Raw genomic sequence first — 57,671 nt, forward strand, 5'->3', positions numbered from 1 at the left:
GCCGAGGTTGGCGGACTGGTGGGAGCGGGCGATGCCGCCGGCCTCGCGCTCCAGGAACCACTGCATCGGGCAGACCAGCATCGACTCCAGCACGCTGGCCGAGATCGGCACCGGGCGCTCGGGGTCACGGATCGGCGCGGTCCCGCGGGTGGTGGCGCGGGTGCCCCACCACGACGACGGGTCGGCCTGGGGCACCAGGAGCCGGTCGCCGACCGTCTCGCGGGCCAGCCGCGCCAGCCGGCTCGCCGCGGCGGCGCGCAGCGGCTCGGAGGTCTCGGGGTCGGCGAGGGTGCGGCGCAGCTCGGCGACCAGGCCGTCCATCGACAGCGGCCGCGCGGGACGCCCGGTGACCTTCTCGACGGTGACCCCGAGCTCGTCGAGGAACCGCGACGGCTGCTCCCCCTCGTCGTCGGGCGAGGCGACGGCGGTCACCACGAGCCGCTGGCGGGCGCGGGTGCAGGCGACGTAGAAGAGCCGTCGCTCCTCCATCAGCAGCTCGCGCACCGACACCGGCGGCACGATCCCGTCGGTGCCGATCCGGTCGGCCTGCAGCAGCGTGGCGCGGCGGCGCAGGTCGGGCCAGGCCTCCTCCTGCACGTGGGCGAGGACGACCAGGCGCCACTCGAGTCCCTTGGAGCGGTGCGCGGTGAGCAGCCGCACCGCGGCGCCGCGGGCGCCGCGGTCGGCGAGGGTCTCCGCGGGGATCTGCTGGGCCACGAGCATCGCCAGGAAGTTGCGGACGCCGAGGTGGTCGCGCTGCTCCTCCGCGCGCGCCGCGAGCTCGAAGAGCGCGCAGATCGTGTCGAGGTCGCGGTGCGCGCGCCGGGCGCCGGGACCGCCGGCCTCGGCCGCTCGGCGCAGCCGCGCCGGCCAGCCGGTGCCGGACCACAGCGTCCACAGCACCTCCTCGGCCGAGGCACCGGCGCCGAGGTCGGCGCGGGCACCGGCGAGAAGCCCGGCCAGTGCGCGGGCGCGCGCGGCCTCGGGGCCCTCGACGCCGTCGAGGAAGGCAGCGTCGACCACGGCGAGGCGTACCAGCTCGCGCGAGGGCCGCGGCGACTCGCCGGCCTCCGCGGCGCGGGCCTTCTCGCGCACCCGCAGCTGGCGTGCCAGTCGGCGCAGCTCGCCGGCGTCCATGCCGCCGAGCGGGCTGAGCAGCAGCGACTCGGCGCGGCCGGCATCGACCGGCTCGCGCTGGTCGGCGGGGTCGGGGCGGGCGCCGCGGCCCGCCGCCTCGCCGGGCTCCGCCGGCTCGCCCGGGTCCAGCTGGTCGGGCTCCTCGGGCTGCTCCTCGCCCAGCCCGATCACCACCCGCATCGCGTCGATCAGCGGCAGCACGGCGGGGTCGCGCACCAGCGGGACCTCGTCGCTGGCGACCTCGACGGGTACGCCGGCGGCGCCGAGCGCGCGGCGCAGCGGCGGGATCGAGGTGCGCCCGGAGCGCACCAGCACCGCCATCTCGTCCCACCCGATGCCGTCCTCGAGGTGGGCGCGGCGCAGCAGGTCGGCGAGGTGCTCGGCCTCGGCCCGCTCGGTGTCGAAGGTGCGCACCACCACCTTGCCGGGGCCGTACGCCGCCCCCTCGCTGCGCGGGTTCAAGAAGGCCTCGCGGGCCGCGGCGTCGATGCTGCCGGGCAGCGCCAGGCGCCGCGCGACGCGCTGGGAGGCCAGCAGCAGGCGCGGACCGAAGCGGCGGGTGGTGCGCAGCGCGATCACGTCGGCGGGGCGGCCGTCGCGACGCGGGAACGCGGCCGGGAAGTCGAGGATGCCGCGCACCTCGGCGCCGCGGAAGGCGTAGATCGACTGGTGCGGGTCGCCCACCACGGTGAGGTTGCGGCCGTCGCCGGCGATCGCGCGCAGCAGCGCGACCTGGCCGGGGTCGGTGTCTTGGTACTCGTCGACGAAGACGTGGGAGAAGCGGGCGCGCAGCTCGTCGCGGTGCACCTCGGCCTCGATGGTGGCGCGCCGGATCAGGTCGGCGTAGTCGGTCGCGCCCTGGGCGTCGAGGTTGGTGAGGTACTGGTCGAGGAACAGCCCGGCGGCGAGCAGCTCGGGCAGGTCGTGCGCGCGGCCGAGGGCGCTCAGCTCGGTGCCGTCGAGGCCCTTCTCCCGGGCGCGCGCCAGCACCATGTGCACCTCACGGGCGAAGCCGCGGGTGCCGAGCGCGCGCGACAGCGACTCGGGCCAGGTCACCGACTCGGGGCTGTCGGTGAGCAGCTCGCGCAGCACGACGTCCTGCTCGGGCGCGCTGAGGAGGCGCAGCGGTGCCTCGTAGAGCTCGGCGGGAGCGTAGGCGCGGATCAGGCCGTAGGCGAAGGAGTGGAACGTCGAGCTGAGCGTGGTGGCGGTCGTGCGGCCCAGCCGGGCGGTCACCCGGTCGCGCAGCTGCTCGGCGGCCTTGCGCGAGAAGGTCAGCGCGAGCACGCCCTCGGGACGCGCCCCGCGCTCCTCGATGCGGTCCACGATCGCCTCGACCAGCGTGGTGGTCTTGCCGGTGCCGGGACCGGCCAGGACCAGCAACGGCCCGCCGGGGTGGTCCACGACGCGCTGCTGGTGCTCGTCGAGGGTCGGGACCGGGCCGGCGACAGGCGGACGCACCAGGCGGTAGGTCGTCGTCGCTCGCATGCCCCCATTCGACCATCCGGGACCGACAGTCCTGTCGAGAGTTGCCGTTCCGGGCCTGTCGCAGACGGTGGCAGGGTGCGGGCATGACCGACGGACCCCTCAGCGACCTGCTCGTCCTCGACCTCACCCGCGCGCTCGCGGGCCCGCACGCCGCGATGATGCTCGGGGACATGGGCGCCCGCGTGATCAAGGTGGAGTCGCCCACCGGTGACGACACCCGGTCGTGGGGCCCGCCCTTCGTCGGGGAGCCGGGTGAGCAGGAGTCGACGTACTTCATGTCGGCGAACCGCAACAAGGAGTCGATCGTCCTCGACCTCAAGGCCGAGGCGGACCGCGACGTGCTGGCCCGGCTCGTCGAGCGTGCCGACGTGCTGATGGAGAACTTCCGCGTCGGGGTCCTGGACCGTCTCGGCTTCTCCGTCGAGCGGCTGCACGAGCTCAACCCGCGCCTCATCGTCCTCTCGATCACCGGGTTCGGCCACGACGGACCCGAGGCGAAGCGGGCCGGCTACGACCAGATCGCCCAGGGCGAGGGCGGGCTGATGTCGCTCACCGGCACCGCCGCCCCCACCAAGGTCGGGGTCCCGATCGCCGACCTGCTGGCCGGCATGAACGGCGCGTACGGCGTGCTCGCCGCGCTGCACGAGCGCGAGCGCACCGGGCTCGGCCGGGTGGTGCGGACCTCGCTGCTGGCCGGCATGGTCGGCGTGCACGCCTTCCAGGGCACCCGGTGGACGGTCGCGAAGGAGGTGCCCGGGCTCGCCGGCGACCACCACCCCTCGATCGCGCCGTACGGCATGTTCGCGACCGCGAGCGCGCCGATCCAGATCGCCTGCGGCTCCGAGGGGCTGTGGCGTGCCCTGTGCACCGCGCTCGGCCTGGACGCCGCCGAGGAGCGGTTCGCCACCAACCCGCAGCGCGTGGCGCACCGCGACGAGCTAATCGCCGTGCTCGAGGGGCTCTTCGCCGCCCAGCCGGCCGAGCACTGGCTGGCGCTGCTCGCCGATGCCGGCATCCCGTCGGGCAAGGTGCGCTCCCTCGACGACGTCTACGCCTGGGAGCAGACCCGCTCGCAGGGCCTGCTGCTCTCGGTCGAGCACGCCACCCAGGGCACCGTGGAGCTGCCGGGCTCGCCGATCCGCTTCGACGACAACCCGTTCTCCGGCGGCCGCTCGGCGCACACCGCTCCCCCGACCCTCGACCAGCACGGTCCGGCGATCCGGGAGTGGCTCGACTCCTGAGCAGCCCCCTCCCCGCCGCGGCGCCGGACTGCCACGATGGCGAGGTGACCCAGACGCGCACCGTGGCGATCCTCGCCTTCGACGACATGGAGGTCCTCGACTACGCGGGACCCTACGAGGTGTTCAACGTGGCCGGCGAGCTGACCGACCCGGCCGCCTTCGAGGTCGTGCCGGTCTCGGTCGACGGGGCGCCGGTGAGCGGTCGCGGCGGCTTCACGGTCGTCCCGCGGCACGGCCTCGAGGACTGCCCGCCGACCGACCTGCTCGTGGTCCCCGGCGGGTCCGGCTCCCGGGCGCTGGTCGGCGACGAGAAGGTGCTGGCCTGGCTGCGCGACCGCGCCGCCGAGGTGGAGCTGCTGATGTCGGTGTGCACCGGTTCGATGGTGCTTGCCGCCGCGGGGCTGCTGCGCGGGCGGCACGCGACGACCCACCACACGACGTACGACGAGCTGGCGGCGATCGACCCCACGGTGCGGGTCGATCGCGGCCCCCGGTTCGTGCGCAGCGACGAGCGGCTGTGGACCTCCGCCGGCGTCTCGGCCGGCATCGACCTGTCGCTGCGGGTGGTGCGCGAGCTCGCCGGCGTGGCGGCGTACGACGCGACGGTCGCGGAGATGGAGTGGATGTGGCGCTCCTAGGCCCGGTCCCCCGCCGTACGCCGGGCGCTCAGGCGGGGCCGCGCTCCTCGACGGGCGTGTCGCGGTAGTCGGCCCAGGCCCGCGCGAGCTCCGCGCGTGAGCCGCCCGGGTGCGCGGCGTACCAACGGCGGGTGAACCGGTTGAGCTCGAACTGCTCACCGATCTCCTCGGGCGGACGGTCGCGGGTCGCGTGCCACACACGCAGGGCGTCGCCCAGGGTCGTGGTGCCGTCGGCCGCGGCGATCATCTCGCGCATCGGCCTGTCGAAGCCGAACCCGTCACCGACCTGGGCGGTGAACCAGGCGCGGAGCACCTGGCTGCACCGCTGCCCGGGCGGGATCAGCGTGGCCTCCGAGAGCGGTCCGCGCAGCTGGGTCCCGGTGGTCCGGCGAGCCGGCGCCGCCTCGGGGACCGCGACGCCGTCCAGGACCGCGCAGACGCGCTCGACGATCTCGGCCTTCGCGCCGGCCGCGCTCACCCCGAGCGCGCGGGCGAACGCCGCGAGCTCGTCCTTGCGCCAGTACCAGCGACGAAGCTCGTGCGCGGACATCGACGCCTCGAGCGCCGGACGGCGCCGGGGGTTCTCCACGCGCACGATCCTTCCAGACAGCGGTCGCGCCACCATTGGCGCCGACTCGGCGCACCATTGGCGCCGACTCGGCGCAACAGTCAGGGCCCGGACCGCGCGGAGGCGGCCGGGCCCTGAGAGGTGCTGCAGGTGGTGCAGGTGGTGCGGGGCGCTCAGCCCAGGTCGACGATGGCGGCGACCGGGCCGCCGCCCTCGGGGCCCTGGTGGGCTGCGGAGACCGACACGAAGACGGCCGGGTCGCCGGTCACGGCCGCGGTCACGCCGCCGACGCAGGACTTGATCTGGCGGTGCCAGTGCACGTCGGAGTCGTCGAGCATCGCGTTGCGGCGACCCCGGACGGTGCCGTCCTGGGAGGCCTCGCACTTGAGGAACACGTTGACCAGCTTGTCGCCGAGGTCGCTGTGGTGCGGGCGCTCGGGGAGGTCGAGGCCGGCGTCCTTGATCGCGTTCCAGATGCCGTCGGCGTCGAGGGCGTCGTTCATCACCGAGTGCCCGATGCGGTAGCGACCGCCGACACCCGTCGCGTTGCCGACCACGACCACCTGGGCCTGGTCGAGCTCGACGCCGGAGGAGCACGAGGCGACCGCGGAGTACAGCTCGCGGCTGTGCATGACGTCCTCGTCGGTCGGCATCTCGATCTCGCCGAGGGCGACCGCGATGCCGAGCGCCGTGACGCCGTTGGAGAGGTCCATCGACTCGTGGGTGTGCTCGGTCCACACGGTCTTGCCGCGCGACTTGGCGTCGCGGATCGTGTGGATGGTCAGCAGCGGGGTCTTGGTCTGCACGTAGTGCACGTCGGCGGGGTCGGTGATCCCGGCGCGCTCCATGGCGACCTTCACCGCGTCGGCGACCTTGCTGATCATCGGCGTACGGCCGATCTCCTCGGGCAGCAGCTGCTCGCTCATCGCGAAGCCGACGGTGAGGCGCTGCTCCTCGCGCGAGGGGTGGTCCGCGGGCACGTCGGTGGTCGCGAAGATCGTCGCGTGCGGGCTGATCACGCCGTCGGTGCCGCCGGACCACACGATCGGGACCTGCTTGACCTGCTCCGCCGGGGCGCCCTTCTCGATGAGCACCTCGCGGAACGCCCGGTCGGCGATGATCCGGGTGTAGTCGTTGACTCCACCGTTGCCCTCGGTCTTGCCGATGATCGCGATGACGCGGTCGGCCTTCATCACGCCCTCGTCGATGAGCTTCGCGAGCTCGGAGGCGTCGGCGACGGAGTGGATCGGGACCTTGCGTACTTCGATGGCGTCGGGCAATGGACTTCCTTCCGGTAGGGGCGGTGCGGTGGTGGGATGTGGGACGGCCGGGATCACCCGGGCACGACGACGGTGCCGACGCCGGACCCGGTGACTGCCTCGGTGATCAGGTCGAGACGGGTGATGACGGCGCGCTCTCCGCCGCGCTCGACGAACCGGCAGGCCGCGTCGACCTTCGGTCCCATCGAGCCGGAGCCGAAGTGGCCCTCGGCGGCGAGCTCGCGCATGCGGGTCACGGTGACCTCGCCGAGCGGCTCCTCCTGGGGCGTGCCGTAGTGCAGGACAGCGGCCGGTACGTCGGTCGCCACGACCATCACCTCGGCGCCCACGTGGCGGGCCAGGAGCGCCGCCGCGAGGTCCTTGTCGATGACCGCCTCGACTCCGCGCAGGCTCCCGTCGGGCTCGGCGACGACGGGGATGCCGCCGCCGCCCGCCGCGACCACGACGAACCCGGCGTCGACCAGCGCGGTGATGGCGGGCGCGTCGATGATCTCGAGCGGCTCCGGCGAGGCGACCACCCGGCGCCAGCCCTTCGAGCCCCGGTCCTCCCAGGTCTCGCCGTGCTCGACGAGCACCCGGGCCTCCTCGGCCGGCAGGTAGCGACCGATCGGCTTCGCGGGGTTGATGAAGCCGGGGTCGCTGGCGGAGACGCGGGTGCGGGTCACGAGAGCGGCGGCACGACGCGTCTCCCCGGCCCGGGTGAGCGCGGCGTCGAGGGCGTCGATCAGCACGAAGCCGAGCGTCGCCTGGGTCTGCGCGCCGCACCAGTCGAGCGGGACGGGCGGGACGACGGGGGCGGCGAGCTCGTTCTTGACCAGCAGGTTGCCCACCTGGGGTCCGTTGCCGTGGGTGACCACCACGTCGACCCCCGCGGCCACGAGCGTGGCGATCGAGCCGGCGGCAAGCGTCGCGGCACCGATCTGGTCGTCGGCGCGGACACGCCCGTCGGCATTGGCCATGGCGTTTCCGCCCAGTGCAAGCAGGACCCTCATGCGTCGAACCTAGTGACGCCAGCCACCCCGGAGCAGGGCAACTTGACCCAAGGGATCGCCTGCTCGGTGGCAGGTGTTGCCAACAGGCGCCGCCCTACCCCGCCGACGGTGGTACGCCGCGGCGCCGGGGCAGGTCGGCGTACCAGCCCGCCAGCCGGCCCTCACGGCCGACCTGGCGCAGCCGCCGCTCGATCCGGGCGGTCGCGTCGCGAGGCGCGGCGAGGAGCACCTGGTCACCGCCGCGCAGCACCGTCGCGGAGTGCGGGACGAACAACGCGCCCTGGCGCAGCACCAGCGCCACCGCCACCTCGGGGCCGAAGCGGAGCTCGGAGACCTCGACGCCCGCGAGGCGGGAGTCCGGCGGCACGGCGAACTGCAGCAGCGTGGCGTCCAGCTCGTCGAGGGGCGCGGCGTCGATCGCCACGTCGCGCGGACCCACGTCGAGCGCCGCGCCGGTGCGGCGCGCGACCCAGGGCAGGGTGGGCCCCTGGATGAGCGTGAACAGCACGACGAGCAGGAAGACGACGTCGAAGATGCGCTCGGCACCGGGCAGCCCGACGCTCATCGGGATCGTGGCCAGCACGATCGGGACGGCGCCGCGCAGCCCTGCCCAGCTGATGAAGGCCTGGTCGCGCAGCGGCACCCGGAACGGCGTCGCGCACACGAGCACCGACAGCGGGCGCGCGACGAGGGTGAGCGCGCTCCCGACGACGAGCGCGGTGGGCAGCGCCTCGAGCAGCCGGCTCGGGCTGGCCAGCAGGCCGAGCATGATGAACAGCCCGATCTGGGCCAGCCAGGCGAGCCCCTCCACGAAGCTGTCGGTGGCGCCGCGGTGCGGCAGGCGGGCGTTGCCCAGCACCAGCCCGGCGACGTAGATCGCCATGAGCGCGCTGGCACCGGCCAGCCCCGAGACCGCGAACGCGACGAACGCGATCGCGACGGTCGCCAGCGGGTAGAGCCCGGCCGCCGGCAGCGCGCTGCGCACGAGCAGCCAGACACCGGCGCGGGCGACCACGGCGCCGAGCACGACGCCGGCGAGGAGCTGGTAGCCGATCAGGCCGGCGATGCCCAGCGCCCCGGTCTCGTCCCAGGCATCCGAGGTGACGACGGTGACCAGGATGATCACCGGAGGGTCGTTGAACCCCGACTCGACCTCGACGACCGCGCGCAGCCGACCGCGCACGGCCATCTGGCGCAGCACCGCGAACACCGCGGCGGCGTCGGTGGAGGAGGCGACCGCCCCCAGCACGATCGCGGTGCGCAGGTCGACGTCGAGGACCCCGTAGGCGAGCCCGCTGGTGACCGCGACGCTGAGGAACACCCCCACCGTCGCCAGCACCGCGGCCAACGGCGCCACCGGCCGCACCGTCGACCACCGAGTGGTGAACCCGCCCTCGGCGAGGATCATCGCCAGCGCGACGTTGCCGAGCACCTGGACCAGCTCGGCGTCCTCGAAGCGCAAGCCGAGCCCGGACTCCCCGATCGCCAGCCCGATGCCGAGGTAGACCAGCAGGCTGGGCAGCCCGGCGCGGGTCGAGAGCCGCACCGCCGCCACCGCGGCGAGCAGCACCAGCGCACCGGCGAGCACGACCAGGTCCAGATCAGCGGGCTCCACGGCTGCTCCCCGCCCCCGCCGGCAGCCGGAGGGCCGGCACCCCCACGGGATGCCGGCCCTCCTCTGCTCCTGCCACCTCTCCTACCGCTTCGCCTCAGCGCACGGCCTCAGCGCAGGGTGACGGTCCTGCTCGCCGAGCTCCCCTTCACCAGGGCGGTGCCGGCGAACGTGGCCTTCACGACGTGGCGACCGGCACCGAGCCGGAGCCGCACGGTGCGGCTGCCGGCGTCGGCCGCGGTCAGCCGCAGGGTGCGGACGACCCGGCCCCGGTCGCTCAGCACGAGGGTGCCGACCGCCGGCAGCCGCGGCACCACGACCCGGACCGTGGCCGCGACCTGCCCGCGACCCGGGCCATCGACCCGCGTCAGCTTCAGGGCGGTCCGCGAGGCGGCCTTGGCCACCCGGACCGTCACCGGCGCGCTGGTCGCGACGTCGTACGCCGGGTCGCTCGGGGTGAACCGGGCGACGACCGAGGTGGCCCCGGGTCGCAGGCCGGGCACCCGCAGCGACGCCGTGCCGCCCGTGGTCGGGCCGGTGGCGACGACCCGGCCGTCGACCAGCAGCTCCACGATGCCGTCGACCGGGCCGGTGGCACCGGAGGTGCTCACCCGGACCGTGGCCGCCCCGGGGTAGGTCACCTTCGCGACCGGCTCGATGGTGACGCCCACCTCTCCCGGCGCGACGACGCCCGCACCCTCGGGGGCGGCCCAGAACAGCGCGGTCGCCGCCTGGCTCAGCCCGCCCTTCGGGTGGTTGCGGAAGAACACCGAGGTGCCGAACACGACCGTACGGGCGCCCGAGGCGGCCTCCGCGGAGACCACCGAGGCCTGGCCGGCGGCGCTCGCCGGGCCGTCCGGCACCGGCCCGCCCGCCCCGTCCGGCGACTGGCGCCAGTGGCCGGCCAGCAGCGGGTCCGCGCCGTAGCGCTGCTCGACCTTCACGCCGGCGCCGAGCCCGGTGAACCAGGCCGCCGGGTAGATGAACGAGGCGTCCTGGGGGTGCGCCGCGAACAGCGAGTCCGCGGGGGTGTCGACCGCGACGATGCCGTTGCCCGCGCGGTTGCCGGCCACGGCGGTGCCGGTGAGCAGCCCGAAGGACTGCGCGGCGTTGAAGGCGGCGGTGCTGCGGCCCACGAGCGCGCCCCCGTCGTCGAGGAGGGCCTGCACCCGGGTGTGTGCCACCGAGCCGGCGGCCGGGTTGAACGCGCTGCCGATCCACATCGCGTCGACCCCCTCGAGCAGCGCCGGGGTGGTCTCGAGCGAGGCCGCGGTGACCTGGACCAGGTCGTCGAAGCCGAGCTCGGTGAGCGAGAGCCGGTCGTCCTGGGTGCCGACGTAGGCGATCGTGAGGTCCTGCAGGTCCCGGGTCCCCGGGTCGTCGAGGGCGTCGAGGTCCGCCTCGCTGGCGGCCTCGAAGGCGACGTCGTACTCCTCCGCGGCCGCGGCCGCCTCGTCGTACCCCGCGGGCTCGACGACCGCGACGCCGTCGGTCAGCATCGACACCGCCACGCCGTCCTCCAGCAGCGCGTTGAGCGCCTGGAAGTCGGCGACCCCGGCGAGCTCGAGGCTGAGGTGGTCCGGGCCGTCCGGCACCGCGGCGCCGGACGCCGGCGCCTCGATCGGAGTGGTCGCGCCGAGCGGCGCGTCGGTGGTCAGGCCGACCTTGTCGACCGTCGCGCCCCACAGGTAGGACAGGCTCCAGGCGGAGATGTCGTACATCGAGGGCACCTTCGAGGAGATGTCGTCACCGAGGTCGAGCAGCGAGTTGGCCAGGCCGCGCAGCGGCTGGTGCATGTCGACCACCCAGGAGCCGGCCGGGTACGTCGTGCCACCGACGCTCGTGGGCGCGTCCAGGGTGCCGACCTCGATGTCGTGAAGCAGCAGCTGGCGCACCAGCCGGGCCGCGTCGCTCGCCGAGCGCTGCCCCTCGCCCTTCGGGATCACGTAGGCCCGCGGCAGGGTGACCGGCTCCTGGTCGTCGACGACGTCCCACAGCTCCTTCCACTGCGAGGGCCCCGGCACGTTGTCCACACCGGCCTCGGTGAGCGCGGTCTTGGGCTCACCGGCGACGCCGCGGCGGAACGTCTCGATCTGGTTGAGCAGCATCTCCCGGGCGTTGGCGGAGTCGTCGAGGTAGTCGACGATGCCGGCCATGGTCTCCTCGGCGACCTCGACGTTGACGACCGCACGCTCCGGCGTCTGCCGGGTGCCGCCTGCGGCGCCCCGGGTCAGCGGGAGCTCGACGGTCGCGCTCGCGGCGCCGTAGAACGCGGCGTACTGGGCGGTGAAGATCGGCGGGAAGTCGTCCCAGCCGTCCGGGGTGTCGCGGTAGGGGATCTTGACGTGGGCGGTCTCCGGGCCGGTGTTCTCCGGCACCACCTCGCCGGTCTCGACGTTGTAGTAGGTGTTGCCGGGGATCGCGGCGTCGACGACCCGCTGCTCCACCGCGAGCGAGAGCGCGTAGTTGTGGGGGATGTAGAGGTCGTACTCGTAGTTGGAGCCGTGCGGCGGGCCGCACGGCTCGAGCTGCAGCACGCTGGTGTAGCCGTGGAAGTCCGCGGCGTAGATCGGCTGGATCGCCTGGGCGGTGCGGATGAACGACCGGGTCTCCGGCGTGGTGTTGGTGATCATGTCGCGGTTGGGGTCCAGGCCGAGCGCGGTGGCCCGGGTGGCGTTGGTGCGACCGTCGGGGTTGAGCGAGGGCGAGAAGTAGACCCGGTTGTTGCGCAGGATCCCGCCGACCTCCGACAGCGGCGCGGTGGCGAGGTGCTCGATGTAGCGCAGGGCGCCGTCGGTGCCCTCCCACTCGTTGCCGTGGATGTTGTTGCTGATCCAGATCGGCGTCTTGTACTGCGCGAGCAGCTGCTTGTCGGCGGCCGCGGCGGTCGGGTCGTTCTTGATCTTGTCGCGCCAGGCCGTCTGCTGGGCGGTGTCCTCGGCCCGCTCGGGCGCGGTCAGGGTGACCAGGTAGAGGTCGCGTCCCTCGGTGGACTGCCCGACGACCTGCACCGAGATCCGGTCGCTGACCTTCATCAGCTCCGTCAGCCGCGGCGCCAGGTCGGGGTGGCCGAGCAGCGCCGCGGTGTGCGCGGCGTCGTCGGGGTTGTCGCGGTAGAAGCGCAGCCGCGGCTGGAAGGGGTAGGACGTGGGCATCTCCAGCGGGCTGCCCGCGACCGGCGCCGCGGCGGCGGACCGGGCGACCTCGGCCCGCTCCAGCGGGTCGACCCGGGTCGCGGTGGCCGGGCCGCGGCCCGCACCGGAGCCGCGCGGCTCGGCGGCCGTGGGGGCCGACGGTGGGTCGAGGGCCGTGGCCGGGGAGAGACCGGCGGTCACCGAGGCGACCAGCGCGAAGCCGGTCAGGCCGACCAGCGCACGTGATTTCGTCACAGGGAGCTCTTTCTCTGGGGGGCGGGCTGCCGGCGCGGCGGAGAAGAGGCTCGCGCCGCCGTCAGACTGTCTGACACCCGTGGGCTGCGCCCGCTCGTCACAGAGACGTCATGAAAATTTTCCCGGCGGTCATCAGCCAGCGCCGGGCGGCGGCTGGCGTCGGCGGACCGGGCGAGCAGTGCGGATCGGGGGGAAGGTCACGGGCGGCGCCCTGGCCGTCCTCCCTGCGCTGCTCCCCGCCAGGTCCGGCCGACGCCCCGATCCTCGGCCCGGGCGGTGTCCGGCGGAATGGGGGCTGCCACCCATCTCGCGTCCTCCAGGAGGGGTGACAGCGGCGCCGGCGTGGGCCACGCTGTCGCACGTGCGCTCCCCGAGGTTCCTCGCGAGGATGCCGCTGCTCGGGCAGGTCTGCCTGGTCAACGGTGCGGTGCTCGCCGCGGCGACGGCGCTGCTGCTCCTCTCCCCGGCCCGGATCTCTGCCGAGGCGGCGCGGACCGAGGTCGTGGTCGTGCTCGCCGGCCTCGCCGTCGTGCTGGCGCTCGACGCGCTGCTGCTGCGCTCCTCGCTGAGCCCCGTCGACCGGGTGGTCCGCCAGATGTCGGAGGTCGACCGGATGCGCCCCGGCGACCGCCTCGACGACCCGGGTGAGGGCGCCGGCGCCCAGCTGGTGCGCGGGGCCAACGCGATGCTGGACCGGCTCGAGGCCGAGCAGCGCGCGAGCAGCGCCCGGGCGCTCGCCGCCCAGGAGGCCGAGCGCCACCGCATCGCCCAGGAGCTGCACGACCAGGTCGGCCAGAGCCTGACGGTGGTGCTGCTCGGCCTCAAGCAGGTCCAGCAGCACGCGCCCGAGCACCTGCTCGCGGAGCTGCAGCTGGTGCGCGACAGCACCCGTGCCGCGCTCGACGACGTACGCCGGGTGGCGCGGCAGCTGCGCCCGGGCGTGCTCGACGACCTCGGGCTGAGCAGCGCGCTGGCCGCGCTGTGCAGCGAGTTCGAGGCCCACGGCACCGCCCGGGTGCGACGCACCGTGGCGCCCGGGCTGCCGCCGCTGAGCGCCGACGTCGAGCTGGTGGTCTACCGGGTCGCCCAGGAGGCGCTCACCAACGCCGCCCGGCACTCCGGTGCACGTGAGGTCGCCGTCTCGCTGACCCGGCTGGGCGACACGGTCGTGCTGGAGGTCTGCGACGACGGGCGCGACGGACCCGGCTCGATCGTCCCCGGCGCCGGCGTCAGCGGCATGCGGGAGCGGGCGCTGCTGGTCGGCGGCACGCTCCGGGTGGAGGGCGGTGCCGGCGCCGGGACCCGGGTCCGCCTGGTGGTGCCGCTGGCGCCCGGGGTGCGGCCGTGACCCGGATCCTGCTCGCCGACGACCACGCGCTGGTACGCCGCGGCGTACGCCTGATCCTGGAGCAGGAGCCCGACCTGAGCGTGGTGGCGGAGGCCGGGGACGGCGAGGAGGCGGTGCGGCTGCTGCGCGAGACGCCCGTCGACCTGGTCGTGCTGGACATCGCGATGCCGCGCACGACCGGCCTCCAGGCGGCCCGCGAGATCGCCCGGCGCCGCGACCCGCCGCGGGTGCTGATGCTGTCGATGCACGACAACGAGCAGTACTTCTTCGAGTCGCTGCGCCTCGGCGCCAGCGGCTACGTCTTGAAGTCGGTCGCCGACGAGGACCTGGTCGGTGCCGTGCGCGCGGCGATGCGCGGTGAGGCGTTCGTCTACCCCGGCGCGATGGGCACGCTGGTGCGCGACTACCTCGCCCGGCTGCGCCGCGGCGAGCGGGTGCCGGACACCGTGCTCACCGAGCGCGAGGACCAGGTGCTGAAGCTGATCGCCGAGGGATCCTCCACCCGCGAGATCGCCGCCGCCCTGGTGATCAGCCCGAAGACCGTCGAGCGCCACCGCGCCAACATCCTGGCCAAGCTCGGCATGCGCGACCGCACCCAGCTCACCCGCTACGCGATCCGGGCGGGGCTGATCGAGCCCTGACGTTACAGCCGGGGGCCCGCCGTCAGGTCCCGCAGAACGTCTGGAAGGTGTCCCCGAACCCCTCGGGCGCCGGGGCGGCGTACCGCTCCAGCCCGGGTCGTACGTCGAAGGGGCGCGACACGGCGTCGACGAGCCGGCGCAGCGGGTCCAGGTCGCCCTCGGTCGCGGCATCGAGCGCCTCCTCGACCAGGTGGTTGCGCGGGATGTAGACGGGGTTGACCCGGTCCATGGCGTCCGCGTCGGGGCCGAGCGCCAGCCACCGGTCCAGCCAGGCGTCGGCGGCCGGGAGGTCGAGGACCAGCTCGCGGAAGGCCTCGCGCTCCCCGCGCGCCGCCTGCCCCAGCGCCCGGAACGCCGAGGTGTAGTCGACCCGGGCCCCGTGGAGCAGCTCGAGCAGCGCCTGGCCCAGCTCGATGACCGCCTCGTCCTCGAGCGAGCCCGAGCCGGACTCCGACACAGCTCCCCCCGCCAGCCCCAGCTTGCCGCGCATCCCCTCGGCCCAGGCGGCGACGTAGGCACGCCCGAAGCTGCCGAGCGCCTCGGTGGCGATCGCGACGGCGCGTTCCTGGTCCTCGTCGATCAGCGGCAGCAGCGCCTCGGCGAAGCGCGCGAGGTTCCACTGGGTGACCGCCGGCTGGTTGCCGTAGGCGTAGCGCCCGCCGGTGTCGATGGAGCTGAACACGGTCGCCGGGTCGTAGCCCTCGAGGAACGCGCACGGCCCGAAGTCGATGCTCTCCCCCGAGATCGTCACGTTGTCGGTGTTGAGCACCCCGTGGATGAATCCGATCATCATCCATCGCGCCACCAGCTCGGCCTGGGCGACCGCGACCGACTCCAGCAGCGCGAGATAGGGCTGCTCGGCGTCGCGCGCGGCCGGGTGGTGCCGCTCGATCGCGTGGTCGGCGAGGCGGCGCAGCAGGTCGACGTCGTCGGTGGCGCGGGCGTACTGGAAGGTGCCGACCCGCAGGTGGCTGGCCGCCACCCGGGCCAGCACCGCCCCGGGCAGCACGGTCTCGCGCTGCACCGCCCCGCCGGTCGCGACCACCGCCAGCGCCCGGGTCGTGGGGACTCCGAGCGCGTGCAGGGCGCTGCTCACGACGTGCTCGCGCAACATCGGGCCCACCGCCGCGAGCCCGTCGCCGCCGCGCGCGAACGGCGTACGACCCGAGCCCTTGAGGTGCAGGTCGCGGCGGCGGCCGGCGCGGTCGGTGAGCTCGCCGAGCAGCAGCGCGCGCCCGTCGCCGAGGCGCGGGGAGTAGCCGCCGAACTGGTGCCCGGCGTAGGCCTGGGCGACCGGGCGGACGCCGTCGGGCAGGGCGGTGCCGGTCAGGAACCGCACCCCCTCGGGCGTGCGCAGCCAGTCGGGGTCGAGGCCGAGGTCGCGGGCCAGGTCGTCGTCGAGGACCAGCAGCTGGGGGTCGGGCGCCTCGGCGGCGGACCACGGCACCACCAGCTCGGGCAGCTCGCGGGCGTAGCGGTCGTCGAGGAGGCTCGTGGACGGTGCGGTGCTCACACCCTCGAGGCTACGCAGGGCCGGTGAGCCTGCCCCGCGCACACCGTGCCCGTGCCCGTGCCCGTGCCCGTGCCTCAGCGCCCGCCGCCGACGCGCAGCGTGGTGCCGGTGACGTAGGAGGCCTCCGCGCTCATCAGCCAGGCCACCGCGTCGGCGACCTCCGCGGGCTCCCCCGCCCGCCCGAGCGGCACCTGTGCACCCACCCGTTCGGCACGCCCCGCGTCCCCCGCGTCGGCGTGGATGCCGGTGCGGATGATCCCCGGCGCCACCGCGACCACCCGGATGCCCTCGGCGGCGACCTCCTGGGCGAGGCCGACGGTGAGCGCCTCGACGCCGGCCTTGGCCGCGGCGTAGTGGACGTACTCCCCCGGCGCGCCGAGGCTGGCCGCCACCGAGCTGAGGTTGACCAGGACCCCGCCACGTCCGCCGTACGTCGTGCCCATCGCGTGGACCGCGGCCCGTGCGCAGAGCAGCGCCGCGCTGAGGTTGAGCGCGACGCTGTCGTGGATCACCTGGACAGGGGTCTCGGCGAGCGTCGCGAGGCGGAACGTCGCGCCGGCGCAGTTGACCACCCCGGTGACCGTGCCGTGCTCGGCGGCGCGGGCGAAGAGCCGGTCGAGGCCGCCGGGCTCGGTGACGTCGACGCGCACCAGCTGGCAGCCGGCGCCGGCGTCCTCGACGGCCAGGCGGCACTCCTCGGCGGCCTCGGTGTCCTCGCGGTAGCCGAGCACCAGGTCGTGCCCGTCGAGGGCCAGGCGCAGCGCGGTGGCGGCCCCGATGCCCCGGGTGCCGCCGGTGATGACGGTCAGTGGTCGGTGGCTCATCGGGCCATCATGCGCGCCGGGCGGGCTCCGCGTCCCGGCCCAGCAGCGCGGCGAGCGGGAGAGTGCCGACCGGGAGGCCGTGGCGGTCGTAGTAGTCGAACATCGCGAGCAGCCATTCGCGCTCGCGCTCTCCGAGAGCCGCGCCGTCGGTGGCGGCCCACTGCCGAGGGCTCACCACCTCCACCTCGACGCCGGCCTCGGCGGCCAGCTCCGCGACGCTGCTGCGCCGGGAGGCGAGCTCGTAGGTCGCGCCCTCGTGGCCCGGCTCGAGCAGCACGGTGGCGACCGCCTCGCCGACCTCGCGCAGGTCGGCGAACCCGAACGGTGCCTCGGCGCGGTAGGCCAGGCGCACCGGGCCGGTGAGGTCGAGGTTCTGCAGGTAGGCGCCGGGCTGGAGGATCGTCCAGGCCAGCCCGGAGCGGCGTACCAGGTCCTCGGCCACGGCCTTGCCCACGTGGTGCGGCAGCGCCGGGGCGTACGGCGAGGCCACCGAGTGGTAGCCGATCCGGCGCACCCGCGCCACGCGTGCGGCCTCGATCGCCGCGGCGACGTACGCCGGCTCGTCGGGGTGCAGGTTGGGCGCGACGACATACACCGCGTCGCACCCGCGCAGCGCGCCGGCCAGGTCGGGCCAGTCGGCCCGGCCCAGCGGCACGCCGACGGCGCCGCGGCCCTCGAGGGCGGCGAGGACCGATCGTCCGGTCTTGCCGTGTCCCCCGAGGACCGCGACGCGTGTCATCGGCCCTGGCCTCAGACGAGGTCCACGGCGGCGAACTGCGCCCCGGACGCGAGGTGGGCGTAGCCCGGCCCGCGGTCGAAGAACGGCTCCTCCGCGCCCTGCTCGGACGCCCGCGCGGCGCGCTCGGCCGCGGTGGCCGCGGCGTCGTAGGACAGCGTGTCGTCCTCCAGCGAGCCGGTGAGCACCACGCCGTAGTCACCGAGCGCGGCGTGCTCGGAGACCTTGCGCCACACCACGTCGCGCACCACGAGCTCGGGGTCGCGCTCGAGCGGGTCGCCCCACCCGCCACCGCCGGTGGTCCGGATCCGGACCACCTCGCCGGCCTTGATCTCCTCGGCGTCGGCGAGGGCGTCGACCTCGCGCTCGTTCGGGCCGCCCGGGTCGATGGTGACCTCGAAGGGCCGTCCCGCCTTGCCGCCCTTCACGCCCCAGCAGGCCAGGATCGAGCGGTCCGCGATGGACATGAAGTGGGCGTCCTTGAGCATCCGGATGTGCTTCTCATAGCCCAGGCCGCCGCGGAACTTGCCGGCGCCGCCGGAGTCCACGGCGAGGGTCAGCGCCTCGACACGGAACGGGAAGCGGGCCTCGGTGAACTCGCTGGGCAGGTTGCGGCTGTCCGGGACGACGTGGATGGTGTCCTCGCCGTCGGCGTAGTAGCGACCGCCGGAGCCGCCGCCGAGCACCTCGCGCATGAGGTACGGGCGGCCGTCGAGGTCCTCGCCGTACACGCCGGTGTAGCGGATGGTCTCCTGGTCGGCCGGCATCTTGCCGTCGACGGCCTTGGCGACCACGCCGGCCAGCACGCCGAGCAGCCGCAGGATCACGAACGTGCGGGCGTTGGTCGGCGCCGGGAAGACCGGCGTGAGCAGCGTGCCCGGCGGCGGGAAGCGCATCTCGATGAGCGGCACGATGCCCTCGTTGACGTCGAGCTCGGCCATCCGCTCGGGGGTGTCGGCGAGGTTGCGCAGGATCGGCGCCAGCCACTTCTTGAGGAAGACGCCGTCGCTGTAGTCGCCGCAGTGGTTGATCGGGCCCTTCGCCTGCGGACCGGTGCCGTCGAAGTCGATGATCAGCCGCTCGCCGTCGGGGTCGTCGGCCGCGGTGCGCGTCAGCGTGATCCGCTGGGTGTGCAGCTGCGGCTCCTCGACGCCGTCGTGCTCGGCGTAGTCCTCCCAGACCCACGAGCCGACCGGGATCTTGGAGAGGATCTCGCGGCGGTACGTCGCGGTGGTGCGCTCGATGATCGCGTCGAAGCAGGACTCCACGGTCTCGATGCCGTAGCGGTCGAAGAGCTCGCCCAGGCGGCGCGCGCCCATCAGGCACGCCGAGCACTCGGCGTCCAGGTCGGCGGCCAGCGAGTCCGGCATCCGCGAGTTGCGGGTCATGATGCTGAGCGCCGCCCGGTTGGGCACGCCGGCGTCCCACAGCCGGATCGGCGGGACCGCGAGGCCCTCCTCGAAGACGCTGGTGGCCGCGGACGGCATCGAGCCGGGGACCGCGCCGCCGATGTCGTCGTGGTGGCCGAAGGCCTGCACGAACGCGACGACCCGCCGCTCGCCCTCGGGGCCGGCGAAGACCGGCACGGTGACGCAGAGGTCGGGCAGGTGGCCGATGCCGCCCTCGGAGAGGTAGACGTCGTTGTGGAAGAAGACGTCGCCCTCGCGCATCTCCTCGATCGGGAAGTCCCGGGCGATCGGGTGCACGAGCGCGGAGTAGGAGCGTCCGGTGAGCTTGCGCAGCTTGCGGTCGTGGATGCCGGCGCGGAAGTCGTGGGCGTCGCGGATCATCGGGCTGCGCGAGGTGCGCCCGATGGCGGTCTCGACCTCCATCTCGACCGCGGCCAGGGAGCCCTGGACGATCTCGACGAGTACCGGGTCGGCGCTGGCGCCGGAGTCCGCGGTGAGCGGGCCGAAGGGGAACTGGGTGGGCGCGCGGCGGCTCCCGCCCTCGTTCGGCACGGGCGCGTCAGGCGTGGCGGTCACGCCGACGTTGCAGGTGCACATCAGTTGCTCTCCCTCGTGACGATGATGTTGAGGTGCTCGTCGACGCGGGCCGAGAAGCCCGGGTGCAGCGGCACGGTGGAGCCGAACTCCTCGATGATCGCCGGGCCCTGGACCACGGTGCCGGGGGCCAGGTCGGGGCGCCACAGCACCGGGGTGTCGACGTGGCCGGTCTCGGCCTCGAAGCAGACCGCGCGGCGGCTGCGCTCCGCGCCGGGGCCGCCGTCGCCGAGCGGGTGGCGGGCGATCTCCGGGCGCTTGATCGGGCCGATGCCCGAGACGCGCAGGTTGACCCACTCCACCTGCTGGCTGGGGTCGGTGGAGAAGTCGTAGCCGTAGAGCGCACGGTGCTCGGCGTGGAAGGCGTCGGCGACCTGCTGGAGCGCGGCGGCGTCGAGGTCGCCCTCGGGGACCGGGACCCGCACCTCGAAGGCCTGGCCGAAGTAGCGCAGGTCGGCGGTGCGCACGAACGAGCGCACCTCGGGGCCGAAGCCCTCGCCCTCGAGCGCCACGGCGGCCTGGCCGCTGAGCTCGTCGTACACGCCGGTGACGGTGGCCGGCTCGAGCGCCTCGGCGAGGCGGACGTGGGTCTGCACGTAGTCGTTCTTGACGTCCACGGTGAGCAGGCCGAACGCCGAGACGTTGCCCGGGTTCGGCGGGACCAGGACGGTCGGGATGCCGAGCACGTCCATCAGGCGGCACAGCAGCAGCGAGCCGGAGCCACCGAAGGTGACCAGCGCGAAGTCGCGCACGTCGAGGCCCCGCTTGACGGTGACCTGACGCAGCGCGTTGGCCTGGTTCCACGCGGAGATCTCGAGGATGCCCGTGGCGCAGGCCTCGGGGGTGAGGCCGAGCTCCTTGGCGAGGGTCTCGATGCCGGCGCGGGCCGCGTCGACGTCGAGCGGGATCTCACCGCCGAGCAGGTGCGGGGGGATCCGGCCCAGGAAGACGTGGGCGTCGGTGATCGTGACCTCGGTGCCGCCCTTGCCGTAGCACAGCGGGCCCGGGTCGGCGCCGGCCGAGTGCGGGCCGACCTTGAGGGTGCCCTCGGGCGAGAGCCAGGCGATCGAGCCGCCGCCGGCACCGACCGTGACCACGTCGATCATCGGGATCTTGGAGGGGAACGCGCCGACCGAGCCCTCGGTGGTCAGCGTCGGCTCGCCGCCGATGACGACCGAGACGTCGGTGGAGGTGCCGCCGCCGTCGCTGGTCAGGACCTTGTCGTAGCCGGCGACCTGGGCGATCAGGGCCGCACCGAGGGCGCCGGCCGCCGGGCCGGAGAGCACGGTGGTGATCGGCTGGTGCACGACCTCGGCCGCGGAGAGCACGCCGCCGTTGGACTTCATCACGTAGAACGGCACCGGGCGCTCGCCGGCGTAGGAGTTCAGGCGCTGGGCGATGTTGTTGACGTACGCCGAGAGCCGCGGCTTGACGGCGGCGTCGACCAGGGTGGTCATCGCCCGCTCGTACTCGCGGTACTCGCGCAGCACCTCGCTGCTGACCGAGACCACCGCGTCGGGGTGCTCCTCGGCCAGCACCTGGCGCATGCGCTCCTCGTGCTCGGGGTTGGCGTAGGCGTGCAGGAAGCACACGCCGAGGGTGTTGATGCCCCGGTCGCGGAACCAGCGGGCCACGCGGCGCGCGCCCTCGGTGTCGAAGGGGCGCACCTCCTCGCCGGTGAAGTCGAGGCGGCCCTCGACGCCCTGGACCAGGTCGCGGGGCACGATGCGGTCGGGCTTGACCCAGAAGTAGGAGTTGCCGTAGCCGTCGGGCACGGACTGGCGGGCGATCTCGAGCATCGCCTCGTAGCCGGTGTTGGTGATGAAGCCGAGCCGGTCGACCTTGCCCTCGAGGAGCTGGTTCGTGGCGACGGTGGTGCCGTGGCTGACGGCCGCGATGGCGTCGCCCTGGCCCTGGGGCAGCCCGAGCAGGCCGAGGACCTTCTCGATGCCGGCCATGAAGCCATCGGCGGGGTTGCTGGGGGTGGACGGGGTCTTGGTGGTGACCAGGTCGCCGGAGTCCTCATCGAGAGCCACGACATCGGTGAACGTGCCACCGGTGTCGATGCCGATCCGGATCCGGCGCTGCGCTGGGGTCGTCGCGTCGGGCATGGGTCGATTCAAGCCCGTGCAGCACGCCCTGAGCCATGTCATACCTTGCCCACGGATCGGCGATTCTCGGGCAGATCCTGCCTAGCGGTGGAGCGGGGTTTCCCAGAGACAGCAATAGTCCGCCACACCAGTGTCGTGAATCGCGCGAAACACGACACTGGTGTGGCGGACTATCTCGCCGGGGGCCGGGTCAGCCCCGCTCGCGGACCCGGTCCTCGAAGGCGGCGGCGATCTCGAGCAGGCGGCGCTCGCCGCCGTGCGGGGCGACCACCTGGATGCCGACCGGGAGCCCGTCGGCGGTGCGGCCCGCGGGCAGCGAGATCGCCGGGCAGCCGGTGACGGTGATGAAGTACGCCGAGCGCATCCAGTCCAGGTAGGTCTCCTGGGGGCGTCCGTTGATGTCGGTCGGGAACTCCTGGTCGACCGGGAACGGCGGCACCTGCGAGACCGGCAGCACCAGCACGTCGTGGCGCTCGAAGAACAGCCTCATCCGCTCCGCGAGCGTGGTGCGCTGGGTGTAGGCCCGGGCCACGTCGGCCCCGCTGAGCGGCGCTCCGGCCTCGATGTTGGCGGCCAGCGACTCCTTGAGCTCGCCGGGGTGCGCGGCCAGCAGCGGGCCGAGCTTGGCCTGGAAGTGCCAGGCGCGCAGGGTGCGGAAGGTGTCGTCGGCCTCGCGCAGGTCGGGGTGCGCGTCCTCGACGTGCGCACCGCCGGCGGTCCACACCGCCGCGGACTCGCGCACCACCCGGGCCACCTCGTGGTCGACCTCGAAGGCGCCGCCCAGGTCCACCGAGAGCGCGACCCGCAGGCCGGCCAGGCTGCCCGCCAGCGGCTCGGCGAAGAGCGACCCCGGCTCGCGCAGCGCCAGCGGCGCGCGCGGGTCCGGCCCGGCCAGCACCCCCAGCAGGAGCGCGAGGTCGCGCACGTCGCGCGCCATCGGCCCGCCGGTCGAGGTGGACTCCCACTGGTTGTACAGCGGCCACTCCGGCACCCGGCCGGTGCAGGGCCGCAGCCCCACGACCCCGCAGAACGACGCGGGGTTGCGCAGCGAGCCGCCCATGTCGGAGCCGTCGGCGAGCGGCACCATCCCGGAGGCCAGCGCCGCCGCCGCTCCCCCGCTCGACCCGCCGGCCGAGCGGCCGGGGTCGTGCGGGTTGCGGGTGACGCCGAAGACCCGGTTGAACGTGTGCGAGCCGGCGGCGAACTCCGGCACGTTGGTCTTGCCGATCAGCACGACGCCGGCGCGGCGTACCCGCTCGACGATCAGCTCGTCGGCCTCCGGCACGTGGTCGGCGAAGAGCGGCGAGCCGTACGTCGTGCGCCAGCCGCCGACCGCATGGGTGTCCTTGACCGCGAACGGCAGCCCGTGCAGCGGGCCGACCTCCGCCCCCGCGGCCAGCGCCTGGTCGGCCTCGGCCGCCGCCGCGCGGGCGCGGTCGGGGTCCAGCGAGACGATCGCGTTGATCTCGGGGTTGCGCTCGGCGATCCGGTCCAGGTGCAGGTCGAGCAGCTCGCGCGCGGAGATGCGGCGCGCGCGCACCGCGGCCAGCATGTCGCGGGCGGGCGAGTCGACGCTGAGGTCGGGCACGGGCGCGCTCACCGGATCGCTCACCGGCGCCGTCCGAGCAGTGCCCCGGCGACCACGCCGACGAGCACCAGGCCGGCACCGACGCCGATGCCCTTCACGAACTCCTCGGTGGACCCGGAGGCTGCCGCCTTGGCCGGGGCGGTGAAGACGCCGGGCTGGGCCGCGGGCGCCGCCGGCGCGGGGGCGCCCGGCTCGGCGGGAGCCGCAGCGGCCGGGACGGCTGCCGGGGCCGCGGCGGGCAGGCCGGAGGTGATGGCCTTCTCGACGTTGCCGAAGAACTCCGCCGCCATCCGCTTGGAGACGCTGGTCAGCATCCGCTGGCCGACGCCGCCGACCATGCCGCCGACGGTCGCGTCGGCCTCGTAGGCGACCTCGGTGCCGCCGTCGACGGCGGCGAAGCGTACGGCGACCGCGGCGTCCACGGTGCCGGGCGCCCCGGCGCCGCGCAGGTGCATGGTGAGCGACTGGTGCTGCTCGAGGTCGGAGAGCCGGCAGGTGCCGGTGTAGGTGCCCTTGATCGCGCCGACGCCGGCGCTGACGGTCATGTCGTAGGCGTTCTCACCGGTGGCCTCGAGCCGCTCGCAGCCCGGGATGGTGGCGACCAGCACCGCCGGGTCGAGCAGGGAGTCCCACACCTTCTCTACGGGTGCGGCGATGACGTTGGAACCGGCGATCTTCACGGGGTGTGCTCCTGACGCAGGGTGTGGAGGTCGGAGGGCGAGATGGGCATGGCGGTGATCGGGAAGCCCTCGGCGTCCTCGATCGCGGCCGCCACGACCGCGCTGACCGGGATGACCCCGGCTTCGCCCGCGCCCTTGATGCCGAGCGGGTTGAGCGGGCTCGGCGTCTCGAGGTGGTCGATGTCGATGCCGTCGGGGATCTCGGTGACGTAGGGCATCAAGAAGTCCATGAAGGAGGCGTTGAGCAGCTGCCCGGAGGGGTCGTAGGCCATCCGCTCGTAGAGCGCTCCCCCGATGCCCTGCGCCACCCCGCCGTGGATCTGTCCCTCGACGATCATCGGGTTGATCAGGTGGCCACAGTCGTGGACCACGGCGTACTTGAGGATCGTGACCTCGGCGGTGTCCGGGTCGGTCTCCACGATCGCGGCGTGCATGCCGGAGGCGAACGTCGCGCGCTGCGGGCTGTAGAAGTCCTTGCCCTCCAGGCCGGGCTCGTCGTCCTCGGCCACCGGCGGCTTGCCGGGGTCGCCGACCGCGAACTGGGTCGCGGCCTTGGACGCCTCGTCGAAGGCGTAGCGCAGCGGGTTCGACAGCACCGCGACGGTGCCGAGGTCCATGCGGGTGCCGGGCGAGCCCTTGACCTGAACGACGCCGTCCACGATCTCCAGGTCGGCCTCGTCGACCTCGAGGGCGTCCGCGGCGATCCGCAGCGCCTTCTCCTTGGCGCGCTTGGCCGCGAGGTGGATCGCCGAGCCGCTCATCACCGCGGCGCGGGAGGCGAAGGTGCCCACGGCGTACGGCATCCGGCGGGTGTCGCCGGTGACCACCTCGACGTCCTCGAAGCGCACGCCGAGCTCGTCGGCGACCAGCTGGGCGAACACCGTGGCGTGGCCCTGGCCCTGGGTGGTCAGGCCGGTGGCGACCTTGACCTTGCCGCTGGTCTCGATGTGCACGTGGGCGCCCTCGTAGGGACCGACGCCGGTGCCCTCGACGTAGCAGGCCAGGCCGATGCCGACGGTGCGCCCCTCGGCGGCCATCTTCTCGCGCAGGGCCGGGAACTCCTCCCAGCCGATCAGCTTCTTGAGCTTGACCAGCGAGGCGGGGTAGTCGCCGGAGTCGTACTCCAGCTCGCGGCCGTCCTGGAAGATCAGGCCCTGGTCGAAGGGGAACTCGTCGGGCTGGATGAAGTTGGCGGCGCGCACCTCGGTGCGGTCCTTGCCCAGGTACGCCGCGATCTTGTCCATCGTGCGCTCCATCGCGAAGCAGCCCTGCGGGCGGCCGGCGCCGCGGTACGGCGTGACGATCACGGTGTTGGTGTAGATCGACTCGAAGACGACCCGGTACACCTCGGGCTTGTAGGGCCCGAGCAGCTGGGTCGAGGTGATGATCGGGACGATCAGGCCGTACGGCGTGTAGGCGCCGTGGTCGTGCCAGAACATCACGTCGAGGCCGATGATGCGCCCGTCGTCGTCGAAGCCGACGTCGATGTGCTGCACCTGGCCGCGCTCGTGGGCCGAGGAGATGAAGTGCTCGCGGCGGTCCTCGGTGAACTTCACGGTGCGCCCCAGCAGGCGGGCCGCGAGCGGGACGAGGAGCTCCTCGGGCCAGGGGTGCATCACCTTGACGCCGAAGCCGCCGCCGACGTCGGGGGTGATCACGTCGACCTGGCCCAGGTCGAGACCGAGCTTGACCGCGACCGCGGCGCGCACGCCGGTCGAGGTCTGCGTCGAGGTCCACACCTGCAGGCGGTTGGTGTCGGCGTCCCAGCGCGCGACGGTGCCCCGACCCTCCAGCGGCGTGCAGGCGCTGCGCTCGATGTCGAGCTCGAGGTGGAGGCGGTGCGGCGCGCGGGCCAGCGCGGCCGCGACGTCGCCGGTGTTCTGCTCGCTGCGCGCGCCGACGTTGCCGGGTACGTCGTCGTGGACCAGGTGCTCGGCGGCGCGGGAGGCCTCGATGCCGACGACGGCCGGCAGCACCTCCCAGGTCACCTTGATCTTGTCCAGCGCGTCCTCGGCGATGTAGCGGTCCTCGGCGACGACGAACGCGACGGCCTCGCCGACGTAGTTCACCTCATCGCGTGCCAGGGCGTACTGGGTGCGGCCCTGGGTGAGGTCGGGGTGCGGGATCAGCAGCGGCAGTGGCTCGGCCATCTCCGGGGAGAGCGGGCCGAGGTCCTCGTAGGTCCAGACGACGTGCACGCCCTCGACGTCGAGGACGTCGCTCATGTCGATGTCGAGGATGCGGGCGTGGGCGTGCGGGCTGCGCAGCACCGCGGCGTGCAGCGTGCTGGGGTCGGCGTGCACGTCGTCGACGTAGCGGCCCTGGCCGCGCAGGAAGCGCTGGTCCTCGGTGCGCTGGACCTTCTGACCCATCAGCTTGGTGGTCACCGCTGGACCTCCACGGGCGCGTCGGGCTGCTGGCCGACGGGACGCTGGCCGTCGGGATGCTGGGGGTCGGCGAGCTCGGCGGCGCGCTCGACGGCCTTGACGATGTTCTGGTAGCCGGTGCAGCGGCACAGGTTGCCGGCGACCATCTCGCGGGCCTCGTCGTGCGAGGGGTGGGGGTTCTCGCGCAGGCAGGCGGTGACGGTGGTGAGGAACCCCGGCGTGCAGAAGCCGCACTGCAGCCCGTGGCACTCAGCGAACGCCTGCTGGACCGGCCCGAGCGAGCCGTCCTCGCGGGTCAGGCCCTCGACGGTGGTGATCTCGGTGTCGACCGCGGAGACCGCGAACATCAGGCAGGCCCGCACGGGCTGGCCGTCGACGAGCACCGTGCACGCCCCGCAGACGCCGTGCTCGCAGCCGACGTGGGTGCCGGTGAGGCCGAGGTCGTGGCGCAGCGCGTCGGAGAGCAGCCGCCGCGCGGGCAGCTCCACCTCCCGGGTCACCCCGTTGACGCTCAACCTGATCCGGTGCAGTTCCTCGCTCATGCCGCAGCCTCCCGAGCCTTGGTGACCACGCGCCGGACCAGGGTGCGCACGAGCTGCGCGCGGTAGCCGGCGGTGGCGTGGATGTCTTCGGCCGGGTCGAGGTGCGCCAGTGCGGCCTCGCCCAGCTCGTCGTCAGGAACGCCGGTGAGGTCGACGACCGTGGGGACGTCGCTCACCGACACGAAGCCCGCGCGCACGCTCTCGCCGTGCACGACCGCGGCGACGCCGGCCAGGGCGTAGTCGCCCTGGCGCCGCGAGATCTCCTCGAAGGCCACCCCCGCCCCGGCGGGCAGGGCGGGGAAGAACGCGGAGGTCGCGATCTCGTCGGGCCGCAGCGCGGACTCCATCGGGCCGAGGAACAGCTCCTCGGCCGGGATCGTGCGGGTGCCCCCGGTCGACGCCGCCTCGACCGAGCCGCCGAGCAGACTCAGCACCACCGGCATCTCGGCGGCGGCGTCGGCGTGGACGATCGAGCCGACGGTGGTGCCGCGGTTGCGGATCGTGGCGTGGGCGACGTGGGCGAGCGCCTCGGGGACCAGCGGCTGCACCCGTCGTACGTCGGGGTGGGCCAGCAGGTCGGCGTGGCGTACCAGCGCCCCGACGCGGACCCCGGCCTCGGACACCTCGATGGTGTCGAGGCCGGGGATCGCGGTGATGTCGACCAGGGCGTGCGGTGCCGCGATCCGCATCGAGAGCAGCGGCACCAGGCTCTGTCCGCCCGCGAGTACCTTCGCGTAGCTCTCGCCGGCGAGAGTCTCCAGAGCCTCGGCGAGGGTGGTCGGTCGGTGGTAGGCGAACGGAGCAGGCTTCACGGTTTCCTTCGGCAGCGATCAGTGCTTGTGGTCGTGGTGGTGGGGTGCCGCGTGGTCCTCGACGTTGGTGCCGGGACGCCCCACGGTGATCACCGCGCCGTCGTCACGGTCCGACGGCGCCACGAGGCGGGCCACGTGGTAGCCGAGGACGACCACCAGGGTGCCGAGGGCGATGCCGGTGAGGACGAAGTCGTCGGTGAACTTCAGCTGTGCCTCGCCGATCGCGAGGATGATTCCAGCGCCGATCGGCACCAGGTTGACCGGGTTGGCGAAGTTGACGCCGTTCTCCCGCCAGATCTTGGCACCGAGCAGGCCGATCATCCCGTAGAGGACCAGGGTGATGCCGCCGAGGACGGCCGGCGGGGTCGCGTTGACGATCTCCCCGAACTTCGGCACCAGACCGAGCAGGATCGCGACCAGCGCGGCGACGAAGTAGGCGGCCGTCGAGTAGACGCGGGTGGCGGCCATGACGCCGATGTTCTCGGCGTAGGTGGTGGTCGGCGAGCCACCGACGGAGGTGGCGATGACGGTCGCGACGCCGTCCGCGCCGACCGCGCGGCCCATGACCGGGTCGAGGTCGGCCCCGGTCATCTCCGAGACCGCCTTGACGTGGCCGACGTTCTCGGCGACGAGGGCGATCACGGCCGGCAGCACCAGCAGCACGAAGGTGAACGAGAAGGCGGGCGTGTGCCAGCCGACGGCGCCCAGGTTGTCGGCGAGGTTCTGGTTGCCGACCAGCCCGTCCTCGGTGCGTCCGGGGAACCCGAACCAGGCGGACTCCTTGACGGCCGTCCAGTCGACGCGCCAGTGCGGACCCGGGTCAGGGTCGCCGGGCAGCGGCAGCGAGGTCTTGCCGAACACCAGGTCGAAGACCCAGGAGAGGAGGTAGCCGAAGATCAGGCCCAGGAAGATGGCCACCCGGCCGAAGAAGCCGCGCAGGCCGACGGCCATCAAGATGACGGCGGCCATCGTGATGATCGCGGCCCAGGGGTCGGCGGGCATGTAGTTCTGGGTGGCGACCGGCGCCAGGTTGAACCCGATCAGCATCACCACGGCACCGGTGACGACCGGCGGCAGGACAGCATTGACGGCGTCCGCGCCCAGGAAGTGGATGACCAGGCCGACCAGCGCGAGCACCACACCGGCGACCAGGATCGCCCCGGTCACGTCGGCGGGGCCACCGGGGCCGCCCTCGCCGGAGTAGGAGTAGATCGCGGTCGCGCCGCCGACGAACGCGGCGGACGTGCCCAGATAGCTGGGGACCTTGCCCTTGACGATCAGCAGGAAGCAGATGGTCGCGATGCCGCTCATCATGATCGCGAGGTTGGCGTTGAGGCCCATCACGATCGGGAAGACGAACGTCGCCCCGAACATCGCGACGACGTGCTGGGCGCCCAGGCCCACGGTCTTGCCCCAGGCGAGGCGCTGGTGCGGCGCGACCGCCTCACCGGGCCCGGGATCGACGAGCTCCCACTTGAACATCGACATCGCTGTCCCTCATCTCTTCGTGGCGGCTTGGCCCCGAGGACTGCCAACGTAATGAGGTCCAGGACACACCATCGACGGCGACACTCGCCTAACGGAATGCGGATTCGCTGGCAAAGATTGGCTGGCGCGCCTGCGCAGATTTCTCGGCGAGCCGAGGCGAGGTCAGGCAGTGATCTCCAGCACGCGCAGCGCCACCGCGACATCGAGGCGCAGGTGTGGGTCGGAGGAGAGTGGCCCGAGCAGGCGCTCCAGCTTGGAGACCCGGTAGCGCATCGTGTTGTAGTGGAAGAACTGCGTGCGCGCGGCCTCGGCCACGTTGAAGTTGGTGTCGATGAGCACCTGGAGGGTCTCGCGCAGGTCGGCCGCCTCGGGCGTCGCCTCGGCGAGCGGGCCCAGCACGTCGCGGGTGAACGCGTGCAGCTCGGCGGGGTCGGGCACGAGCGCGATCAGCCGGTGCAGCCCGAGCTGGTCGAAGAAGGTCGTCGAGGCACCGCCGTGCACCCGGTGGCCGATCTCCACGGCGCGCCGCGCCTGCGCGTAGGCCTCCGGCAGAGCGTCCACGCTCGCGGCCACCCGGCTCACCCCGACCGAGAACGGCCGGCGCCCGCCGCCGCGGTCCCCGGTGACCGCGGTGATGGTGCGTCGTACGACGTCCTCACCGGGGTAGCCCTCCGCCGTCGGGTTCGGGCCGAGCTCGACCGGCAGCAGCGCGACCACCTCGGAGGTGAAGTCCACGCACGGGATGCCGGGATCCAGGCTGCGGGTCACCTGGCTCCAAGCGGCGGCGAAGCGCTCCTGCCAGGAGCGCTGGCTCGCGCGCGACACCGGCGGCTCGTCCGGGCCGAGCGGGTCGATCTCCGCGACAACCACGACCACGGGTCGGCGCAGCTCCCACCCGAAGGTCTCGGCGTGCTCGGCCACGTAGTCCTCATCGCCCGCGCGGCGGAGGAACAGGTCGCGCAGGAAGTCGCCCTGGTACTTGTTCTCCACGGCGGTCACCGCCTGCTCGCGGGTGATCAGCAGCGCCGCCACCGCGGCCGCCCGCTCCAGGGCGTGGATGTCGTCGGAGTCGATCGGGGCGTCCGGGCGCAGGCAGACCAGCCGGGCCAGGTCGACCCCGCTCGCCGCGACGCGCAGCGAGCGCACCTCGCCGGCGCCCGCCGGGGAGCCGGAGGTGCCTATCCGCTCCACCCGCAGCCGGCCGGTGTCGTCGACGAGGTCCTCGGCGACGAGCAGCGCCCGCTGGTCGTCGGGCATCGCGCCGGCCCGCTCGCGGCCGTCGCTGGAGGTCACCAGCACGCCGACCCCCAGCACCCGGGCCACCTCCGCGGCGATGCCACGCAGGTCGCCGCCCTCGAGCACGATCTGGGTCAGCGCGGCGTGGAGCGCGTCGACGCGGGCGAGCGCCGCGATGGCACTGTCCTCACGGTGATGGTCTATCAAGATGTGCACTCCCCTAGCCCGATCCTTGGCAGATCCTCACATTCTGCCCCACCGGCCCCGCCACTAGCGTCGAGGACGTGCCTCTCTCCCCCTCGTCCGCCACGGCCTGCGCCGTGATCGCGGCGAGCGCGCCGGCACGCGTCCGCGACACCCTCGCGGCCCAGCCCGACGGCGCGGTCGCGGTCGTGCACCGCGGCTCGCAGGCCGTGTACGTCGAGGTGCAGGGGCACTGCCTCGGCGTCGTCGCCGCGACCGCGACCGCGGTTCCGTGCGCGCTCCAGGTGGCCGGGGACGTCGTCCCCCGCGCCGCGCGCGCCGAGATCCGCGGCGGGGTGCTGCACCTCGACGACGTCGCGCTGCGCATCGGCCGGATCCGCGACGTCCGGGTCCCCCGCCTCCCCGGCGTACCAGCTGACGGGCCCGCGCCGCTGTCACACGCGGAGGTCGCGGCGCTGGTCGGCGTGGGCGACGGCCTCACGCCGTACGGCGACGACGTGCTGTGCGGCTGGCTCGGCGCCCACCGGGCGGCCGGCATCGCCACCCCCGACGTCGACCACGCGGTCCGCGCGCTCGCGCACCGCACCACCCTGCTCTCCGCGACCCTCCTCGACTGCGCCGTGCGCGGCGAGGTGCTCGCGGAGTTCGCGGCCTGGCTGCGCTCCCTGGGCACCGCCCGGGAGCCCGCGGCCGCCGCCACCCTTGCTTCCATCGGCCACACCTCCGGCCTCGGTCTGCTGCGCGGCGCCCGGCGCGCGCTGACCGCCCTCGGCATCCGGGCGGAGGTCGCTGCATGAGCACAGCCGTCAGTTCCCCGACCGGTCCCGGCACCGGCACGTCCCACGTCGAGCTGCGCTCGGGTGCGTACGCCGACTCCGTCGCCCTGCTCCAGGTCAGCCGCGCCGTCCAGGGGGTCGCCGGGGTCCGCGCGGCCCAGGTCGCGATGGCCACGCCGCTCAACATCGAGGTGCTGACCTCGATGGGGTTCGCGGTGCCGGACGCCGCCGGGCCCAACGACATGGTGGTCGCCGTCCACCTCGAGGACGAGGACGCGCTCGCCGGCGCCCTCGCCGCGGTCGACGAGGCGCTGCGCGCGGCGAGCAAGCGATCGACCGGCAGCGCCGAGGTCGCCCCGCACCGCACCACCGCCACCGCCCTGCGCGACGCCGAGGAGGGCGCGGTCGCCCTGATCTCGGTGCCCGGCCAGCACGCGCTGGTCGAGGCCATGGACGCCCTCGACGCCGGGCGCGACGTGATGATCTTCAGCGACAACGTCCCGGTCGAGCAGGAGGTCGCGCTCAAGCGCATCGCCGCCGAGCGGGGCCTGCTCGTGATGGGCCCGGACTGCGGCACCGCCGTCGTCGGTGGTGTCGGTCTGGGCTTCGCCAACGTCGTGCAGCCCGGCCCGGTGGGCCTCGTCGCCGCCTCGGGCACCGGGTGCCAGCAGCTGCTCTCGCTGCTCGACCACGCGGGCGTCGGGGTCACCTCGGCGCTCGGGGTCGGCGGTCGCGACCTGTCCGCCGAGGTCGGCGGCCTGGCCACCCGCGAGGGACTGCGCCGCCTCGACGCCGACCCCGACGTGGAGCTCGTCGTCGTGGTCTCCAAGCCCCCGGCCGCCTCCGTGGCCGCCGACCTGGAGCAGTACGCCGCGGCGCTCGACACCCCCGTGGAGCTCGCGCTGCTCGGCGCCGGACAGCCCGACCTCACCGCCGCCGCGGAGCGGGTGCTCACCCGGCTCGGCGTACCGGTCCCGTCCTGGCCGGTGTGGGGCAGCGCCCCCGCCGCCACCGGCCCGCTGCTGCGCGGGCTGTTCGCCGGCGGCACGCTGGCCGGCGAGGCCCGCCTGATCGCCGCCGAGGCCCTCGGGGAGGTCACCAGCGCGCCTGCCGCCCTGGCCGGCGACAGCCACGCCGTCGTCGACTTCGGCGACGACGAGCTCACCACCGGGCGCGCGCACCCGATGATCGACCCGACCCTGCGTCTGGAGCACCTCGCCCGGGTCGGCGCCGACCCGCGCACCGGCGTCGTCCTGCTCGACGTCGTGCTCGGCCACGGCGCCGAGGACGACCCGGCCGGCTCGCTCGCCCCCGCCCTCGCCGCCGTCGCCGCCCCGGTGCTGGTGACGGTGGTCGGCACCGGTGCCGACCCCCAGGACCTCGAACGCCAGGTCCGGCTGCTGGCCGAGGCCGGCGCCGAGGTCCACCTGTCCAACGCCGGCGCGACCCGCCGCGCCCTCGAGCTGCTGGAGGCCCGCGCATGAGCACCCCCACCGCCCCCGTGTCCTCCGTCGTCAACGTCGGCGCCGACCTGCTCGCCGACGCCGTCGCCAGCCAGGCGATCGACGTCGCCCGGGTCGACTGGCGCCCGCCGCTGTCCGGCACCGAGGCCGACCTGGCCACCGTCGCCGCCGACCCGCTGCGCCGTGACGCCAACGCTCGCGCGGTCGCGGCGTACCACGGCGTGACGGCTCGCCTCGTCGACGTCGTCCCCGCCTCCGAGGCGCTGGGCCTGGAGCCGGGGCAGTTCCTGCACGCCGGCCCGCCGATCACCTGGGACCGCGCGTCCGGACCGCTGCGCGGCGCGCTGCTCGGCGGCGCCGCCTTCGAGGGCCTGGTCGAGGACCCCGAGGACGCCGCGGCGCTCTTCGAGGCCGGCTCGTCGGTCTCGCTCGAGCCGTGCCACCACCGCGGCACCGTCGGCCCGATGGCCGGCGTGGTCACCCCGAGCATGTGGATGTTCGTCCTCGAGGACGTCGAGACCGGGCGGCGTACCCACTGCTCGCTCAACGAGGGCCTGGGCAAGGTGCTGCGCTACGGCGCCTACTCCCCCGACGTGCTCGAGCGGCTGCGCTGGATGCGTGACGTGCTGGGCCCGCTGCTGCAGGGCTCGGTGCGCGCGGTGCGCGACTCCGCCGGTCCCGTGGACGTGACCGGCATCCTCACCCAGATGCTGCAGATGGGCGACGAGGCGCACAACCGCAACCGGGCCGGCACCCTGATGCTGCTGCGCGACCTCGCCCCCGTGATGGTGCTGGAGAGCGAGCGGGGCGGCCTCAGCCCCGCCGACGTCGCCGAGGGCCTGCGCTTCATCGGCGGCAACGACCACTTCTTCCTCAACCTCGCGATGCCCGCCTGCAAGCTCGCGCTCGACGCGGCCCGCGGCATCGAGGGCTCGACGATGGTCGTGGCGATGGCGCGCAACGGCACCGACTTCGGCATCCAGACCGCCGGCACCGGCGATGAGTGGTTCACCGGTCCCGCCCAGCTCGCCGACGGGCTCTTCCTCGGCGACTACGGCCCGGACGACGCCAACCCCGACATCGGCGACTCCGCGATCACCGAGACCGCGGGCATCGGCGGCTTCGCGATGGCCACGGCCCCCGCGATCGTCCGCCTCGTCGGCGGCACCGTGCCCGACGCCCTCGCCACCACCCGGCGCATGCACGAGATCGCCCTCGCGGAGAACCCGCGCTGGTCGGTGCCCGTCCTGGACTTCCAGGGCACCCCGACCGGCATCGACGTGACCCGCGTCTGCCGCACCGGCATCCTGCCGCAGATCAACACCGGCATGGCCGGCAAAGTCGCGGGCGTGGGCCAGGTCGGCGCCGGCCTGGTCACCCCGCCCGAGGAGATCTTCCCGAAGGCGCTCGCCCGTCTCGCGGAGCGCACCCGCGAGCGCGCCGCCGGCGCATGAGCGTGCGGCAGCTCGCCTCGGCGCCGTAGGCCAAGCTCGTCGACCCCGCCGCCCCGCTGCTGTCCCTGCGCGTGGTGCGTCACCGGGTGCGCGGCGACGCGTTCCCGACTCGCACCGGACAGCGGTGCTGCGCAGTCATCTGCCGACTGCGCAGCACCGCTGTCCCGTTCCCCCCATCGCCCCTACGCGCGATCGGCTGGACGCCCTCCGCGCCGTACGGCAGCGGTCGTCCAAGCGCGTCACGTGGCCGCGCCTGGGTCGAGCAAGCCCGCTGTTGGTCGAGCGCCGTGTCGACAGGCGCGACCGACGCCTCAGTCGTCCGGCGGGTGCGCGGTGACGAGCCGGGTCTCGCCGCGGTCCTTGACCAGGTGCAGCCCGTGGGGTGACCGCCAGAGGTACGTCGCGGCGTCGGTCTTGTCGTAGGTCCAACTCATGTGGGTCTTCGCCCGGTGATGTCGGCGACACAGCGGGGCGAGGTTGCAGCTGCAGGTCGGCCCGTCCGCACCGTGGGCGACGACGTGGTCGGTGTCGCAGCGCCGAGCGGGGCGTTCACACCACGGGAACGCGCACACCGGCTGGGCCAGACCGGTCTGCTCGACGAGCCGGTCCGGGACCGCGTAGGCGTCGGTGTGGTGATGGGCCTCGAGGTCGATCACCGGCTTGATGACGACCTGGGCATCACCGCTGCACCAGTCGCGGACCTGCTCGGTCGACACGATCGACCGGGTCTCCTCGACCGTCGCGATGCCGGCCTCGTCACGGGAGATCGCGGCGTGCGACAGGTGCACGTGGATGACGACCTGCCGGGGCTTCACCACCGACGCGGCGCCCACACCCGCCTCGGCCATCAGGTCCAGGGCGAGCTGACGCCGGGCCAGCTCACCGGCCGCCATCGACCGTCGGACGTCCAACGACTCCGTCGCGCCCAGAGCAGCCAGCTCCTCCGCGCCCTGGCGGATCGCGGTGTCCAGATCGAGCGCATCGGCGAGGTCGAGCTCGCCCTCCACCCGCACGGTGCCGTCATGGGTCGCCTCGCCGGTGTGCACGTCGAAGCGGCGTCCGTCGGCGGCCTCGCGGCGCTGCTTCTCGGCACCCTCGGGGTCGAAGGTGACGCGGGCCTGGTCGACGAGCCGCTCGATGGTGGCCCAGCCGACCTTTCCGACGGTCCCGGCGAGCTGGCGGTCCACGAACTCGGCACCGTCCGGCGGAAGACTCAACGTCAGCTGCGCGATCCGGCGACCCTTCCAGACCGGGACCTCGCCGGCACGCATCTGCTTCCACGTCCGGGGCAGCCGGTGCGCCAGCTCGAGCGCGGACCCGATCAACGCACGGGCAGCATCGGTCGACATCCCCAGCGCCGCCATCGGCGCGAACTCCGCCACCAGCGGCGTCCCCTCACCACCCAGGGGCACCGCCACCTCGCCGAAGATCCACCCGACGGTCGGCGTCTGCGTCGAGACCGACTCGGCCGGGTGCATCGCCGCCCACGCCAGAGCGGCCTCCAAGACCAGGAACTCGGCCCGCTGCACCGCAGCCCGCTGCGACTGTGCGAACGCCAGCACGGCGGCTGGGGTGTCGCAGTCGGGGAGCTCGGAATCGGCCATGCCTCATTCTACTCGAACGCACGTTCGAGGACAAGGCTTTCTCCACCGAGATCTCAGGCATCTCGGACCGCCTGCTCGACGAGTTCGACCGACGGGGTTGCGGGGTTGTGAGGTCTAGACACGCTCGACCGGGTGGCGGGCCACCACCGCTGGTCGAGCAGCGAGCGCCAGCACGCGACCGTCGAGGCCTCTCTCGCCTCGACGCTTCTGGCGGGTCATCGCGACGGCGCAAGGGCACGGTTGAGTTGGCGGGCGCCGTAGCTGCCGGTGTCCTCGATCGCCTACGCCCGCAGGGGTGCGCGGGTTCGGCGAGCTCGACCAGCTCGGTGTAGCCGGCGGTGTGAGCGGCGATGGTGAGATCCTCCTGCACCCCGCCGGTGCGGCATCGATCACTGCCGCGGTCTGGGCGTGGCCAGTCTCGACGAGCTCGACCACCGGCCCCGCGACCCACGGCGACCTCGTACGGCTCAGACCTCGGGCGTCCGCTCGTTGTAGACCCCGGCGTACTCCTGCCCGCTGAGCTTCTGCACGGCGGACATCACCTCGTCGGTGACCTGACGCCGGGCCTTGCCCAGGGGCATGCCGTCGAAGCGGCCGGCCACCTCGATCGGGGGGCCGAACTCCACGGTGATCGGCACGATCCGCGGCAGCCGCGCCCCGACCGGCTGGACCCGCTCGGTGCCGACCAGGCCGACCGGGACGATCGGGCAGCCGGCGGTGAGCGCGAGGTGGGCGACGCCGGTGCGCCCCCGGTAGAGGCGACCGTCGCGCGAGCGGGTGCCCTCGGGGTAGATCCCGAACGCCTCGCCGCGCCCGAGCACCTCCAGCGCGGTGTCCAGGCTGGCGATGGCGGCGCGGGAGTCGTCGCGGTCCACCGGGAGCATGCCGAGCCCCTCGAACCAGGCCCTGCTGATCGCGCCGGAGATGCCGGTGCCGGTGAAGTAGTCGGACTTGGCCAGGAACACCACGGTGCGCGGCACGACCACCGGGATCACCACGGAGTCCACGAAGCTCAGGTGGTTGCTGGCCAGGATCACCGGGCCGCTGCGCGGGACGTTCTCCAGGCCCCGGACCGTCGGGCGCCAGACCGCGCGGGCGAGGGGCGGGACGATCGAGTGGAGGGCGCGGTACAGCACGTCGCTCAGTCTCCTGGTTACTCACTGGTCCGCCGATCTGGTCCGTCCCTCGGGCGCGCCGACCGCAGAGACCCCGACCACGGCCCGGCCGCCTGAGTACGCGTACCCAGGGCGGGCTGAGCACTCGAACGCTCCCCGCGGCCGCTCCTCCTCTGGTGGCATGACCCCATGCCTCGCTTCTACGACCCCACGACGTGCCCGGACTGCGCCGCGCCCCTCGGCCCGGTGCCGCTGCGGTGCGGTGCGTGCGCGCTGCCGCTCACCGGTCCGGTCGCAGCACAGCTCCAGGCCACGCTGCGCCAGGCCGACTCGCTGCTGGTCACGCTGCGCCGCAGCCCCGCACCGGCCCCCACCCCGGTGGCGGCGGGCTCGCGCCTCGAGGGCGCGACGGCGTACCCGGCACCTGCCCGTGAACCTCGTACGCCGCGCCGCACCGGCGTCCGCGCCGCCTCCGTGCCGGCGGTGCTGCTCTCCCTCGGCGCGTTGTGCCTGCTGGTGGCCGCGGTGATCTTCCTGGCCGTCGCCTGGTCGTGGCTCGGCGTCGGCGGGCGCACCGGCGTGCTGCTCGCACTGACCGCGGGAAGCGCGGGGGCCGGCGCCTGGACGGCGCACCGCGGCCTGCGGGTGGCCGGTGAGTCCCTGAGCGTGGTGGCCCTCGGCCTGCTCGCGCTCGACGTGCTCGGCGCGGCGGCTGCCGGCTGGCTGCCCGGCGCCCCCGGCGCCTCCGGCGCACAGACGCTCGCCACCGCGGGCGCCGCGCTCGCCGCGGGTGGGCTGGTGCTGCTGCTCCCGCCCGCGCGGCTCGTCGCCCCGCAGCTGGCGGTACCGGTCGGGATCCTGGTGTGCGCCCTCGGGACCGCGGCGGCGACCGGCTCGGTGCGCGCGGTCGCGCTCGGCGCGGTGCTCCTGCTCCTCGCCGTGGCAGCCGGCGCCCGACGCGTCGGCGCGGCACCGCTCACGATCGCCGCCGCGCTGGCCGCGGTCCCCGCCTGGCTCGCGCTCCTGGGCGCCGGCGCGGCCAGGGGCCTGGACGACCCGACCCTCGGCGCGCTCTGGACGAGCACCACGGGACCCGTCCTCCTCCTCACCGCCGCCCTCCCGCTGCTGGGGATCGCGGCCGTGCCGGGCCACCGCTCGCTCGCGCAGCTGTGCGCGGCGACCAGTGCCCTGACGCTGACCGCGGTGCTCGCGCTGCCGGTGGTCGACGAGCCCGCCTCCACCGCCGGCACCGCAGCACTCGGCGCCCTGCTCGTCTGGAGCGGCGTGCTCACCCGGGTCCCCCGCCGCTGGGCGCCGGCGCCCCTGGCCGCAGCGGTCGCCTCGGCCCTGCCGGTCGCCTCGGTGGCGCTGACCCTCCTGTCCGCGGCCGCCGCCCGGTCCCTGGCCGAGGTGAACCTCTTCGGCTCGCCCGCCTCCGCCCCGATGCCGCCGGTGTCCCTCCCCCTGGCGCCCGCGCTGCTGGTTCCGGCCGTCGCGGGCCTCGGTCTCGCCGCGCTCGCGGCTGCGCCGGCGCTGCGCGATCGCCGTGCCCTCGGGCCCGGCCCCCTGGCCCTCGCCCTCGCGGGTGCCGGCACCGTGGCGCTCGAGAGCACCGCCCGGTGGCCGGTCGTCGTTGCCCTCCTCGTGCCCGGCCTGATCGCCGGAGCGCTCGGCGTACGCCGGGCACGTACGACGTGGCAGGTCGCGGGCGTCACCGTGCTGGCCGCCGCGGCCCTCGTGGGCCTGCCGAGCGCCGCCCTGGCTGCCGGCGCGCTGCTGGTCCTGGTGGCGCTCACCGGGACCATCACCGCCCAGGACCGGGCCCCCGGCGCGGCGGTCCTGCCGTGGGCGGCCGGTCTGCTGGTGCTGGCGCTCGGCGACCTCACGGGCAGCCCGCTGCACGTGGTGAGCCTGGTGGTGCTGCTGGTCCTCGGGCTGCTCGCCCTGGCCCGGCCCCGCCTCGACCTGCTGGTGGCGGCCGCGGCGCTCGCGCTCCCTGTCGCATCCGCCGGTGTGCTCGCCGCACCCGACGCGGCGTGGTCCCTCGCGGTGCACCTGAGCGTGGCAGGCGCCCTGGTCACCGGTGTCGGCCTGATCCACGCCCGGCGCGAGCTGAGCGCGGTGGGCGGGGTGCTGCTCGCCGCGGCGACCTGGGTGCGGCTGGCCGACGCCGGGGTCGGCACGCCGGAGGCCTACACGCTGCCCAGCGCGGTGGTGCTGGTGCTCCTCGGCCTGCGGGCACTGCACCGCGACCCGAGCCTGCCGACCGCCCGCGTGCTCCTGCCCGGGCTGGTGCTGGGCACCGTCCCGACGCTGCTGATCGTCCTGGTCGGCGACCCGGCCTCGGTGCGCGCGGCCCTGCTCGGGCTCGCCTGCCTGGGGCTCGTCCTGGGCGGGGTGCGGAAGCGCTGGCACGCGCCGTTCGCCGTCGGGTCGGGCGTCGGGCTGCTGCTGGTGCTGCGCGAGCTGGCGCCGTACGCCGCCGCGCCGCCGCAGTGGGTCCTGATCGCCGCGGCCGGCACGGTGCTGAGCGTCGTCGGCATCACCTGGGAGCAACGCGTCGCCGACCTGCGCCGGGTGGCGGAGTACGCCGGCCGGTTCCGCTGAGCGCCCACGCAGACGAAAGCCCCCGGGACGAGGGTCCCGGGGGCTGCGGCTGCGGATCGGAGCGGACGGCGTCAGATCAGCCAGCGCTGGCGCTGCACCAGCGGCTGGCGGGCCCAGAGTCCGCCAAGACCGAGGGTGCGTCCGCTGTCGAGGAGGGCGAGCATCACCAGCAGGCCGGCGTAGACGAGGTGGTCGTCCATGAAGGGGTTGTTCGCCGGCCACAGCGCGGCCGCCCACATGAGGACCATCATCAGCGCACCGGAGACGGCGGCGATGCGGACACCGATGCCGAGCATGAGGGCCAGTCCGATGCCGGCGAGGCCGACCATGAACACGACGTCGACGATCGTGTGTCCGGCGAGGCTCCGGAACGTCTCGGCGAAGGGGCCGGAGGTGCCGAAGGAGAGGAAGCCCTCCGTCGGGCTGCCGCCGTTGATCCACGAGGCGTCGCGCTCGGTGGCGAAGCCGAGGCCGAACAGCTTGTCCACGAAGGCCCACAGGAAGACCCAGCCGAGGCTGATGCGGAGCACGGCGCCGATGTAGCGGGCGGCACGGGCGTTGGGCGTCTCCGGGGCGACCGGATCGGGGTGGACGACGTCCGGGGCCGGCAGCGAGGTGGTGCCGTGCTGCTGACCTCGGTGCGGGGTGTGGATGTTCATGGCTGCTCCTCCTGCTCTGCTCGGGCTTGTCGTTCTCTGATGACTCCACGATGCGTCTCGCAGGGTCTGCGCAGGCAGAGGCGGAGGTGCGCAGTCGGCGGGACCTACTGCCCGCGGGGCGCGGGGTCTAGGTCCGGCCAACGGGCTATGCGCAGGTCGACGGCGCCGGAGGGGCGGTACGGCGTGCCCTCGGCCAGGTGGTGCTCCCGCGCCCGGTCCACCAGCGCCGGGGGCACGGTGCCGTCCGCGCGCACCACGCGCCACCACGGCACCGCCGCGCCGTGCTCGGCCATCACCGCGCCGACCCGGCGGGGGCCGAACCTGCCGAGCGCCTCCGCGATCGCGCCGTACGTCGTGACCCGGCCGGGCGGGACCTGCTCGACGAGCGACAGCACGGCCTCGACGTAGTCCTCGGGGTGGCGCACTCCTCGACCGTAGGCCACCCCCACCGGGTGGTGGCGCTCCGGGCCGACTCGGCCCGGAGCGCCCTCCCCGCCCCCCAGCGGGTTCAGAGGATCGCTCGCGACGTCTGCGGTTCCAACGCGCGAGGCGGGCCCGGGTTACGGCGCGCCCCGGACGCGACACTGCCCCGCCCGGCGGACCGGGCGGGGCAGTGTGAGCAGCAGGTGGGACCTGCCCAGGGGATCAGTACGCCGGCTGGCTGGGGTCGATCTGGTTGACCCAGGCGACCACGCCGCCACCGACGTGGACGGCGTCGGTGAAGCCGGCACCCTTCACGATCGCCAGCGTCTCGGCCGAGCGCACGCCGCTCTTGCAGTGCATGACGATCTGCTTGTCCGAGGGCAGCTTCTCCAGCGCGGAGCCGTTGAGGAACTCACCCTTGGGGATCAGCACCGAGCCCGGGATCTTGTTGATCTCGTACTCGTTGGGCTCGCGGACGTCGACGAGCACGAAGTCACGCGTGCCCTCCTCGCGCTCCTTGAGCATCTGCTCGAGCTGGACCACCGAGATCGTCGAGCCGGCCGCGGCGTCGGCGGCCTCGTCGGAGATCGCACCGCAGAAGGACTCATAGTCGATCAGGCCGGTGACGGTCGCGTTCTCGCCGCACAGCGCGCAGTTGGGGTCCTTGCGCACCCGCAGCTTGCGGTACTCCATCTCCAAGGCATCATAGATCATCAGCTTGCCGACGATCGGGTCGCCGATGCCGGTGAGCAGCTTGATCGCCTCGTTGACCTGGATCGAGCCGATCGAGGCGCACAGCACGCCCAGCACGCCGCCCTCGGCGCAGCTGGGGACCATGCCCGGCGGCGGCGGCTCGGGGTAGAGGCAGCGGTAGCACGGCGCGTCGACGGACTCGCCGTTCTCGTCGGTCGCGTGCGGCCAGAAGACCGACGCCTGGCCGTCGAAGCGGTAGATCGAGCCCCAGACGTAGGGGATCTTCAAGAAGTACGCCGCGTCGTTGACCATGTAGCGCGTGGCGAAGTTGTCGGTGCCGTCGACGATGAGGTCGTAGCCCTCGAAGATTCCCAGCACGTTGTCGTTGTCGAGGCGCTCGTTGTGCACCACCACGTTGACGTAGGGGTTGGCCTCCTGGATGGCGTCGCGGGCCGACTCCGCCTTGGGCCGGCCGATGTCGCTCTGGCCGTGGATGATCTGGCGCTGCAGGTTGGACTCGTCGACCTCGTCGAACTCGGCGATGCCGATCGTGCCGACCCCGGCCGCGGCCAGGTAGAGCAGCGCGGGGCTGCCGAGGCCGCCGGCGCCGATGACCAGCACCTTGGCGTTCTTCAGCCGCTTCTGCCCGGTCATGCCGACGTCGGGGATGATCAGGTGGCGGCTGTAGCGACGCACCTCGTCGATGGTCAGCTCGTCCGCCGGCTCCACCAGGGGAGTAAAGGACACGACATGCTCCTTGCACAGGTTCGTCTTGGTAGTCGTCGACGACGGCGACCGGGGCCGCGACCGTCCACGGCACAACGCCGCACGACAGCACCATGTTCCCTCCTCCCCCTCAGCGCCTCGGCACGGCGTCCCGTCATCCGGACCCTGGCTACGGGCCGGTAGGGTCTGGCGACGACACTCGGGATCGGACTCGTTGAGGAGCACACGTGGGCGCAGGGCAGTACGACGTCGACGGCGGGCGCCCCCGCGGCGCACGGATGCCGCGCCGCGAGCGACGCGCCCAGCTCCTCGGCGCAGCCCTCGAGGTCTTCGTGGCCCAGGGCTACCACGCGGCCGCGATGGACGACATCGCCGAGCGTGCCGGGGTCTCCAAGCCGGTGCTCTACCAGCACTTCCCCGGCAAGCTGGACCTCTACCTCGCGCTGCTCGACGCCTCGTGCGACACGATCATCGACAACTGCCGCCGCGCGCTGGAGGGCAGCCACGACAACAAGGTGCGGGTCGCGGCCGCGATCGACGCCTTCTACGACTACGTCGCCAGCGAGTCCGGCGCGTTCAAGCTGGTCTTCGAGTCCGACCTGACCAGCGAGCCCGCCGTCCGCGAGCACACCGAGCGGGTCACCACCGAGTGCGCCTCGATGATCGCCGAGGTGATCACCGAGGACACCGACCTGCCCCAGCCGGCCGCCCGGCTGCTCGCGGTCTCCCTGGTCGGAATGGCCCAGGTCTCCGCGCGGTTCTGGCTCGCGGAGGCCGGCGGCATCTCGCGTCCCGACGCTGCGGCGCTGGTGGCCGGCCTGGCCTGGCGCGGTATCCGCGGCTACCCCCGCACCGAGTGACCCGGGCTCCGGCCCACCCCCATCCCGAAGCACCACCCCATCACCCGCATCACAAGGAGGACCTGTGGAGGTCAAGATCGGCGTGCAGCACGCGCCCCGCGAGCTCGTCGTGGACACCGACGTCACCGGCGACCACGTCCAGGAGCTCCTGGCCCAGGCCGTGGCGGCGGACTCCGTCTTCACCCTGACCGACGTCAAGGGCCGCACCGTCATCGTCCCTGCCTCGAAGGTGGCCTACGTCGAGGTCGGCTCCAGCGTCGTCGGCCAGGTCGGCTTCCGCGGCTGACGTCAGCCGCGACCCGATGCTCGTCAGCGACATCCTCTGGGCGCTCGTCGGCGGCACCGTCGTCGGGCTCCTCGGCACACTGTTGACCTCGCGGGACCACGGCGAGCTCCGTGATCCCGTCGAGGTCGACGCCGTGCCGCTGTGGTTGTCGATCCTGTGCGGTGTAGGCGGCGTGGCCCTCGGCAACGCCGCCTACACCTACATCTGGGCGCCCAGCACCCCCGGCCTCGACTGGTGGCGCCACGGCTGGCAGATCGCCGGCGCGCTCGCGCTGGTCGGCGCCGCCGCCGTGCTCACCGACATGCGCCGCCGGCGGCGCTGAGGTCCACGACCGGGGCGTCGTCCCCGCAGGTCAGCTGGCGAGGCCGAGGGTGTCCATCCGCTCGGCGTGCCGCTCGGTGAGCCGGGCGAACATCCGCCCGATCGCCGCCAGGTCCAGGCCCGGGCGATCCGTGCCGCCGGCGAGCAGCGCGGAGAGCGAGTCCCGCTCGGCCGCCACCCGCTGGGCCTGGATCAGCGCCTCGCCCACCAGCCGGCGACCCCACAGCGCGAGCCGACCGCCGAGGCGCGGGTCGCGGGCGATCGCGGCGCGCACCCGGTCCACGACGAACGCCGAGTGGCCGGTCTCCTCCAGCGAGCTGACGATCAGGTCGCGGGTGTCGACGTCGAGGTAGGCCGCCACCTCGCGGTAGAAGTCGTCGGCGAGCCCGTCGCCGACGTAGGCCTTGATCAGGCTCTCGTACCAGTCCGACGGCGCGGTGTGCTCGTGGAAGGAGTCGATGGGCGCGCGGAACGGCGCCATCGCGGCGAACGGGTCCGCGCCGAGCTCCTCGAGGCGCCGCTGCAGCAGCCCGACCTTGCCGAACTCACCGGCCGCCATCGTGGCGATCGCGACCTTGTCCTCGAGGGTGGGCGCGAGCCGGGCGTCCTCGGCGAGACGCTCGAAGGCGCTGATCTCGCCGTACGCGACCGCACCCAGCAGGTCGACCACCGCCTCCCGGTACGCCGGGTCCTCCAGCGCGAGCGGGCCGTCCGGTCCGGGCGGGGATGCAGTCATGCTCCGACCCTACCGATAGACTGCCGGCGAAAGTCCCGTGGCGTCCCCTTCCCCACCGCTCCCGCAGTGCCGAAGGAACCGGGCGCCGCCTGCATGTGCGCGGCCGACGCCGTCGTCAGGGGTTACCCGCTCTTCTCGATGAGGTCCGCCGCACCGATTCCCCTTCGGTCTGACGGCTGAACCGCTTAGAAAGAGACGAGACACTGACCACCACCTTCCGCGAGCTCGGGGTTCTTCCCGGGATCTGCGACGCGCTCGAGCGCGCCGGCATCACCGCTCCCTTCGCCATCCAGGAGATGACCCTCTCGGTCGCCCTGGTCGGCACCGACCTGATCGGCCAGGCCCGCACCGGCACCGGCAAGACGCTGGCCTTCGGCATCCCCGTGATGCAGCGCAGCATCGCGCCCAGCGACCCGGCGTACGCCGACCTGCCGCAGGGCAAGCCGCAGGCGCTGATCGTCGCCCCGACCCGCGAGCTCGCGCTCCAGGTCTCCAGCGACCTGCACCTGGCCAGCAAGGACATCGGCCTGCGCGTGCTGACCGTGTACGGCGGCGTCGGCTACGACACCCAGCTCGAGGCGCTCGAGTCCGGCGTCGACATCGTCGTCGGCACCCCGGGCCGGCTGATCGACCTGGCCAACCGCAAGGCCCTCGACCTGTCCCACGTGCACGCCCTGGTGCTCGACGAGGCCGACGAGATGCTGGACCTGGGCTTCCTGCCCGACGTCGAGCGGCTGCTGTCGATGACCCCCGAGACCCGGCAGACGATGCTGTTCTCCGCGACGATGCCCTCGGCGATCGTCGCCCTGGCGCGCACCCACATGCGCCACCCGATGAACATCCGCGCGGAGTCCTCCTACGAGAACGCCACCGTCCCCACGACGGCGCAGTTCATCTACCAGGCCCACGACCTGGACAAGAGCGAGATGATCGGCCTGATCCTCCAGGCCGAGGACGTCGAGAAGATCGTGGTGTTCACCCGCACCAAGCGCCAGGCGCAGCGGGTGGCCGACGACCTCACCGAGCGCGGCTTCAAGGCCAGCCCGCTGCACGGCGACATGGCCCAGATCGCCCGCGAGAAGGCGATGACGAAGTTCCGCGAGGACAAGATCCAGGTGCTGGTGGCCACCGACGTCGCCGCGCGCGGCATCGACGTCCGCGGCGTCTCCCACGTCATCAACTACACCTGCCCCGAGGACGACAAGACCTACGTCCACCGCATCGGCCGCACCGGCCGCGCGGGCGCCTCGGGTATCGCGGTCACCTTCGTCGACTGGGCGGACCTGCACCGCTGGAAGATGATCAACAAGGCGCTGGACCTGCCCTTCGACTCTCCGCTGGAGACCTACTCCACCTCCGAGCACTTCCTGCACGACATGGGCGTGCCGCCGGGCGTCAAGGGCCGCATCGTGGCCCCGGCCCCGGTCGAGCGCAAGGACCGCGCGCCGCGCCAGGAGCGCAGCGAGCGCCCGGCCCGCGACCGCGACCGCAACCGTCGCCGCACCCGCAGCGGTGAGAGCGTCGCCGAGGGCGCCGAGGCCACCACGTCCGAGTCCGCGCCGGCCGCGTCCGCCGCCGGCGCCGAGGCGGCCGGTGAGTCCGCTCCCGGTGAGGGCGCGAGCCGCAACCGCCGCCGTCGCCGCCGCCGCTCCACCGGCGGCTCGGGCGGCGCCGAGGGCTCCTCGAGCACCGGCGCCGACAGCGGCACCGCGTCGCAGGACGCGCCCGCCGACGCCTGAGTCGACATCTCTCCGGTAGGCCCGGGTCTCGCTCGTCGAGGCCCGGGCCTTCGGCGTTCGAAGGTCGTCCGGGGCCTCAGCGGGTGACGACGACGGTGGTGCCGAGCGGAGCGAAGTCCCACAGCATCCGGGCGTCGGAGCGCCGCTGGCGGATGCACCCGTGCGAGGTCGGCGTACCGAGCTCGTCGACGCCCTGCAGCGGCACGCCGTCCTTGACCGGGATGTCGTGGAAGCCGATGGCGGCGCCCGAGGGCCCCTGGGTGAACCGCACGAACCACTTCATGGTGCCGGAGTCCTCGATGCCCACCGCGTCCGCGGAGCGTGAGTAGACCTCGTAGGTGCCCGGCTCGAGGTTGTCGTGGACGGTGCCGGAGACGAGGTAGGTGTGCGCGACGCGGTCGCCGTCCTCGACGAGCCACACCCGCTGCCGACTCTCGCTGTAGACCACCCGGCGCCCCTGGCCGGACCCCGGGGGCAGCGAGGTGTCGAAGGAGAGCCCGGCGGCATAGGCAGCGGCGTCGACCACGGCGTACGCCGCGCGCTCGGGAGCGCTCGTGTGCTCGTCCGCGGCCCGGCCGGCCGACGCCGGGTCTGCGTCCTCGGCCACCGGTGCCGACGCCTGCTCGGCGCGCTCGGGGGCGGAGCCGCCCGGGCCGTCGGGCAGCACACCGGTGCCGCCCAGCACCGCCACCAGGGTCACCAGGAGGGCCGCCGCGAGGGCGGAGATCCGGCCGTAGCGCGGACGCAGGGGCGCGCGGTGTCGGGCCATCAGGACGACTCCCGGGAGGAGCGGGACGACTGCTGCCCGGCCTTCCGGGCAGTCTTCGGGGCGGCCTTCGGGCGCTGGGAGCGCTGCACGAGGCTCTCGGCGACCGCTCGGTACGCCGCCGCGCCCTTGCTGGTGCGGCTGGTGCGCAGGATCGAGCGCCCGACCGCGGGCGCCTCGGCGAACTTGATGGTCTTGGGGATCGGCGGCTCGACGACCTCGAGGTCGTAGGTCGAGGAGATCGTCTCCAGCACCGTGCGCGCGTGCTGGGTGCGCCCGTCGTACAGCGTGGGCAGCACGCCCCACACCTCCAGGCCGCGGTTGGTGAAGCGGCGCACGTCGTGCACGGTGTCGAGCAGCTGCCCGACGCCGCGGTGCGAGAGCGTCTCGCACTGCAGCGGCACCAGCACGCCGTCGGCGGCGGTCAGCGCCGCCACCGTGAGCACGCCCAGCGAGGGCGGGCAGTCGAGCAGGACCCAGTCGTAGCCGCCCTCCTCGGTCTCGGCCAGCGCCTCGTCGAGGTCGCTGAGCACCCCGGCGAGCACCTGCTCGCGTCCGGTGCGGGTGAGCAGCTCGGCCTCGGCGCGGGCCAGCTCGATGGTGGCCGGCAGCAGGTCGACGCCGTCCTCGGTGCCGACGATGACCTCGAGCGGGTCCAGGCCCTGGGTGAGCACCTGGTGGACCGAGAGCTCCAGGTCCTCGGGGTCGATGCCGAGGGAGAAGGTCAGGCAGGCCTGCGGGTCGAGGTCGACGAGCAGCACCGAGTGGCCGAGCTCGACGAGCGCGGCACCGATCGAGGCGACCGAGGTGGTCTTGGCGACGCCGCCCTTCTGGTTGGCGAGCGCGAGTGTGGTGCTCACGCTCGCCATCATGCCGGAACGCCCCCGTGCGAGGAGGGAGGCTGGGGTAAGACTTGTGCATGTCTCACGACCAGGACGCTCCCGTCGCCGCTTCCACGTCCCCCGCCGCCCCCGCCGGCACCGCCGGCCCCGCCAGTCAGACCCGCCGCACCGCGCTCGTCACCGGCCCGACCGCCGGCATCGGACGCTCCTTCGCCGAGCAGCTGGCCCGCGGTGGTCACGACCTGGTCCTGGTCGCCCGCGACCGGGAGCGGCTCGAGGAGGTGGCCGCCACCCTGCGCGCGTCGTACGCCGTGGACGTGGAGGTGCTTCCCGCCGACCTCGCCGACCGCGCCCAGCTGCGCGTCGTGGAGGACCGGCTGCGCGACCCGGCGCGGCCGGTCGACCTGCTGGTCAACAACGCCGGGTTCGGGCTCAAGGGCCGCTTCCTCGACAACGACGTGGACGCCGAGACCGCGATGCTCGACGTCCTGGTCACCGCGGTGATGCGGCTGTCCCACGCCGCCCTCGGCCCGATGGCGGCGCGCGGCAGCGGCGGCATCATCAACGTCTCCAGCGTGGCGGCGTTCCTGCCCCGCGGCACCTACTCGGCCGCCAAGGCGTGGGTGAACAGCTTCAGCGAGTGGGCGGCGCAGGAGTACCGCGACCGCGGCGTCACCATCACCGCGCTGTGCCCGGGCTTCACCCGCACCGAGTTCCACTCCCGCATGGACGTGCGCCAGGACTCCGCGCCCGACTTCTTGTGGCTCGATGCCGACGAGCTGGTCGCCACCGCGCTCGCCGACCACGCGCGCGGTCGGGTCTACTCGGTGCCGAGCCTGCAGTACAAGGCGATCACCACCGCGGCCCGGGTGGTCCCGAACCGCCTGCTCCAGCGCCTGCAGTCGCTCGGCCGCCGCTGAGCGCGCTCAGCCCTCGCCGGCGATGAACGCGCGGACCGCGTCGGCGATCAGCTGCACCGCGATGGCGGAGAGCAGCAGACCGGCGATTCGGGTGACCAGCAGGACGCCGGACTCGCGGATCAGGCGCAGGATCGGCAGCGAGAAGCGCATCGCCGCCCACAGCATGAGGTGCACCGCGACGATGCCGATCGCCACCGCGCTGAAGGTGGCGGTGTCGTCGACGCGCTCGACGAAGAGCATCACCGCCACGATCGCGCCGGGGCCGGCCAGCAGCGGCGTCGCCAGCGGCACGATCGCGACGTTGCCGGTGGTCGAGGTCGGCTCCTTGTCGTTGCCGGTCAGCAGCTCGAGGGCGATCAGGAGCAGCAGCAGACCGCCCGCACACTGCAGCGCGGGCAGCGAGATGTGCAGGTAGGACAGGATCGACTGGCCGAACAGGGCGAAGGCGACGATCACGAAGAACGAGACGACGACCGCGGTGAGGGCCGCCCGGCGGGCGTACCCCTCCGCGCGGCCGCTGGTCAGCGACAAGAAGATCGGGATCGTGCCGACCGGGTCCATGATCACGAACAGGGTCACGAAGACCTCGACGACCAGGACCGTGTCGAGGACAGAGCTCACGGGCGTACCACTTCAGGGGTCGGGCGTCCGCTGCGCGCGGACGCGATGGCGGCCAGGTCCAGGAGCCTGGCGTACTCGTCGGGATGCGTGGTGTTGACGCCGAGCTCGTGGTCGACCTTGCCGGCGCCGTGGTGGTCGCTGGCGCCGGTGATGACCAGGTCGAGCTCGCGGGCCAGGCCGCGCAGCTCCGCGCGGGTGGCGGCGTCGTGGTCCTGGTGGTCGACCTCGATCCCGGCCAGGCCGTGGGCCCGGAGCTCGGCGAGGTCGTCGCGGTCGGGGAAGCGGTGCCGGCTGCGACCCCACGGGTGGGCGATGACGCTCACCCCGCCGGCGGCGCTGACGTGGCCGAGGACGTCGACCAGCTCCGCGGCGTACCGCACGACGTGGGCGGGGCGGCCCCAGCCCAGGAAGCGGTCGAACGCCTCGGTGCGATCAGCCACCACGCCCTTGGTCACCAGGGCGTCGGCGACGTGGGGACGGCCGGTGGCCGCGGTCCCGTGGCCGGCGCGGCGCACGTCGTCGGCGTCGATGTCGATGCCGAGGTCGCGCAGGCGGGAGAGCATCTCCGGCACCCGGCCGCGGCGGCCCTCGAGCACGGCGTCCAGCTCGGCGACCAGCGGCGGGTAGGTCGGGTCGGGCAGGTAGGCGAGCAGGTGCACGCTGTGGCCGCGGTGGCTGGTGCTGATCTCCATCCCGCGCACCAGCTCGATCCCGACCGACCGGGCGGCGTCCGCGGCCTCGTCCCAGCCGGCGGCGGTGTCGTGGTCGGTGATCGCGAGCACGTCGAGCCCGGCGGCGCGGGCTGCGAGCACCAGCTCGGTGGGGGTCTGGGTGCCATCGCTCGCCCGGGAATGGGTGTGGAGATCGATGCGCACGGCAGGACTCTAGGTGCGTCCCGGGGCACGGACCGATTCCGGAGGCGCTCCTCACGCTGTGATACGCGCGATCACCACAGCGGGTGGGGCCCGCCGTAGGGCAGGTCCACCAGCGGCGCCCCGATCCCGGACACGTCGCGCAGCACCAGGTCCCGGCCCAGCAGCAGGACCGCCGGCGCCGGTCGCACGACGATCCACAGCCAGCGACCGTCCGCCTCGCCGGCCACGACGCTGCGGTCCCACTCCCCCGGCTCGGCGCTGATCGAGACCGTCCACAGGCGCACGGTCTGGCTGCCGATCCGCACCGAGGCCGCCGCCGGGCCGCGGCCGATCTCCGTGCCGGGGTCGGCGTAGCGGGTGCCGGCCACCCGGGCACCGAGGCCGACCCCGGGCTCCTCGGCCACCACGAGGAGGTCGACCGGGCCGTCGGCGTCGCTCGCGCCCGAGCATCCGGTCATGGTCGCGCGCACCCGGCCGGCCTCGCCCGCTGCGGCCACGTCGGTGATCGCCCAGCCGGGGCTCAGCGGCCAGGGCAGGTACGTCGGGAACCCCCGGCTGTGCACCAGGTGCTGGGCGAACGCGTCGTACGACGCCTCCGGTGCGCGCCACAGCGGCGCGATCAGGCCGTGCTCGGGACAGCTCCAGCCACTCGCGCCGTCGCGTGCCACGGGCGTGGCGCAGCGCGGGCAGCCGGGCACGGACATGGGACTACCGTCGTGACCCGCGCCGCCCCGGTCAAGGGGCGCAGCAGTACGCGGTGCCCGGTCCGGCCAACAGCCGCCGCGCAGCGATAGCCTCGGGTGCCCTGTCGTCCGCGACACCGCCCGCCCGAGGAGCACCCGTGCCGACCGTTCATCCGCCCTCTGCCGACCACCGCGCGCTCGCCGAGCGCCGACTGGCCGACCTCGCCACGCCGGCCGGAGCGCTCGGTCGGCTGGGCGACCTCGCGATCTGGCTGGCCGCGGCCCAGGGGCAGGTGCCGCCGGCCCCGCTGAGCGAGGTCCGCGCGGTCGTCTTCGCCGGCGACCACGGCGTGGCCCAGCACGGGGTGTCCGCCTACCCCACGGCGATCACGGCCTCGATGGTCCGCACGATGGCCTCCGGACGCGCGGTCATCTCGGTGCTGGCCGCCCAGCACGGCGTCGCCCTGCGCGTGCTCGACCTCGGCGTCGCCACCGACCTCGACGACCTACCGGCCGCGGTGTCCTCGCGCAAGATCCGTGCGGGCAGCGGCGCGATCCATGTCGAGGACGCGCTGACCCACTCCGAGACGCGCGCCGCCCTCGGGGTCGGCGAGGCGGTGGCGGCGGAGGAGATCGCCGCCGGCGCCCAGCTGCTCGTCGGCGGGGACATGGGCATCGGCAACACGACGGTGGCCACCGCGCTGCTCGCCGCCTCCCTCGGGCTGGACGCCGCCGAGGTCACCGGCCGCGGCACCGGGGTGGACGATGCCGGCCTGGAGCGCAAGACCGCCGTGATCCAGCAGGCGCTGGACCGGGTCGGCCTGCGCGCCGAGGACCCCATCGAGACCCTCACCGCACTCGGCAGCGCCGACATCGCCGCCCAGGCCGGCTTCCTCGCCGCGGCGGCCCGCGCACGCGTCCCGGTGCTGCTCGACGGGGTCATCTCGGTCGCCGCGGCGGTGATGGCCGACCGGCTCGCACCGGGCGCGGCCGCCTGGTTCCTCGCCGGCCACCGCTCCACCGAGCCGGCCCAGTCCGTCGCCCTCGACAAGCTCGGCCTGGTGCCGGTGGTCGACCTCGACATGCGCCTCGGCGAGGGCAGCGGCGCGCTGCTCGCCCTCCCGGTGCTCCGCTCGGCGGCGCTGGTGCTGCGCGACGTCGCGCTGCTCAGCGAGGTCATGCCCTGAGCGGCGAGGGAGCCCGCACGACCGGCGTGGTGCTGGTCGACGCGGCACGCTTCGCCGTCGGCACCCTCACCGCGGTGCCGGTGGCGCCGCCGCGCGTCGTCGACCGGCGGGTGGCGCTCACCGGGTTGCTCCTGGCCCCGCTGGCAGTGGTGCCGCTGGGGCTGCTCGTGACGGCGGTCCTGTTCCTCGGCCGCGAGCTCGGCCTGGCGTCGCTGGCGCTCGGCGTCGCGGCCACCGCCGCGCTCGCGCTCGGCAGCCGCGCCTTCCACCTCGACGGGCTGGCCGACACCGCCGACGCGCTGACCAGCTCCTATGACCGCGACCGCGCGCTGGCGGTGATGAAGCGCGGGGACACCGGCCCGGCCGGCGCGGCGGCGCTGGCGCTGACCCTGGGGGTGCAGGCGGCCTCGTTCGCCTCGCTGGCGCTGTGGCAGTGGGGACCGGTCCTCGCCGGCGCGCTCGTGTGCGCCTCGCGGATCGCCCCCGCGCTGCTGTGCAGCCGCGGCCTCCCCGCGGCCCGCCCGGACGGCCTCACCGCGTCGTACGCCGGCACGCTGCACCCGGGCGTCCCGCTCGCGGCGTGGACGGCCCTGGCCGCCCTGCTCGCCGCGGTGACGGCGCTCACCGGGCTGGGATGGTGGCGCGGCGTCGTGTGCGCGCTGGTCGGGCTGGTGCTCGTCGCAGCGCTCGCCCGTCGAGCGATGCGCCGCCTGGGTGGCGTCACCGGCGACATCCACGGGGCGGCGATCGAGATCGCGCTCGCCGGCATGCTGCTGGCCGCGACCTGAGCCGCGGCCAGCAGGCGACCGGGACGGCTCAGCCGGCGGCCGGGCCCGGCCAGTTCTTGTCCGGCACCGGGGTCGGACGTCCCGGCTGCTCGCCACCTCGGGCGTCGAGGTAGCTCTGCTTGGGGACCATGACCTTGCGGCGGAAGATGCACACGACGGTGCCGTCGGCCTTGTAGCCGATCGTCTCGACGTAGACCACGCCGCGGTCGTCCTTCGACTTCGACTCGAACTTGTCGAGCACGGTCGTCTCGCCGTAGATCGTGTCGCCGTGGAAGGTGGGGGCGACGTGGCGCAGCGACTCGACCTCGAGGTTGGCGATCGCCTTGCCGGAGACGTCGGCGACGCTCATGCCGAGCAGGATCGAGTAGATGTAGTTGCCGACCACGACGTTCTTGCCGAACTGCGTGGTCTCGACGGCGTAGTTCTCGTCGATGTGCAGCGGGTGGTGGTTCATGGTGAGCAGGCTGAAGAGGTGGTCGTCGTACTCGGTGACCGTCTTGCCGGGCCAGTGCTTGTAGGTCGCACCGACCTCGAACTCCTCATAGCTGCGGCCGAACTGCACGGGGACTCCTTCAACGTCGCGGGCGTGGTCGGCCCATCCTGCCCGCTCGCGACCCGCGCGCGCAGCGCGTTGTGCCCCGGCTCACGCGCCCGGCCGGGACGACCGGCCGAGCGCGGGCGCGGGGCTAGCTGCCGCCGCCGCCGGCCTTGCGTCGGTGCATCTTCGGAGCACCGCCCACGACCTCCGAGCCGTGGGCCTTCTCCTTGGTCGGTCCCTCCTGGGGGACTCCCCGGTCGTTCGCGTGCTTGCGGTCGAGCGCTTCGCGCATCGCCGCCTTGAGGTCGTCGTTGGCTCCGGTCATGGGGGCCTCCCGGTGTCGCGGTCCGGTCCGGACCGAACGGCCCGGACCCGTCCACCATCGCAGCAAGCGGCCCCGGCGTCGACGGAATTGACCGCCGACGCCGGGGCCGCCCGGGTGCCCCGTGCCGCTCAGGCCTTGAGCTTGTAGTCCTTCAGCACGCTGCGCCCGATGATCATCTTCTGGATGTCGCTGGTGCCCTCGCCGATGAGCATGAACGCGGCCTCGCGGTAGAGCCGCTCGATCTCGTACTCCTTGGAGTAGCCGTAGCCGCCGTGGATGCGGAACGACGCCTCGACGACCTCGTTGCAGTACTCGCTGGCCAGCATCTTGGCCATCCCGGCCTCGACGTCGTTGCGCTGCCCGGAGTCCTTCTTGCGGGCCGCGCGGACCATCATCGCGTGCGCGGTCTCGACCTTGGTGGCCATCTCCGCGAGACGGAAGAGGATCGCCTGGTGCTCGGCGATCGGCTTGCCGAAGGTCTCGCGCTGCTGGGCGTAGGCCACCCCGAGCTCGAAGGCGCGGTTGGCGATGCCGCAGGCGCGGGCGGCGACGTTGACGCGGCCGACCTCGACGCCGTCCATCATCTGGTAGAAGCCCTTGCCCGACTCCCCGCCGAGGATCTGGTCGGCGGAGATCCGGTGGCCCTCGAACACCATCTCGGTGGTGTCGATGCCCTTGTAGCCCATCTTGTCGATCTTGCCGGGCACCGTGACGCCCTGCGCGACCTCGCCGAAGCCCGGGGTCTTCTCGACCAGGAACGTCGTCATGTTCTTGTAGACGCTGTCGGCGCCCTCGTCGGTCTTGACCAGCACCGCGACCAGGGTGGAGGAGCCGCCGTTGGTCAGCCACATCTTCTGCCCGGTGATCTCATAGCCGTCATCGGTGCGGGTCGCCTTGGTCGTGATCGCCGCGACGTCCGAGCCGAGCGCGGGCTCCGACATCGAGAACGCGCCCCGGATCTCGCCGGTCGCCATCTTCGGCAGGTACTTGCGCTTCTGCTCCTCGGTGCCGTGCTTCATCAGGAGGTAGGCCACGATGAAGTGGGTGTTGATGACGCCCGAGACGCTCATCCAGCCGCGGGCGATCTCCTCCACGCACAGGGCATAGGTCAGCAGCGACTCCCCCAGGCCGTCGTACTCCTCGGGGATCATCAGCCCGAAGATGCCGAGCTCCTTGAGGCCCTCGACGATCTCGGTGGGGTACTCGTCGGCGTGCTCCAGCTCGGTGGCCACCGGAAGGATCTTCTCCTCCACGAAGGTGCGGACCGCCTTCAGGATCTCGCTCTGGTCCTCGGTCAGTCCCTCGGTCTCGCACAGGCGACCCATGGTCACTCTCCTCCGCTGTGGCCCGCCCGCGGTGCGGTCGGACGATGGCTTGGATCTGGTACGGCGTACCCCGCGGAGCGTACCGGCGAGTAGTTTCGGCGCGACATGACCAGACTCACACGGGCTCACGCGACCCGGCTGAGCGTGGCCGCGAGAACTACACTCCTGTAGTTCATCCGAAGCGCTGGCGCGCCGGTGTTCACACTGGTCACACTGGTCCCGCGAGCACCAGCGACCCCTCCCGCCGCGTGCGACGACCACCTGACACCCCGTGGCAGAGGCAGGCCAGATGACCCCGAACCACCCCCGTCCCCGACGTCCCCTGCGCGCGGCAGCCGCCGCGCTCGCGCTGCTCCTCCTGACCTCGGGACTGGTCCTGGCCGCCGGGCCGGCGAGCGCCAAGCGCGCGCGCCTGAGCGAGCAGCCCGCCGCCGCCACCGTGTCGCGGGTCGCGACCTTCAACGTGCTCGGCCACGGCCACACCACCGCGAAGGGCAACAAGCCCCAGTACGACCCCAGCGGTCCGCGGATGACCCGGGCGATCCAGGCCATCGAGGCCGAGGGCGCCGAGATCGTCGGCTTCCAGGAGTTCGAGCGCCCGCAGTACACGCGGTTCGCGGCGCTGCGAGGCTCGACGTGGGGCATGTTCCCGAACGCACGCGGCACCAACGCCCAGATCAACAACACGATCGCGTGGCGCAAGGACCGCTGGAGCCTGGTCTCCGGCACCCACGTGAACCTGCCCTACTTCGGCGGTCAGATGCTGCCGCGTCCGCTGGTGCTGCTGCGCCACGTCCAGACCGGTCAGCTGATGTACGTCTTCAACACCCACAACCCCGCCAGCACCCGCGGCCCGGCCCAGCACCTGCGCGACAAGGCGGTGCGGCTGATGATCAAGCTCGTCAACGACCTGCGTGCGCAGTCCCCGGAGATCCCGGTCGTCGTCACCGGCGACATGAACGACAAGCCCAACTTCTTCTGCCCCTTCACCGCGGGCACCGGCATGGTCGCCGCGAACGGCGGCAGCAACGTGGACGGCGTGTGCACGCTGCCTCCCTCCCCGCGCATCGACTGGGTGCTGGGCACCCCCGACGCGCCCTTCACCGGCTACCGGGTGCTCCAGGACGCCATGGTCCGCAAGGCCAGCGACCACCCGCTGATCTCCGCGCTGGTCAACCTGCCCGCTCCGGCGGTCCAGGCGAACCCGGTCGAGCGCGTCGTCGTCCTCGACGTCGAGGGCCTGACCTCCCGCGGGGTGCGCAAGGCCGGCGCGAGCGCGCCGCACCTGGCCCGGATGCAGAGCGAAGGAGCCTTCACCTTCAATGCCCGCACCACGGTGGAGAAGATCACCGGTCTGCCGAACCTCATCAGCATGGTGACCGGGCGCCGGGTGAAGGCCACCGCGGAGGGCCACGGCGTCGTGTGGAACCGCGACACCGGCGCCACCGTCCAGCAGGCCTCCGGCCGCTACGTCTCCAGCACCTTCGACCTGGTCCACAACTTCGGGCTGCGCACCGCGCTGCTGTCCACCCACCCCCGCACCGGCCTCATCGCCCGCAGCTGGGACGCCGTCAACGGCGGCGCCGACCCGTACGGCGTGGACAACGGCCGCAACAAGATCGACACCGTCCTGCGCCTCGCCGACGACGCGGCGCTGGGCCGCAGCCTGGTCTCGATGCTCGCCGGCGACGCCCCGGAGTACACCGTCGCGCACCTCGGCTCGGTGGCGACCGCCGGGCGCACCCACGGCTGGCACAGCAAGCAGTACCAGGCCGCGCTCACCCGGGTGGACCGCACCATCGGCTCGGTCCTCAACACGATCGCGGCCGACGAGCGACTGCGGGCGGGCACGGTCGTCATCGTGACCTCCGACTCCGGCGCCCAGCGCAAGCCCGGGAAGCCGCTGCGCCCCGTGCACTACCGGGTGCCGCTGCTGGTGTGGGGCAGCAACGTGGTCGCCGGCGCCGAGCTCTACTCGATCAACCCCGACTACGTCTCGCCGGGCAGCCAGCAGGTCGGGTACGGCGCCCGGGACCAGCCGATCCGCACCGGTGTGGTCGCGAACCTGGCCAACGCCCTGCTGCGCCTGCCGGCGATCCCCGGCAGCCGGTTCAACGCCAACCAGGCCTTCAACGTCTTCGTCGGGCCCAGCTGAGCCCGGCCGGCCGGGCCTCAGCCGACGGTGGCGGTGGCGTGCACGAACGGGTGGTCGGTGGTGCGCGCCACCAGCCCGCCGCGGTCGGCCGCGTAGTCGCTGAAGGTGATGTCGAGCGAGCCCATGATCCAGTCGATCCTGGGGTCCGGCGGCAGCGAGCAGGTGCTGCCGGTCGAGCCGCCGTTGGCCGCGCGCATCGGAGCGCCGCGGGTCATCGTGCAGAAGAAGTCGGCCTTGTCGTTCATGTCGCCGGTCAGCACCAGCGGGGTGCCGTCGGCGGTGAGGCGCGCGGCCAGCTCGGTCTCGCGCCGGGTCGCCTCGGCACGCAGGTGCCCGGCCGGGCCGCGGGTGCTCGCCGGGTTGTGGAAGTTCGCGAACCACACCTCGCGTCCGCTCTCGCGGTGGCGCAGCAGGGCGTACGGCATCGGCTTGGGCGCACCGCCGAAGTAGGGGATGTCGATCGTGTGGCCCTCGACGAGCTCCCAGACCTCGCTGCGCCACACGATGGAGTTGGCCAGGGCGGGGTTGCCGAGCTGCAGACCCGGGAAGACCTCCCAGCCCGGGGTCGAGACCAGCACCTGGTGCTGGGGCGTCTCGTACTCCTGCAGCCCCGCCACCGAGATCCCGGCGCCGTTCATGATGTCGATGGCCCAGCGCATGCGCTGCGGGCCGTCGGCGTAGCCGGGCTTGTTGCCGCGGGCGGTGGTGTGGCCGTGGCCGAGGATG

The 57,671-nt window shown here is 73.7% G+C and carries 49 protein-coding genes (2 of these 49 cut by a window edge); 16 read left to right on the forward strand and 33 right to left on the reverse strand.

Translation table 11 applies throughout. The annotated features are described in order from the left end of the window. Positions 1-2,625, reverse strand: partial view of an ATP-dependent helicase gene (locus GFH29_RS14745; RefSeq protein ID WP_153324567.1) — the 5' portion only. The gene continues 711 nt to the left of window position 1, outside the view; 2,625 of the gene's 3,336 nt are visible here — the first part of the coding sequence; it begins with the start codon at positions 2,623-2,625; the stop codon falls past the left edge of the window. Positions 2,626-2,708: 83 nt separating this feature from the next. On the opposite strand from GFH29_RS14745, the gene GFH29_RS14750 reads away from it, so the two are divergent. Then, positions 2,709-3,866 carry a CaiB/BaiF CoA transferase family protein gene (locus GFH29_RS14750; protein ID WP_153324568.1) on the forward strand — a complete coding sequence of 386 codons (1,158 nt, stop codon included), beginning with the start codon at positions 2,709-2,711 and terminating at the stop codon, positions 3,864-3,866. A gap of 44 nt (positions 3,867-3,910) precedes the next feature. Continuing rightward, a complete protein-coding gene (locus GFH29_RS14755) occupies positions 3,911-4,504 on the forward strand; it encodes a DJ-1/PfpI family protein (protein ID WP_228387514.1) in 594 nt (197 codons plus the stop codon). A 28-nt stretch (positions 4,505-4,532) separates the two neighbouring features. Here GFH29_RS14755 and GFH29_RS14760 read toward each other — a convergent pair whose 3' ends face one another. From GFH29_RS14760 to GFH29_RS14780, 5 genes are all read right to left on the reverse strand, one after another. Next, entirely contained in the window at positions 4,533-5,093 is a 561-nt protein-coding gene (locus tag GFH29_RS14760; protein WP_228387515.1) for an SAP domain-containing protein, read from the reverse strand. Positions 5,094-5,245: 152 nt separating this feature from the next. Next, positions 5,246-6,352, reverse strand: coding sequence for a ring-opening amidohydrolase (locus tag GFH29_RS14765; RefSeq protein WP_153324569.1), 1,107 nt, complete (start codon positions 6,350-6,352; stop codon positions 5,246-5,248). Positions 6,353-6,405: 53 nt separating this feature from the next. Next, entirely contained in the window at positions 6,406-7,344 is a 939-nt protein-coding gene (locus GFH29_RS14770; RefSeq protein ID WP_153324570.1) for a carbamate kinase, read from the reverse strand. A gap of 94 nt (positions 7,345-7,438) precedes the next feature. After that, on the reverse strand, positions 7,439-8,959 hold the full coding sequence (locus GFH29_RS14775; RefSeq protein ID WP_153324571.1) for a potassium/proton antiporter: 1,521 nt from the start codon (positions 8,957-8,959) through the stop codon (positions 7,439-7,441). Between the two features lie 107 nt (positions 8,960-9,066). Next, positions 9,067-12,345 (reverse strand): M14 family zinc carboxypeptidase, encoded by a 3,279-nt coding sequence (locus tag GFH29_RS14780; protein WP_228387516.1) that lies wholly within the window; start codon positions 12,343-12,345, stop codon positions 9,067-9,069. A gap of 361 nt (positions 12,346-12,706) precedes the next feature. Here GFH29_RS14780 and GFH29_RS14785 point away from each other — a divergent pair, with 361 nt between their 5' ends. Both GFH29_RS14785 and GFH29_RS14790 read left to right on the forward strand, forming a co-directional pair. Next, entirely contained in the window at positions 12,707-13,693 is a 987-nt protein-coding gene (locus tag GFH29_RS14785) for a sensor histidine kinase (protein WP_228387517.1), read from the forward strand. Further along, positions 13,690-14,334 carry a response regulator gene (locus GFH29_RS14790; RefSeq protein ID WP_153324572.1) on the forward strand — a complete coding sequence of 215 codons (645 nt, stop codon included), beginning with the start codon at positions 13,690-13,692 and terminating at the stop codon, positions 14,332-14,334. Before GFH29_RS14785 ends, GFH29_RS14790 begins: the two co-directional genes overlap by 4 nt. A 22-nt stretch (positions 14,335-14,356) precedes the next feature. Here GFH29_RS14790 and GFH29_RS14795 read toward each other — a convergent pair whose 3' ends face one another. The 12 genes from GFH29_RS14795 to GFH29_RS14850 all read right to left on the reverse strand — a co-directional run bounded on the left by GFH29_RS14795 (position 14,357) and on the right by GFH29_RS14850 (position 30,470). Continuing rightward, the gene (locus GFH29_RS14795; RefSeq protein ID WP_153324573.1) at positions 14,357-15,847 is read right to left on the reverse strand and encodes a protein adenylyltransferase SelO; all 1,491 of its coding nucleotides are present in this window, start codon (positions 15,845-15,847) and stop codon (positions 14,357-14,359) included. Between the two features lie 74 nt (positions 15,848-15,921). Continuing rightward, positions 15,922-16,671 carry an SDR family oxidoreductase gene (locus tag GFH29_RS14800; protein ID WP_153324574.1) on the reverse strand — a complete coding sequence of 250 codons (750 nt, stop codon included), beginning with the start codon at positions 16,669-16,671 and terminating at the stop codon, positions 15,922-15,924. A 7-nt stretch (positions 16,672-16,678) separates the two neighbouring features. After that, complete coding sequence (locus GFH29_RS14805) at positions 16,679-17,410, reverse strand: SDR family oxidoreductase (RefSeq protein WP_153324575.1); 732 nt, start codon at positions 17,408-17,410, stop codon at positions 16,679-16,681. A gap of 11 nt (positions 17,411-17,421) precedes the next feature. Then, positions 17,422-19,392 (reverse strand): hydantoinase B/oxoprolinase family protein, encoded by a 1,971-nt coding sequence (locus tag GFH29_RS14810; RefSeq protein WP_228387518.1) that lies wholly within the window; start codon positions 19,390-19,392, stop codon positions 17,422-17,424. A gap of 20 nt (positions 19,393-19,412) precedes the next feature. Beyond that, positions 19,413-21,521: a hydantoinase/oxoprolinase family protein gene (locus tag GFH29_RS14815; RefSeq protein ID WP_153324576.1), complete on the reverse strand. Its 2,109-nt coding sequence runs from the start codon at positions 21,519-21,521 to the stop codon at positions 19,413-19,415. Between the two features lie 190 nt (positions 21,522-21,711). Continuing rightward, on the reverse strand, positions 21,712-23,121 hold the full coding sequence (locus GFH29_RS14820; protein WP_228387519.1) for an amidase: 1,410 nt from the start codon (positions 23,119-23,121) through the stop codon (positions 21,712-21,714). Positions 23,122-23,129: 8 nt separating this feature from the next. Then, positions 23,130-23,789: an SRPBCC family protein gene (locus GFH29_RS14825; RefSeq protein ID WP_153324577.1), complete on the reverse strand. Its 660-nt coding sequence runs from the start codon at positions 23,787-23,789 to the stop codon at positions 23,130-23,132. Continuing rightward, positions 23,786-26,176, reverse strand: coding sequence for an aerobic carbon-monoxide dehydrogenase large subunit (gene cutA / locus GFH29_RS14830; protein ID WP_153324578.1), 2,391 nt, complete (start codon positions 26,174-26,176; stop codon positions 23,786-23,788). Before cutA ends, GFH29_RS14825 begins: the two co-directional genes overlap by 4 nt. Then, complete coding sequence (locus GFH29_RS14835; protein ID WP_153324579.1) at positions 26,173-26,718, reverse strand: (2Fe-2S)-binding protein; 546 nt, start codon at positions 26,716-26,718, stop codon at positions 26,173-26,175. The genes cutA and GFH29_RS14835 overlap by 4 nt, the downstream gene beginning before the upstream one ends. Continuing rightward, positions 26,715-27,530: an FAD binding domain-containing protein gene (locus GFH29_RS14840; RefSeq protein WP_153324580.1), complete on the reverse strand. Its 816-nt coding sequence runs from the start codon at positions 27,528-27,530 to the stop codon at positions 26,715-26,717. The genes GFH29_RS14835 and GFH29_RS14840 overlap by 4 nt, the downstream gene beginning before the upstream one ends. A gap of 18 nt (positions 27,531-27,548) precedes the next feature. Continuing rightward, positions 27,549-29,018 (reverse strand): uracil-xanthine permease family protein, encoded by a 1,470-nt coding sequence (locus tag GFH29_RS14845; protein WP_153324581.1) that lies wholly within the window; start codon positions 29,016-29,018, stop codon positions 27,549-27,551. Between the two features lie 162 nt (positions 29,019-29,180). Continuing rightward, positions 29,181-30,470: a PucR family transcriptional regulator gene (locus tag GFH29_RS14850; protein ID WP_153324582.1), complete on the reverse strand. Its 1,290-nt coding sequence runs from the start codon at positions 30,468-30,470 to the stop codon at positions 29,181-29,183. Between the two features lie 68 nt (positions 30,471-30,538). Here GFH29_RS14850 and GFH29_RS14855 point away from each other — a divergent pair, with 68 nt between their 5' ends. Genes GFH29_RS14855 through GFH29_RS14865 form a run of 3 tightly spaced genes read left to right on the forward strand, consistent with a single transcriptional unit; the run spans position 30,539 to position 34,151 of the window. Beyond that, the gene (locus tag GFH29_RS14855) at positions 30,539-31,255 is read left to right on the forward strand and encodes a DUF2877 domain-containing protein (protein ID WP_153337332.1); all 717 of its coding nucleotides are present in this window, start codon (positions 30,539-30,541) and stop codon (positions 31,253-31,255) included. Beyond that, a complete protein-coding gene (locus GFH29_RS14860) occupies positions 31,252-32,718 on the forward strand; it encodes an FdrA family protein (RefSeq protein WP_153324584.1) in 1,467 nt (488 codons plus the stop codon). Before GFH29_RS14855 ends, GFH29_RS14860 begins: the two co-directional genes overlap by 4 nt. Next, positions 32,715-34,151 carry a DUF1116 domain-containing protein gene (locus GFH29_RS14865; protein WP_153324585.1) on the forward strand — a complete coding sequence of 479 codons (1,437 nt, stop codon included), beginning with the start codon at positions 32,715-32,717 and terminating at the stop codon, positions 34,149-34,151. The genes GFH29_RS14860 and GFH29_RS14865 overlap by 4 nt, the downstream gene beginning before the upstream one ends. A gap of 311 nt (positions 34,152-34,462) precedes the next feature. Here the strand turns inward: GFH29_RS14865 and GFH29_RS14870 are convergent, their stop codons facing one another. Further along, positions 34,463-35,755, reverse strand: coding sequence for an HNH endonuclease signature motif containing protein (locus GFH29_RS14870; RefSeq protein WP_153324586.1), 1,293 nt, complete (start codon positions 35,753-35,755; stop codon positions 34,463-34,465). A gap of 467 nt (positions 35,756-36,222) precedes the next feature. After that, the gene (locus GFH29_RS14875) at positions 36,223-36,891 is read right to left on the reverse strand and encodes a lysophospholipid acyltransferase family protein (RefSeq protein WP_194289556.1); all 669 of its coding nucleotides are present in this window, start codon (positions 36,889-36,891) and stop codon (positions 36,223-36,225) included. A 168-nt stretch (positions 36,892-37,059) separates the two neighbouring features. Between GFH29_RS14875 and GFH29_RS14880 the strand changes: the two genes are divergently transcribed. Then, complete coding sequence (locus tag GFH29_RS14880) at positions 37,060-39,477, forward strand: SCO7613 C-terminal domain-containing membrane protein (RefSeq protein ID WP_153324587.1); 2,418 nt, start codon at positions 37,060-37,062, stop codon at positions 39,475-39,477. 71 nt (positions 39,478-39,548) lie between these two features. Here GFH29_RS14880 and GFH29_RS14885 read toward each other — a convergent pair whose 3' ends face one another. The 3 genes from GFH29_RS14885 to moeZ form a co-directional block, all read right to left on the reverse strand. Further along, positions 39,549-40,136 (reverse strand): DoxX family protein, encoded by a 588-nt coding sequence (locus tag GFH29_RS14885; RefSeq protein WP_153324588.1) that lies wholly within the window; start codon positions 40,134-40,136, stop codon positions 39,549-39,551. A 104-nt stretch (positions 40,137-40,240) separates the two neighbouring features. Further along, positions 40,241-40,561, reverse strand: a complete 321-nt coding sequence (locus GFH29_RS14890) for an MGMT family protein (RefSeq protein WP_153324589.1) — start codon at positions 40,559-40,561, stop codon at positions 40,241-40,243. Positions 40,562-40,781: 220 nt separating this feature from the next. Further along, the gene (moeZ, locus tag GFH29_RS14895) at positions 40,782-41,999 is read right to left on the reverse strand and encodes an adenylyltransferase/sulfurtransferase MoeZ (RefSeq protein ID WP_153324590.1); all 1,218 of its coding nucleotides are present in this window, start codon (positions 41,997-41,999) and stop codon (positions 40,782-40,784) included. A 257-nt stretch (positions 42,000-42,256) separates the two neighbouring features. On the opposite strand from moeZ, the gene GFH29_RS14900 reads away from it, so the two are divergent. The 3 genes from GFH29_RS14900 (at position 42,257) to GFH29_RS14910 (ending at position 43,446) form a co-directional block, all read left to right on the forward strand. Further along, positions 42,257-42,838 carry a TetR/AcrR family transcriptional regulator gene (locus GFH29_RS14900; protein WP_153325818.1) on the forward strand — a complete coding sequence of 194 codons (582 nt, stop codon included), beginning with the start codon at positions 42,257-42,259 and terminating at the stop codon, positions 42,836-42,838. 64 nt (positions 42,839-42,902) lie between these two features. Continuing rightward, positions 42,903-43,124, forward strand: a complete 222-nt coding sequence (locus GFH29_RS14905) for a DUF3107 domain-containing protein (RefSeq protein WP_153324591.1) — start codon at positions 42,903-42,905, stop codon at positions 43,122-43,124. A gap of 16 nt (positions 43,125-43,140) precedes the next feature. Beyond that, a complete protein-coding gene (locus GFH29_RS14910; RefSeq protein ID WP_153324592.1) occupies positions 43,141-43,446 on the forward strand; it encodes a hypothetical protein in 306 nt (101 codons plus the stop codon). 30 nt (positions 43,447-43,476) lie between these two features. On the opposite strand, the gene GFH29_RS14915 is transcribed toward GFH29_RS14910, so the two are convergent. Beyond that, a complete protein-coding gene (locus tag GFH29_RS14915; RefSeq protein WP_153324593.1) occupies positions 43,477-44,181 on the reverse strand; it encodes a ferritin-like fold-containing protein in 705 nt (234 codons plus the stop codon). 296 nt (positions 44,182-44,477) lie between these two features. Here GFH29_RS14915 and GFH29_RS14920 point away from each other — a divergent pair, with 296 nt between their 5' ends. Beyond that, complete coding sequence (locus tag GFH29_RS14920; protein ID WP_228387521.1) at positions 44,478-45,920, forward strand: DEAD/DEAH box helicase; 1,443 nt, start codon at positions 44,478-44,480, stop codon at positions 45,918-45,920. Between the two features lie 76 nt (positions 45,921-45,996). Here the strand turns inward: GFH29_RS14920 and GFH29_RS14925 are convergent, their stop codons facing one another. Both GFH29_RS14925 and GFH29_RS14930 read right to left on the reverse strand, forming a co-directional pair. After that, the gene (locus GFH29_RS14925; protein WP_153324595.1) at positions 45,997-46,689 is read right to left on the reverse strand and encodes a L,D-transpeptidase; all 693 of its coding nucleotides are present in this window, start codon (positions 46,687-46,689) and stop codon (positions 45,997-45,999) included. Further along, positions 46,689-47,546 (reverse strand): ParA family protein, encoded by an 858-nt coding sequence (locus GFH29_RS14930; RefSeq protein WP_153324596.1) that lies wholly within the window; start codon positions 47,544-47,546, stop codon positions 46,689-46,691. Before GFH29_RS14930 ends, GFH29_RS14925 begins: the two co-directional genes overlap by 1 nt. Positions 47,547-47,605: 59 nt before the next feature. On the opposite strand from GFH29_RS14930, the gene GFH29_RS14935 reads away from it, so the two are divergent. Then, the gene (locus GFH29_RS14935) at positions 47,606-48,448 is read left to right on the forward strand and encodes an SDR family NAD(P)-dependent oxidoreductase (protein WP_153324597.1); all 843 of its coding nucleotides are present in this window, start codon (positions 47,606-47,608) and stop codon (positions 48,446-48,448) included. Positions 48,449-48,454: 6 nt separating this feature from the next. Here GFH29_RS14935 and GFH29_RS14940 read toward each other — a convergent pair whose 3' ends face one another. From GFH29_RS14940 to GFH29_RS14950, 3 genes are all read right to left on the reverse strand, one after another. Next, on the reverse strand, positions 48,455-49,069 hold the full coding sequence (locus GFH29_RS14940; protein ID WP_153324598.1) for a MarC family protein: 615 nt from the start codon (positions 49,067-49,069) through the stop codon (positions 48,455-48,457). After that, positions 49,066-49,944, reverse strand: coding sequence for a PHP domain-containing protein (locus GFH29_RS14945; protein WP_153324599.1), 879 nt, complete (start codon positions 49,942-49,944; stop codon positions 49,066-49,068). The genes GFH29_RS14940 and GFH29_RS14945 overlap by 4 nt, the downstream gene beginning before the upstream one ends. A 71-nt stretch (positions 49,945-50,015) precedes the next feature. Next, positions 50,016-50,648 carry a DUF6758 family protein gene (locus tag GFH29_RS14950; protein ID WP_153324600.1) on the reverse strand — a complete coding sequence of 211 codons (633 nt, stop codon included), beginning with the start codon at positions 50,646-50,648 and terminating at the stop codon, positions 50,016-50,018. Between the two features lie 137 nt (positions 50,649-50,785). On the opposite strand from GFH29_RS14950, the gene cobT reads away from it, so the two are divergent. Together cobT and GFH29_RS14960 are read left to right on the forward strand one after the other, a co-directional pair. Further along, positions 50,786-51,814, forward strand: a complete 1,029-nt coding sequence (gene cobT, locus GFH29_RS14955; protein ID WP_153324601.1) for a nicotinate-nucleotide--dimethylbenzimidazole phosphoribosyltransferase — start codon at positions 50,786-50,788, stop codon at positions 51,812-51,814. Between the two features lie 26 nt (positions 51,815-51,840). Next, positions 51,841-52,602 carry an adenosylcobinamide-GDP ribazoletransferase gene (locus GFH29_RS14960; RefSeq protein ID WP_228387522.1) on the forward strand — a complete coding sequence of 254 codons (762 nt, stop codon included), beginning with the start codon at positions 51,841-51,843 and terminating at the stop codon, positions 52,600-52,602. Positions 52,603-52,630: 28 nt separating this feature from the next. Here GFH29_RS14960 and GFH29_RS14965 read toward each other — a convergent pair whose 3' ends face one another. From GFH29_RS14965 to GFH29_RS14970, 3 genes are all read right to left on the reverse strand, one after another. Then, positions 52,631-53,164, reverse strand: a complete 534-nt coding sequence (locus tag GFH29_RS14965) for a MaoC family dehydratase (protein ID WP_153324602.1) — start codon at positions 53,162-53,164, stop codon at positions 52,631-52,633. Positions 53,165-53,288: 124 nt separating this feature from the next. Continuing rightward, positions 53,289-53,465 carry a DUF5302 domain-containing protein gene (locus GFH29_RS20505; RefSeq protein ID WP_194288958.1) on the reverse strand — a complete coding sequence of 59 codons (177 nt, stop codon included), beginning with the start codon at positions 53,463-53,465 and terminating at the stop codon, positions 53,289-53,291. A gap of 128 nt (positions 53,466-53,593) precedes the next feature. Further along, positions 53,594-54,790: an acyl-CoA dehydrogenase family protein gene (locus tag GFH29_RS14970; protein WP_153324603.1), complete on the reverse strand. Its 1,197-nt coding sequence runs from the start codon at positions 54,788-54,790 to the stop codon at positions 53,594-53,596. A 289-nt stretch (positions 54,791-55,079) separates the two neighbouring features. On the opposite strand from GFH29_RS14970, the gene GFH29_RS14975 reads away from it, so the two are divergent. Then, entirely contained in the window at positions 55,080-56,945 is a 1,866-nt protein-coding gene (locus tag GFH29_RS14975; RefSeq protein ID WP_153324604.1) for an alkaline phosphatase family protein, read from the forward strand. 17 nt (positions 56,946-56,962) lie between these two features. On the opposite strand, the gene GFH29_RS14980 is transcribed toward GFH29_RS14975, so the two are convergent. After that, a protein-coding gene (locus tag GFH29_RS14980) for an endonuclease/exonuclease/phosphatase family protein (protein ID WP_153324605.1) crosses the window boundary here: on the reverse strand, positions 56,963-57,671 show its 3' portion. 251 nt of this gene lie beyond the right edge of the window; the window shows 709 of its 960 coding nt (coding positions 252-960); its start codon lies off the right edge, out of view — the gene reads right to left on this strand; its stop codon occupies positions 56,963-56,965.

It is taken from the genome of Nocardioides sp. dk884 (assembly GCF_009557055.1).
Taxonomy (GTDB): Bacteria; Actinomycetota; Actinomycetes; order Propionibacteriales; family Nocardioidaceae; genus Nocardioides.

Excerpts from the sequence above, each read along its gene's own strand:
- GFH29_RS14925 (WP_153324595.1), bottom strand. The coding sequence starts at position 46,689 with ATGGCCCGACACCGCGCGCCCCTGCGTCCGCGCTACGGCCGGATCTCC.
- GFH29_RS14915 (WP_153324593.1), bottom strand. The coding sequence starts at position 44,181 with ATGACTGCATCCCCGCCCGGACCGGACGGCCCGCTCGCGCTGGAGGAC.
- GFH29_RS14920 (WP_228387521.1), top strand. The coding sequence starts at position 44,478 with ATGACCCTCTCGGTCGCCCTGGTCGGCACCGACCTGATCGGCCAGGCC.
- GFH29_RS14900 (WP_153325818.1), top strand. The coding sequence starts at position 42,257 with ATGCCGCGCCGCGAGCGACGCGCCCAGCTCCTCGGCGCAGCCCTCGAG.
- GFH29_RS14975 (WP_153324604.1), top strand. The coding sequence starts at position 55,080 with ATGACCCCGAACCACCCCCGTCCCCGACGTCCCCTGCGCGCGGCAGCC.
- GFH29_RS14970 (WP_153324603.1), bottom strand. The coding sequence starts at position 54,790 with ATGGGTCGCCTGTGCGAGACCGAGGGACTGACCGAGGACCAGAGCGAG.
- GFH29_RS14880 (WP_153324587.1), top strand. The coding sequence starts at position 37,060 with ATGCCTCGCTTCTACGACCCCACGACGTGCCCGGACTGCGCCGCGCCC.
- GFH29_RS14950 (WP_153324600.1), bottom strand. The coding sequence starts at position 50,648 with ATGTCCGTGCCCGGCTGCCCGCGCTGCGCCACGCCCGTGGCACGCGAC.
- GFH29_RS14750 (WP_153324568.1), top strand. The coding sequence starts at position 2,709 with ATGACCGACGGACCCCTCAGCGACCTGCTCGTCCTCGACCTCACCCGC.
- GFH29_RS14870 (WP_153324586.1), bottom strand. The coding sequence starts at position 35,755 with ATGGCCGATTCCGAGCTCCCCGACTGCGACACCCCAGCCGCCGTGCTG.
- GFH29_RS14815 (WP_153324576.1), bottom strand. The coding sequence starts at position 21,521 with ATGCCCGACGCGACGACCCCAGCGCAGCGCCGGATCCGGATCGGCATC.
- GFH29_RS14910 (WP_153324592.1), top strand. The coding sequence starts at position 43,141 with ATGCTCGTCAGCGACATCCTCTGGGCGCTCGTCGGCGGCACCGTCGTC.
- GFH29_RS14860 (WP_153324584.1), top strand. The coding sequence starts at position 31,252 with ATGAGCACAGCCGTCAGTTCCCCGACCGGTCCCGGCACCGGCACGTCC.
- GFH29_RS14845 (WP_153324581.1), bottom strand. The coding sequence starts at position 29,018 with ATGTCGATGTTCAAGTGGGAGCTCGTCGATCCCGGGCCCGGTGAGGCG.
- GFH29_RS14865 (WP_153324585.1), top strand. The coding sequence starts at position 32,715 with ATGAGCACCCCCACCGCCCCCGTGTCCTCCGTCGTCAACGTCGGCGCC.
- GFH29_RS20505 (WP_194288958.1), bottom strand. The coding sequence starts at position 53,465 with ATGACCGGAGCCAACGACGACCTCAAGGCGGCGATGCGCGAAGCGCTC.
- GFH29_RS14935 (WP_153324597.1), top strand. The coding sequence starts at position 47,606 with ATGTCTCACGACCAGGACGCTCCCGTCGCCGCTTCCACGTCCCCCGCC.
- GFH29_RS14800 (WP_153324574.1), bottom strand. The coding sequence starts at position 16,671 with ATGAGCCACCGACCACTGACCGTCATCACCGGCGGCACCCGGGGCATC.
- GFH29_RS14805 (WP_153324575.1), bottom strand. The coding sequence starts at position 17,410 with ATGACACGCGTCGCGGTCCTCGGGGGACACGGCAAGACCGGACGATCG.
- GFH29_RS14885 (WP_153324588.1), bottom strand. The coding sequence starts at position 40,136 with ATGAACATCCACACCCCGCACCGAGGTCAGCAGCACGGCACCACCTCG.
- GFH29_RS14835 (WP_153324579.1), bottom strand. The coding sequence starts at position 26,718 with ATGAGCGAGGAACTGCACCGGATCAGGTTGAGCGTCAACGGGGTGACC.
- GFH29_RS14770 (WP_153324570.1), bottom strand. The coding sequence starts at position 7,344 with ATGAGGGTCCTGCTTGCACTGGGCGGAAACGCCATGGCCAATGCCGAC.